General features: G+C 71.7%; 56 protein-coding genes (2 of these 56 running past the window's edge). 14 read left to right on the top strand and 42 right to left on the bottom strand.

From position 1 onward, the window contains the following. From QSK31_RS17490 to QSK31_RS17410, 17 genes are all read right to left on the bottom strand, one after another. On the bottom strand, window positions 1–1,092 hold the beginning of the coding sequence (locus QSK31_RS17490) for a tetratricopeptide repeat protein (protein WP_285685132.1). The gene continues 2,883 nt to the left of window position 1, outside the view; the window shows 1,092 of its 3,975 coding nt (coding positions 1–1,092); its start codon is at window positions 1,090–1,092; the stop codon falls past the left edge of the window. Then, window positions 1,089–1,421: a hypothetical protein gene (locus tag QSK31_RS17485; RefSeq protein WP_285685131.1), complete on the bottom strand. Its 333-nt coding sequence runs from the start codon at window positions 1,419–1,421 to the stop codon at window positions 1,089–1,091. The genes QSK31_RS17490 and QSK31_RS17485 overlap by 4 nt, the downstream gene beginning before the upstream one ends. 311 nt (window positions 1,422–1,732) lie before the next feature. Further along, window positions 1,733–1,912 carry a YegP family protein gene (locus tag QSK31_RS17480; protein ID WP_285685130.1) on the bottom strand — a complete coding sequence of 60 codons (180 nt, stop codon included), beginning with the start codon at window positions 1,910–1,912 and terminating at the stop codon, window positions 1,733–1,735. 54 nt (window positions 1,913–1,966) lie between these two features. Further along, the gene (locus tag QSK31_RS17475; protein ID WP_285685129.1) at window positions 1,967–2,581 is read right to left on the bottom strand and encodes an SRPBCC family protein; all 615 of its coding nucleotides are present in this window, start codon (window positions 2,579–2,581) and stop codon (window positions 1,967–1,969) included. A gap of 32 nt (window positions 2,582–2,613) precedes the next feature. After that, window positions 2,614–3,867, bottom strand: coding sequence for an aspartate aminotransferase family protein (locus tag QSK31_RS17470; protein ID WP_285685128.1), 1,254 nt, complete (start codon window positions 3,865–3,867; stop codon window positions 2,614–2,616). Between the two features lie 35 nt (window positions 3,868–3,902). Next, window positions 3,903–4,499: an MOSC domain-containing protein gene (locus QSK31_RS17465; protein ID WP_285685127.1), complete on the bottom strand. Its 597-nt coding sequence runs from the start codon at window positions 4,497–4,499 to the stop codon at window positions 3,903–3,905. Then, window positions 4,496–5,332, bottom strand: a complete 837-nt coding sequence (locus tag QSK31_RS17460; RefSeq protein WP_285685126.1) for a GNAT family N-acetyltransferase — start codon at window positions 5,330–5,332, stop codon at window positions 4,496–4,498. The genes QSK31_RS17465 and QSK31_RS17460 overlap by 4 nt, the downstream gene beginning before the upstream one ends. A gap of 12 nt (window positions 5,333–5,344) precedes the next feature. After that, a complete protein-coding gene (locus QSK31_RS17455; protein WP_285685125.1) occupies window positions 5,345–6,307 on the bottom strand; it encodes an LLM class flavin-dependent oxidoreductase in 963 nt (320 codons plus the stop codon). Then, window positions 6,307–6,774 carry a DUF1707 SHOCT-like domain-containing protein gene (locus QSK31_RS17450; protein ID WP_285685123.1) on the bottom strand — a complete coding sequence of 156 codons (468 nt, stop codon included), beginning with the start codon at window positions 6,772–6,774 and terminating at the stop codon, window positions 6,307–6,309. Before QSK31_RS17450 ends, QSK31_RS17455 begins: the two co-directional genes overlap by 1 nt. Before the next feature lie 383 nt (window positions 6,775–7,157). Beyond that, a complete protein-coding gene (locus QSK31_RS17445; RefSeq protein ID WP_285685121.1) occupies window positions 7,158–8,414 on the bottom strand; it encodes an MFS transporter in 1,257 nt (418 codons plus the stop codon). A 765-nt stretch (window positions 8,415–9,179) separates the two neighbouring features. Then, on the bottom strand, window positions 9,180–10,097 hold the full coding sequence (htpX, locus tag QSK31_RS17440; protein WP_285685119.1) for a zinc metalloprotease HtpX: 918 nt from the start codon (window positions 10,095–10,097) through the stop codon (window positions 9,180–9,182). A gap of 47 nt (window positions 10,098–10,144) precedes the next feature. Continuing rightward, the gene (locus QSK31_RS17435) at window positions 10,145–11,590 is read right to left on the bottom strand and encodes an NADH-quinone oxidoreductase subunit N (RefSeq protein ID WP_285685117.1); all 1,446 of its coding nucleotides are present in this window, start codon (window positions 11,588–11,590) and stop codon (window positions 10,145–10,147) included. After that, complete coding sequence (locus QSK31_RS17430; RefSeq protein ID WP_285685115.1) at window positions 11,587–13,077, bottom strand: complex I subunit 4 family protein; 1,491 nt, start codon at window positions 13,075–13,077, stop codon at window positions 11,587–11,589. Before QSK31_RS17430 ends, QSK31_RS17435 begins: the two co-directional genes overlap by 4 nt. Then, window positions 13,074–14,975: an NADH-quinone oxidoreductase subunit 5 family protein gene (locus QSK31_RS17425; RefSeq protein WP_285685113.1), complete on the bottom strand. Its 1,902-nt coding sequence runs from the start codon at window positions 14,973–14,975 to the stop codon at window positions 13,074–13,076. The genes QSK31_RS17430 and QSK31_RS17425 overlap by 4 nt, the downstream gene beginning before the upstream one ends. Next, window positions 14,972–15,286 (bottom strand): NADH-quinone oxidoreductase subunit NuoK, encoded by a 315-nt coding sequence (gene nuoK, locus QSK31_RS17420; RefSeq protein WP_285685111.1) that lies wholly within the window; start codon window positions 15,284–15,286, stop codon window positions 14,972–14,974. The genes QSK31_RS17425 and nuoK overlap by 4 nt, the downstream gene beginning before the upstream one ends. Next, the gene (locus QSK31_RS17415) at window positions 15,287–15,793 is read right to left on the bottom strand and encodes an NADH-quinone oxidoreductase subunit J family protein (RefSeq protein ID WP_285685109.1); all 507 of its coding nucleotides are present in this window, start codon (window positions 15,791–15,793) and stop codon (window positions 15,287–15,289) included. Next, entirely contained in the window at window positions 15,790–16,302 is a 513-nt protein-coding gene (locus QSK31_RS17410) for a 4Fe-4S binding protein (RefSeq protein WP_502872979.1), read from the bottom strand. Before QSK31_RS17410 ends, QSK31_RS17415 begins: the two co-directional genes overlap by 4 nt. A gap of 155 nt (window positions 16,303–16,457) precedes the next feature. Between QSK31_RS17410 and QSK31_RS17405 the strand changes: the two genes are divergently transcribed. Then, window positions 16,458–17,273, top strand: coding sequence for a transglutaminase domain-containing protein (locus tag QSK31_RS17405; protein WP_285685105.1), 816 nt, complete (start codon window positions 16,458–16,460; stop codon window positions 17,271–17,273). On the opposite strand, the gene QSK31_RS17400 is transcribed toward QSK31_RS17405, so the two are convergent. The 5 genes from QSK31_RS17400 to QSK31_RS17380 all read right to left on the bottom strand — a co-directional run bounded on the left by QSK31_RS17400 (window position 17,266) and on the right by QSK31_RS17380 (window position 22,293). After that, the gene (locus tag QSK31_RS17400; RefSeq protein WP_285685104.1) at window positions 17,266–18,225 is read right to left on the bottom strand and encodes a complex I subunit 1/NuoH family protein; all 960 of its coding nucleotides are present in this window, start codon (window positions 18,223–18,225) and stop codon (window positions 17,266–17,268) included. The two genes, QSK31_RS17405 and QSK31_RS17400, sit on opposite strands and share 8 nt — an antisense overlap. Beyond that, on the bottom strand, window positions 18,225–18,902 hold the full coding sequence (locus QSK31_RS17395) for an NADH-quinone oxidoreductase subunit C (protein WP_285685102.1): 678 nt from the start codon (window positions 18,900–18,902) through the stop codon (window positions 18,225–18,227). The genes QSK31_RS17400 and QSK31_RS17395 overlap by 1 nt, the downstream gene beginning before the upstream one ends. 79 nt (window positions 18,903–18,981) lie before the next feature. Further along, window positions 18,982–20,283, bottom strand: coding sequence for a DUF2252 domain-containing protein (locus QSK31_RS17390; protein ID WP_285685100.1), 1,302 nt, complete (start codon window positions 20,281–20,283; stop codon window positions 18,982–18,984). Between the two features lie 10 nt (window positions 20,284–20,293). After that, window positions 20,294–20,839, bottom strand: a complete 546-nt coding sequence (locus tag QSK31_RS17385; RefSeq protein WP_285685098.1) for an NADH-quinone oxidoreductase subunit B — start codon at window positions 20,837–20,839, stop codon at window positions 20,294–20,296. Window positions 20,840–20,844: 5 nt separating this feature from the next. After that, complete coding sequence (locus tag QSK31_RS17380; protein WP_285685096.1) at window positions 20,845–22,293, bottom strand: pyridoxal phosphate-dependent decarboxylase family protein; 1,449 nt, start codon at window positions 22,291–22,293, stop codon at window positions 20,845–20,847. A gap of 122 nt (window positions 22,294–22,415) precedes the next feature. Here QSK31_RS17380 and QSK31_RS17375 point away from each other — a divergent pair, with 122 nt between their 5' ends. Beyond that, window positions 22,416–23,252 (top strand): class I SAM-dependent methyltransferase, encoded by an 837-nt coding sequence (locus QSK31_RS17375; protein ID WP_285685094.1) that lies wholly within the window; start codon window positions 22,416–22,418, stop codon window positions 23,250–23,252. Window positions 23,253–23,254: 2 nt separating this feature from the next. Here QSK31_RS17375 and QSK31_RS17370 read toward each other — a convergent pair whose 3' ends face one another. After that, window positions 23,255–24,586 (bottom strand): MFS transporter, encoded by a 1,332-nt coding sequence (locus QSK31_RS17370; protein ID WP_285685091.1) that lies wholly within the window; start codon window positions 24,584–24,586, stop codon window positions 23,255–23,257. A 49-nt stretch (window positions 24,587–24,635) separates the two neighbouring features. Between QSK31_RS17370 and QSK31_RS17365 the strand changes: the two genes are divergently transcribed. Continuing rightward, entirely contained in the window at window positions 24,636–26,027 is a 1,392-nt protein-coding gene (locus tag QSK31_RS17365; protein WP_285685088.1) for a gamma-glutamyltransferase, read from the top strand. 19 nt (window positions 26,028–26,046) lie between these two features. Here the strand turns inward: QSK31_RS17365 and QSK31_RS17360 are convergent, their stop codons facing one another. Then, window positions 26,047–26,352 carry an MGMT family protein gene (locus QSK31_RS17360; RefSeq protein WP_285685087.1) on the bottom strand — a complete coding sequence of 102 codons (306 nt, stop codon included), beginning with the start codon at window positions 26,350–26,352 and terminating at the stop codon, window positions 26,047–26,049. Between the two features lie 60 nt (window positions 26,353–26,412). On the opposite strand from QSK31_RS17360, the gene proB reads away from it, so the two are divergent. Both proB and QSK31_RS17350 read left to right on the top strand, forming a co-directional pair. Next, complete coding sequence (gene proB, locus QSK31_RS17355; RefSeq protein ID WP_285685083.1) at window positions 26,413–27,525, top strand: glutamate 5-kinase; 1,113 nt, start codon at window positions 26,413–26,415, stop codon at window positions 27,523–27,525. Window positions 27,526–27,541: 16 nt separating this feature from the next. Continuing rightward, window positions 27,542–28,786, top strand: coding sequence for a glutamate-5-semialdehyde dehydrogenase (locus QSK31_RS17350; RefSeq protein WP_285685081.1), 1,245 nt, complete (start codon window positions 27,542–27,544; stop codon window positions 28,784–28,786). A gap of 242 nt (window positions 28,787–29,028) precedes the next feature. Here QSK31_RS17350 and QSK31_RS17345 read toward each other — a convergent pair whose 3' ends face one another. The 3 genes from QSK31_RS17345 to QSK31_RS17335 all read right to left on the bottom strand — a co-directional run bounded on the left by QSK31_RS17345 (window position 29,029) and on the right by QSK31_RS17335 (window position 32,331). Continuing rightward, window positions 29,029–29,835 (bottom strand): prenyltransferase/squalene oxidase repeat-containing protein, encoded by an 807-nt coding sequence (locus tag QSK31_RS17345; protein WP_285685079.1) that lies wholly within the window; start codon window positions 29,833–29,835, stop codon window positions 29,029–29,031. A gap of 56 nt (window positions 29,836–29,891) precedes the next feature. After that, window positions 29,892–31,073 (bottom strand): adenylyltransferase/sulfurtransferase MoeZ, encoded by a 1,182-nt coding sequence (gene moeZ, locus QSK31_RS17340; RefSeq protein ID WP_285685077.1) that lies wholly within the window; start codon window positions 31,071–31,073, stop codon window positions 29,892–29,894. A 109-nt stretch (window positions 31,074–31,182) separates the two neighbouring features. Then, entirely contained in the window at window positions 31,183–32,331 is a 1,149-nt protein-coding gene (locus tag QSK31_RS17335; protein WP_285685075.1) for a DUF3152 domain-containing protein, read from the bottom strand. A 10-nt stretch (window positions 32,332–32,341) separates the two neighbouring features. Here QSK31_RS17335 and QSK31_RS17330 point away from each other — a divergent pair, with 10 nt between their 5' ends. After that, window positions 32,342–32,488, top strand: coding sequence for a hypothetical protein (locus QSK31_RS17330; protein ID WP_285685073.1), 147 nt, complete (start codon window positions 32,342–32,344; stop codon window positions 32,486–32,488). Between the two features lie 57 nt (window positions 32,489–32,545). Then, complete coding sequence (locus tag QSK31_RS17325; RefSeq protein ID WP_285685071.1) at window positions 32,546–33,532, top strand: hypothetical protein; 987 nt, start codon at window positions 32,546–32,548, stop codon at window positions 33,530–33,532. Between the two features lie 555 nt (window positions 33,533–34,087). On the opposite strand, the gene QSK31_RS17320 is transcribed toward QSK31_RS17325, so the two are convergent. The 3 genes from QSK31_RS17320 to QSK31_RS17310 are packed head-to-tail and all read right to left on the bottom strand — an operon-like array spanning window position 34,088 to window position 37,851. Beyond that, window positions 34,088–34,903 (bottom strand): DUF3152 domain-containing protein, encoded by an 816-nt coding sequence (locus QSK31_RS17320; protein WP_285685069.1) that lies wholly within the window; start codon window positions 34,901–34,903, stop codon window positions 34,088–34,090. A gap of 27 nt (window positions 34,904–34,930) precedes the next feature. Continuing rightward, window positions 34,931–35,911 carry an alpha/beta fold hydrolase gene (locus tag QSK31_RS17315; protein WP_285685068.1) on the bottom strand — a complete coding sequence of 327 codons (981 nt, stop codon included), beginning with the start codon at window positions 35,909–35,911 and terminating at the stop codon, window positions 34,931–34,933. Continuing rightward, window positions 35,908–37,851, bottom strand: a complete 1,944-nt coding sequence (locus QSK31_RS17310; RefSeq protein ID WP_285685067.1) for a Daple — start codon at window positions 37,849–37,851, stop codon at window positions 35,908–35,910. Before QSK31_RS17310 ends, QSK31_RS17315 begins: the two co-directional genes overlap by 4 nt. Window positions 37,852–37,999: 148 nt before the next feature. Between QSK31_RS17310 and QSK31_RS17305 the strand changes: the two genes are divergently transcribed. From QSK31_RS17305 to QSK31_RS17295, 3 genes are all read left to right on the top strand, one after another. After that, on the top strand, window positions 38,000–38,659 hold the full coding sequence (locus QSK31_RS17305; protein WP_285685066.1) for a TetR/AcrR family transcriptional regulator: 660 nt from the start codon (window positions 38,000–38,002) through the stop codon (window positions 38,657–38,659). A gap of 37 nt (window positions 38,660–38,696) precedes the next feature. After that, on the top strand, window positions 38,697–38,921 hold the full coding sequence (locus tag QSK31_RS17300) for a DUF3107 domain-containing protein (protein WP_285685065.1): 225 nt from the start codon (window positions 38,697–38,699) through the stop codon (window positions 38,919–38,921). Window positions 38,922–39,162: 241 nt separating this feature from the next. Beyond that, window positions 39,163–41,037, top strand: coding sequence for a DEAD/DEAH box helicase (locus tag QSK31_RS17295; protein ID WP_285685063.1), 1,875 nt, complete (start codon window positions 39,163–39,165; stop codon window positions 41,035–41,037). 48 nt (window positions 41,038–41,085) lie between these two features. Here the strand turns inward: QSK31_RS17295 and QSK31_RS17290 are convergent, their stop codons facing one another. Together QSK31_RS17290 and QSK31_RS17285 are read right to left on the bottom strand one after the other, a co-directional pair. Then, window positions 41,086–41,385 carry a DUF2470 domain-containing protein gene (locus QSK31_RS17290; RefSeq protein WP_285685061.1) on the bottom strand — a complete coding sequence of 100 codons (300 nt, stop codon included), beginning with the start codon at window positions 41,383–41,385 and terminating at the stop codon, window positions 41,086–41,088. Beyond that, window positions 41,382–42,035 (bottom strand): biliverdin-producing heme oxygenase, encoded by a 654-nt coding sequence (locus tag QSK31_RS17285; RefSeq protein WP_285685059.1) that lies wholly within the window; start codon window positions 42,033–42,035, stop codon window positions 41,382–41,384. Before QSK31_RS17285 ends, QSK31_RS17290 begins: the two co-directional genes overlap by 4 nt. Window positions 42,036–42,198: 163 nt before the next feature. On the opposite strand from QSK31_RS17285, the gene QSK31_RS17280 reads away from it, so the two are divergent. Then, window positions 42,199–43,539, top strand: a complete 1,341-nt coding sequence (locus QSK31_RS17280) for a methyltransferase (RefSeq protein ID WP_285685057.1) — start codon at window positions 42,199–42,201, stop codon at window positions 43,537–43,539. A 23-nt stretch (window positions 43,540–43,562) separates the two neighbouring features. Here QSK31_RS17280 and QSK31_RS17275 read toward each other — a convergent pair whose 3' ends face one another. From QSK31_RS17275 to QSK31_RS17265, 3 genes are read right to left on the bottom strand one after another with little or no spacing between them, the layout of a single operon-like run. Then, window positions 43,563–44,606, bottom strand: a complete 1,044-nt coding sequence (locus tag QSK31_RS17275; protein ID WP_285685056.1) for a DUF8832 domain-containing protein — start codon at window positions 44,604–44,606, stop codon at window positions 43,563–43,565. Next, window positions 44,599–44,811, bottom strand: a complete 213-nt coding sequence (locus QSK31_RS17270) for a heavy-metal-associated domain-containing protein (RefSeq protein ID WP_285685054.1) — start codon at window positions 44,809–44,811, stop codon at window positions 44,599–44,601. The genes QSK31_RS17275 and QSK31_RS17270 overlap by 8 nt, the downstream gene beginning before the upstream one ends. A gap of 33 nt (window positions 44,812–44,844) precedes the next feature. Next, window positions 44,845–45,141, bottom strand: a complete 297-nt coding sequence (locus QSK31_RS17265; RefSeq protein WP_285685052.1) for a metal-sensitive transcriptional regulator — start codon at window positions 45,139–45,141, stop codon at window positions 44,845–44,847. Between the two features lie 76 nt (window positions 45,142–45,217). Between QSK31_RS17265 and QSK31_RS17260 the strand changes: the two genes are divergently transcribed. Then, a complete protein-coding gene (locus tag QSK31_RS17260) occupies window positions 45,218–46,234 on the top strand; it encodes a C40 family peptidase (RefSeq protein ID WP_285685051.1) in 1,017 nt (338 codons plus the stop codon). A gap of 12 nt (window positions 46,235–46,246) precedes the next feature. On the opposite strand, the gene QSK31_RS17255 is transcribed toward QSK31_RS17260, so the two are convergent. Continuing rightward, a complete protein-coding gene (locus QSK31_RS17255) occupies window positions 46,247–48,391 on the bottom strand; it encodes a RecQ family ATP-dependent DNA helicase (RefSeq protein WP_285685049.1) in 2,145 nt (714 codons plus the stop codon). A 124-nt stretch (window positions 48,392–48,515) separates the two neighbouring features. Between QSK31_RS17255 and QSK31_RS17250 the strand changes: the two genes are divergently transcribed. Continuing rightward, window positions 48,516–48,923: a hypothetical protein gene (locus QSK31_RS17250; protein WP_285685047.1), complete on the top strand. Its 408-nt coding sequence runs from the start codon at window positions 48,516–48,518 to the stop codon at window positions 48,921–48,923. On the opposite strand, the gene QSK31_RS17245 is transcribed toward QSK31_RS17250, so the two are convergent. Then, the gene (locus QSK31_RS17245) at window positions 48,895–49,620 is read right to left on the bottom strand and encodes an SDR family NAD(P)-dependent oxidoreductase (RefSeq protein ID WP_285685045.1); all 726 of its coding nucleotides are present in this window, start codon (window positions 49,618–49,620) and stop codon (window positions 48,895–48,897) included. The genes QSK31_RS17250 and QSK31_RS17245 overlap by 29 nt on opposite strands. Before the next feature lie 10 nt (window positions 49,621–49,630). Then, on the bottom strand, window positions 49,631–50,440 hold the full coding sequence (locus QSK31_RS17240; RefSeq protein ID WP_285685044.1) for a CE1 family esterase: 810 nt from the start codon (window positions 50,438–50,440) through the stop codon (window positions 49,631–49,633). An 88-nt stretch (window positions 50,441–50,528) separates the two neighbouring features. Between QSK31_RS17240 and QSK31_RS17235 the strand changes: the two genes are divergently transcribed. Further along, window positions 50,529–50,879, top strand: a complete 351-nt coding sequence (locus QSK31_RS17235) for a MerR family transcriptional regulator (protein WP_285685042.1) — start codon at window positions 50,529–50,531, stop codon at window positions 50,877–50,879. Between the two features lie 70 nt (window positions 50,880–50,949). On the opposite strand, the gene QSK31_RS17230 is transcribed toward QSK31_RS17235, so the two are convergent. The 4 genes from QSK31_RS17230 to QSK31_RS17215 all read right to left on the bottom strand — a co-directional run. Then, window positions 50,950–52,218: an MFS transporter gene (locus QSK31_RS17230; protein WP_285685403.1), complete on the bottom strand. Its 1,269-nt coding sequence runs from the start codon at window positions 52,216–52,218 to the stop codon at window positions 50,950–50,952. Window positions 52,219–52,359: 141 nt separating this feature from the next. After that, entirely contained in the window at window positions 52,360–53,325 is a 966-nt protein-coding gene (locus QSK31_RS17225; protein ID WP_285685041.1) for a glycerophosphodiester phosphodiesterase family protein, read from the bottom strand. 70 nt (window positions 53,326–53,395) lie between these two features. After that, complete coding sequence (locus tag QSK31_RS17220; protein WP_285685040.1) at window positions 53,396–55,096, bottom strand: serine/threonine-protein kinase; 1,701 nt, start codon at window positions 55,094–55,096, stop codon at window positions 53,396–53,398. Between the two features lie 70 nt (window positions 55,097–55,166). Further along, window positions 55,167–56,084, bottom strand: partial view of a fused MFS/spermidine synthase gene (locus QSK31_RS17215; RefSeq protein ID WP_285685039.1) — the 3' portion only. It continues 600 nt past the right edge of the window; 918 of the gene's 1,518 nt are visible here — the last part of the coding sequence; its start codon lies beyond the right edge, outside the window — the gene reads right to left on this strand; the stop codon is at window positions 55,167–55,169.

The raw sequence follows: 56,084 nt of genomic DNA, 5'->3' as shown, positions 1-56,084 counted from the left end.
CGCGCGCCGGGCCTCGAACGCCGCCCGGACCGGGTCGTCTCCGGCGGCCAGCCGCCCGTACAACACCGGCATCGCCCGCATCGCGGCGCTGACCGTCACCGAGTACGCCATCCCCACCGCGACCGGTGCCCCCGCCGCGACCAGATCATGCGCCAGGCTGGCCTCATCCCCGGTCTGCATCGCCGACTGGCAGGCGTTCAACACCGCCACCGCCACCCGATGCTCCGCCAACAACGCGGCGACCTGCGCTGACGGCACCGGCTGCGCCGTCCCCGCCTGCCCGGTCTCGAAGAACAACAACCCCTGCTTGGCATCCGGCCGCAGGGTGTGGGCGGGGTCGAACAGGTACCGCGTCGCACCACCACCCCCACCGTTGGTGTCGGTGGTCATGCTGCTCGGGGTGCCGAACCCGCCGTGCACGTCGAAGTGCACCACCTGATACCAGCCCTGACCACGCTCGCGCTCCGCCGCCCGTAACGCCTCACGTAGCGCGGCCCAGGTGCCCGGCCGGACCAGATCCACCGTCACCGGCACGTCCGTCTGCCCGATCGCGTCCAGCAACGGCTGCGAGATCGTCCGGAACCCCACATCTCGACGCCCGAACGGCCGTGCCGTCACCACCAGAATGTTCACCGTCGGCGCCGGAGCCGGCAGGTCATACCGCAACGGTGTCGCCGCGTCCTGACGCACCAGGGGCATCCGCAACGCCAGCCGCTCACCGTCCGAGTCCCGCAGCGCCTCCCAATGCAACCGCTGAAACCCCGCCGACCCCCGCACCACCAACCGATAGCCGTCGAACCCCACCCGGAGGGCATCCCGATAGCCGTACGCCGCCTCCCCGGCGAACACCTGCCCGAACAACGCCTGCCCGTACTCGCCGACCAGCTCGACGGCCTTGCGTTCCAGATCGTTGTCCAGGAACGGGTACCGCAAATGCTCCTCGAAATACCACGCCAACAATTGCTCGCCGGCCTCGTTCACCGGCGGCGACACCGTGACGTCCGCGCCGCCCTGATCCCCGAACTCCACCCGCGCCGAAAACGAACCGTCCACAGCAGCCGGCGACGTCTCCCGCACCACGATGTCGATCACGACAGATCCCGCTTCGCCCGGACGACAATCACCCGATCCCCGCCCGCGGTCGTGACCTCGGCAATCTCGATCTCCGACACCTCCCGCGGCCGGCGCGACGCGCGGGACACCACCCGCCGGACCACGTCATACACCACCGCGGCAGCAAGATTCACCGCCAACGGCACCACCACCAGCTCCGTCACGCCCGGCAGAAACGCGCCCTCCGGCAACTCCTCCGCCACCGCCGGACCAGCCTCCACCGCGTCCGGCTCCTGCACCCACCCGGCCGCGAACTCCCGCGCACTCACTCCGACCGAACCGTCGACCGCCACCACAATCCGATTCATCGCACCACTGTGGCAGCACCCATCATCAACCCCAAAGCCACCCATTCAAGATCCAAAAAGGACGCCCCATCCGACCATCCAAAACCACCCGAAAGAAGGAACTGTTCCGACGCAATTGACCTTGCGCAACCAGAATGATCTGACCAAAGACGAGGTAAAGACGCCCGCCATTGGATTTCGCATCCTTCGGGCGGTCCACCGGATAGATCGCTTTCACAACTCGCCCGCCCGGGACTGCAAGCCCAGCGGAGGCGCGACATGGCACCGCCCCCGCCGGGGGAGGTGGCGGGGGCGGGGTGCTGCGCGGGGGATCAGTTGACGGTCTCGTCCTCGACCTTGGCGTCGCCGGCGCTCTTCTGGATTGAGGCGATGGTGTTCAGCGCTGAGGCCTTCTGCTTGTAGGACTCGCTTGTCGCTACCACCTGGCCGTTGCTGGCCACCAGGTTGAAGCGGAACTCGCCGTTGCTGGTTTTCTTGACCATGAACTTCATCGACTTACCTCCATCCACGGAATTTCCCGGGACGGTGGGACTCAAACCGCAGGGTCACTCGCCGGGCAGGAACTGCGCGTTTGTTGCGGCCAGGGCGCCATCCAGCTCCTCGGGAGTGGCTCCTGCGTTGCGGACCACGTCGGTCCAGCGGGCTATCGACTCTCGGGTGAACGGCAGCAGCTCGGGGGCGTTGGCCATCTCCTGGGGGTCGCCGATGGCCTCGCCGGCCACATACAGACCCAGGCCCAGGAAGGCGCCGTCCCAGCCTGGCCCTACGAACAGGGCGCCCGCCACACTGCCGGCCATGGCCACCGGGACCACGTGGTCGAGGGTCAGCTCGGTGGAGTCGGAGCCGCTGGGTGCCAGGCGCAGCTCGATGACGCTCGCCGGGCCGCCGAAGGTGGTGCGCAGGCGGGTGGGCGGGTCGCAGGCGAGGATGTCGCCGCCGGCGTTTCCCTCCAGCTGGAAGTGGCCGCCCTCCTTCAGCTCGCCGGTGATGGGCATGAACCAGCGACGGATGCGGTCCGGCTCGGTGAGTGCGGACCAGAGGTCGTCGGGAGTCGTGGGGTAGGTCCGCTTCATGACGACGCGGACGATCTCGCCCTCGTCGGCCGGCTCGCGGCCGACGGAGCGGTGGACTTCGGCCAGCTGTGCGATGAGGTCGATCACGCCGCCACTTTACAAGTTCGGGCTAATATTCGCTACGCCTGATATTCGCTCAGGGACTGGTCGAGGATGGCCACGCCCTCGGTGAGCTCGTCGCGGGTGGCGGTCAAGGGCGGGGCTATGCGGAAGACGCCGCCCATGCCGGGCAGCTGGACGACGTTCATGTGCAACCCGAGTTCCAGGCAGCGGCGGGTCACGGCGGCTCCCACGGCGTCGGACACCAGCTCCAGGCCGACCAGCAGTCCTCTGCCGCGTACATCAGCAATGGTGTTGTGCTTGGCGGCCAAGTCACGGAGAGCCTGCTGGAGGAAGGCGCCCGACTCGGCCGCGACCTGGTCGAGTTTGTCGCGCTCCAGGATGTCCAGGACCGTGTTGCCCACGGCGGCCGGCAAGGGGTCGGAGACGTGCGTGGTGAAGAAGAGGAAGCCGCGCGCGTGGGCCTCGGCCTCGATCTCGGCCGAGGTGATCACCGCGGCCAGGGGAAGGCCGGCGCCGAGCGTCTTGGAGAGCGTGAGGATGTCGGGGACGACGCCGTCGCGTTCGAACGCGTACCACTGGCCGGTGCGGCACAGACCGGTCTGCGCCTCGTCCAGGATGAGCAGCATCTCGCGCTCGCGGCACTTGCGCTGCAGCGCGGCCAGGTAGCCGGGCGGCGGCTCGATCACGCCGCCGGAGCTGAGGATCGGCTCGACGATGCATGCGGCCAGGCTGCCCGTGGACTGGGCGTCGATCAGCTCGAAGGCGTAGTCCAGCTGGCGCTGCCAGTCGAACCCACCGGTCTCGTCGACGAAGTCGGGGCGGAACGGGTTGGGCGTGGGGATGGCGAAGTTGCCGGGCGCGGTCGGCCCGTAGCCCTTGCGGCCCGAGCTGTACGTGGCGTTGGCGGCCGCCAGGGTCATGCCGTGCCAGCTGCGCGCGAAGCTGACGATCTCGTGCTTGCCGGTGACCAGCTTGGCCATCCGGATCGCGGCCTCGTTGGACTCGGCGCCGGTGGTGAGCAGCAGCACCTTGTCCAGCGGCTCGGGCAGCGACTCGGCCAGCCGGCGCGCCAGGTCCAGCACGGGACGGCTGAGCATGCCGCTGAACAGGTGATCGAGGGTCGCCACCTGCCTCTGCACGGTCGCCACGATCTCAGGATGGCTGTGGCCGAGGATGGCGCTCATCTGGCCGGAGGTGAAGTCGAGCAGGCGGCGGCCGTCCTCGGTCCAGAGGTAGCTGCCCTCGGCCCGGGCGATGATCTCCGGCGTGAAGCTGCCCGCCCCGGAGTAACGGATGAGGTGTCTTGTCACATGACAAATCTAGGCTGTTGTCATGCGCCGCGCGATCAGCTCTTCGACCTCGATGTGGTATGCATGTAGGCGTGGAACGAGTCGGCGATGGTCACGCCGTGCGCCGGGACGTCGGTCACCACGATCGCGTCACCCGACCGCACCTCGCCGGGAGAGACCACCCTCAGGTACGCGCCGGTCCGGTTGGCCTGGGTGAACCGCTTGGTCCACTGCCGCTCGGCCATCCGCGCCTGGAACGTGGCACACGGGATGCGGGACAGGGTCGGCGACAGGACCAAGCCGGCCTCACCGACGTGCCACAGCTCGCCGACCACGGCCGTGCTGACCGCGAGCCCCTCGGTGGTCAGGTTCTCGCCGAACATGCCACCCGGAAGCGGCCGGCCGAGCTCACCCTCCCACCACGTGTAGTCCTCACGCGCGTACGCATAAACGGCTTGGTCGTCACCACCGTGGCTCTTGACGTCGAAGATCTGGTCGCCCACCAGGCCGCTGTGCAGACCGGTCCGCTTCGGTCCGGGCGCGCGCACCGCCACCGGGTGATCGACGGGGACCTTGTTGATGCCGGTGATGCCGACCTGCTTGGCCGTGCTGCGCATCGGGACGGCGACATTGACCGAGAGAACTCTGCTCATCCGAACTGGACCACCTTCCGGTCTTCCACGGGCCGATAGCCGAGCCGCTGGTAAAGGGCGTTGCTCGTGGCATTGGCCAGGTCAGTGAAGAGCACCACGTCCGTGGCGCCGGCGTCCAGAGCCGCCTGGGTGACCGTGGTCGTGACGGCGCCCCCATAGCCGTTCTTCCGGTGCTCGACCGGCGTGTAGACGGCGACCACCCGGACCATGCCGGCCTCGGGACGGGTCGCGCCGGCCAGGCCCACCGGTGTGCCGTCGACCTCCCACAGGGTGAGACCGCCGTGCGCCAGCTTGTCGTCGACCACGGTCACGCTGTCCTGGCGCGCCCCCTCGCCGATCTCCGAGTGGAACGCCTCGATCCAGTCGACCAGCAGGTCACGGTCGGCACGGCCGGCCACCCGCGCACTGCCGGGCGGCGGCGTCGCGGGCGTCAGCCGGTCGAGCCGGAAGAGCCGCGAGCGCCGGCCGGCAGCCAGGGTGGCGCCGGTGCGCTCCGACCATCGAGCCGCGAAACGGTCGGCGTCGTCGGTCAACGCGTTGACGCCCGGCAACGGCTTCTCGAGCGCGTCGACGAGGGCGGGCACAGACTCGTGAGGCGTACGCGTGAGCATCAGCGGATGCGGCGGCGTCTGCAGAAAGGCGCCCGTGACAGCGCCGCCCGGCTCGGTCCACCAGCCGAAGATCGGGTCCTCGGGGCCATAGATGTGCGGGCCGCGGCTCTTCAACGACTCGGCGAGCGTGATCGGAACCGTGTTCTCCACCGGCATGGACCGCAGGAACGGGCCGGCCTGGTCGATGAAGTCCTGCACGCTGCCCGAGATGTGCCAGCTCATCCCGTCAGCCTCTTACGCGGCCCAGGCCTTTGCCAACCGAGTTAGCGAATCCTGCCGCGTCGCCGGGTCGTACATCGTTCCCGCGATCATCAGCTCGTCGGCGCCGGTCCGCTCGACCAGCGCGTCCAGGCCGGCGACGACCTCCTCGGCGGTGCCCGCGTACTGCGTGCCCATCCCCTCCGTCACCTCGCGCGCGGCCTCCGGGGACACGATCGGCCCCAGGCGTCCGGTGCGCAGGCTCAGGAACATCACCCGGCTCGGCCCGGCCAGGAACCGCGCCTCCTCGCCGGTCTCGGCCACGATCACCGAGGCGCTGACCATCGCGTGCGGCGTGTCCCGCACACCCGGCCGGAAGCCGTCGCGGTACAGCCGCAGCGCATTGTCCACATCGGAGGTCATCGCGAAGTGGTAAGCGTAACAGAACGGCAGGCCCAGCGCCGCGGCCATCTGCGCGCCGAAGGTGCTCGACCCCAACATCCAGATCTCCGGGTACGAGACGGGCTCCGGTGTCGCCCTCAGGCCACTGATGCCTTCCGGGCCCAGCAGAGCAATCATCGTCCGCAAGTGGTCCGGGAACTGCTCGACCGTCAGATAGGGCGAAACACCACGCAGGGCGGCCGCGGTGGCCTGATCGGTGCCCGGTGCCCGCCCGATGCCCAAATCGATGCGGTCCGGGTAGAGCGCCTCCAGCAGCGCGAACTGCTCGGCCACCACGAACGGCATGTGGTTGGGCAGCATCACACCGCCGGAACCGACCCTGATGCGGGAGGTGCTCGCGGCCACCGCCCCGATCAACGTGGCCGGGCTGGTGGACGCGACCGCCGGCATGTTGTGGTGCTCGGCGACCCAGAACCGGGCGTACCCGAGATCGTCCGCGGTTTTGGCGGTGTCGACGGTGCCACGCAACGCGTCGCCGCTGGAGTGCCCGTCGCTGACGGTCGCAAGATCAAGAACGCTCAGGGGTACGCGCGGCATTACTGCAGTTTGCCTCGGCGGACGGCCTGCACGCCCAAGGTTGTGACGAGCAACGCGATGCCCGGCAGCAGCAGCCAGACCGGCCACGGGTAGAGCTCCTCGTCGACCGTCGTGGCGACCAGCACGTAGGCGACCAGGTTCATGGCCGTCAGCGAACCCCAGATGATCCACAGGACGGAGAGCGCGGTGGGCATCCGCCGCGCCTTCTTCTTCAGGTCGGCGCGGCGACGGGCCTCCAGCCCCTCCGCGCTCATCCCCGGCGCGGGCAGGTCGGCCACGAGCGGCTGCAGGTCGGCGTAGGTGGCGGCGGCGTAGGTCTGCTTGACCCGGTCGTCGTACTCGTGAAGCGACAGCCGGCCCTCGTCGAGAGCCGCCTTGAGCCGCTCCGCGACCCCCTGCCGATCGGCGTCGGCCGCACGCATCAGCGCCGGATCGTGTCCACCGGACCGGGCGACTTCCTTGGCCATCGGACACTCCTTCACACGCCCCGATTTCGAGCTTCAGGCTACCGACGCACCAATGCCACGAGCTACCCCGAAACAACCCCGACGCCTCACGCCGTGTTGCCGGGCCCTTCAGCCGGTGAACCGCTTCGCCTCCGGGCCGGTGAGAGTGTCCGGGGGCAGGCGGCGGCCGCAGATTGCCAGCAGCGGGTCCTGGGCTCGGCCCTCGACCGGGGTGCCCTCGCCGAAAGACCAGCCGATGTCGGTCGCCCGCAGCCGGATGCCGGTCAGGTCGGTGCCGACGACCGGCCTACTGGCAGTTCCGCGACGGCGAGGTCTTCCGGGCTCGTCGTCCTCGACATCCGCGATGGGCGGATCGCCGGCATCACGACGTTCCTGGACGGGTTTCAGCCGAGGGCCTCGCGGAGCCGGGCGGACGCGAGCTCGTCGGCGCGGGACATCGGGCCCGAGGGATAACCGGCGATCGCGGCGCCGGTCAGCAACGAGGCGGCGGCCATGACGAACGCCCAGGGCAGGCCGCCGGGAAGGTCGACGATCGCACCGGACAGGGCGCCGCCGGCCGCGCTGCCGGCCACCGAGACGGTCACGATCCAGGTGAAGGCCTCGTTCAGCATCGAGGCCGGAGCGATGCGGCCGACCAGGCTGTTCTCGACGGTCAGCGCGGGCGCGATGGTGGTGCCGGCGATCACCAGTCCGAAAGCCAGCGCCACCGGGTTGGGCATCAACGCCAGCGCGGCGAAGCTGACGCCGACCAGGGCGAGCAGCCCGGCGAACTGCTTGGGCAGAGCCATCGACGGGCGGCGGGTGCCGAACCAGAAACCGCCGACCGCGCTGCCCAGGCCCCAGATGCCGAGCAGGATGCCGCCGAGGCTGTCACTGCCGCCGTGCTGCTCGGCGTACGCGGGAACAACCACCCCGCCGGCGCCGAACGCGATGCCGAGCGCGAAAACGCAGGCCAGCAGTGCCGGAAAGCCGCTCGTTCGCAGCGGGCCCAGCCCTCGGGTCTGAACGCCGGCACCGAGCTCGTGGCCGCGGCGCATCACCGGCAACCGGGCGACCCACAGCGTGCCGACCAGCGTCGTCGTCCCGGCCGCGACAATGGCCGCGGCGGGACCACCGGTAATCAGGATGAACGCGGACACCAGCATCGGCCCGAGCACGAAGACCAGCTCGAACAGCGACGTCTCGGCGGCCAGCGCGGCCTGGCGCAGCTCGTGGTTGCCGGAGCCGACCTCGGTCATGTCGGTCCAGGCGCGGCGGATCGCGGCGGTCGCCGGCGGGAAGGTGGCGCCGGCGAGCCCGGCGGCGACGACGATCAGCGGGAGGGTGGTCTCGCCCCCGCGGGTGGCGATCAGCAGGAGGGCCAGGGCGAGCGGGTGCAGCACCCCGGTGACCATGAGCACCGGACGGGAGCCGGCACGGTCGGCGAGGCGGCCGGCGATCGGGCTGAGGGCGGCGCCGGCGATCGCGTAGACGCCACCCGCCAGGCCGGCCGCGGCGTAGCGGCCGGTGGCGTTCTGCACCAGCAGGAGCAGGGCCAGCGGCGTCATGCCGATGCCCAGGCGGGACAGGATGCCGACGATCCAGAGGACCCGTGCGCCGGGGAGCCGCCACACCACGAGGTATTGGCGTAGCGCGGTCACGGATCCACCCCCGGGCGTTGTTTCGAGGTAACGAGCGGACGACGCCCCGACCCTAACGGGCCGGGGCGTCGCCGCTCACCTGAAAATCTGCACGGCGTCACCCCCGAAGTTGATCTTGCTTCGCGCGCGCCGCCACCTCCCCCACCCCGGCACTGGGTGGGCGTCAACGTAGGGCCTGGGTACGACAGGTTTTCGACCTTGTCCACAGGAGCGGCGGCCGAGGCTTCGTGGTCCTTGGCAGCCCGGCCTGCGAGCGGTAGTCCAAGGCTGCGTCTCGGGGGTCGACATCCGGCCCGACCGTCGTGGTCTACCACTTCTGCGGACGGTGGTGGGACCAGACGCTGTCCGGGGACGGCAGGCCGCTCTCGGCTGTTACACGCGCGGACAGTGGTAGCCCAGCGCGGCATGTCAGGCCCGGGTACCGCGCTGGGCTACCACTTGTGCGGACAGCGGTAGCCCAGCGCGGCTTTCGAGCCCGGATACCGTCTGGACCTACCAATGACACCGCGGTCCTGCCACCCGCGCCCGGTCCTACCACTGCGCGGCCTCGGCTGGTGCCGACAGCGACGGCGAGTGGGCACCCGGCGCCTGGCAACCCGGGCCGACCCCACACTCGCCGGAAGCAGCCGCGGCGACGGCACTCGCCCGCGAAGCCCGGCCAGAGCTCCAACCCGAAGGTTGCCGAGGGCGAGCCGGGCCGCCTGCCGGTGGAGGCGGGCGATGCGCTCGCCCGTCGGCGGGTGGGTGGCGAGCCGGGCCGCCGGGTCAGCGGCGGATCAGGGCCGCCTGCTGGTGGAGGCGGGCGATGCGCTCGCTCATCGGCGGGTGGGTGGAGAAGAGGCCGGCCAGGCCGCGGGCGTTGAACGGGTTGGCGATCATCAGGTGCGCGGCGCTGGTCAGCTGACCCTGGGCGGGCAGCGGGAGACGCTGGGCGCCGTAGTGGATCTTCTCCAGGGCGCTGGCCAGGGCGAGCGGGTCGCGGGTCATGGTGGCGCCGGAGGCGTCCGCCTGGAACTCGCGGTTGCGGCTGATCGCCAGCTGGATGATGGTCGCGGCCAGCGGGCCGAGGATGAGCATCAGCAGCAGGCTGACGGGGTTGGGGCCGTCCTCGTCGTCGCCACCGCCGAGCGGCAGGAAGATCGCCAGCTGGGCCACCATGGTGACGATGCCGGCCAGGGCGGCCGCGACGCTGGAGATCAGGATGTCGCGGTTGTAGACGTGCGAGAGCTCGTGGCCGATCACCCCGCGGAGTTCGCGGCGGTCCAGGATCTGGGTGATGCCTGCCGTGACGGCAACCGCGGCGTGTTCGGGGTTGCGGCCCGTGGCGAACGCGTTGGGCTGCGGCGACGGGGAGACGTACAGCCGGGGCATGGGCTGGCCGGCGTCGGCCGACAGCTCACGGACGATCTGGTGAAGCGCGGGAAACTCGGCCTCGGTGACCGGCCGGGCGCGCATCGCCCGCAGGGCCAGCTTGTCCGAGAAGAAGTAGCTGCCGGCGTTGATGGCCAGCGAGAGCAGGACGGCGAACACGAGGCCGCCGCTGCCGCCCAGCCAGTAGCCCAGCGCCAGGATCAACGCGGTCAGCAGGCCCAGCAGCGCGGCCGTTTTGAGGCCGTTGTGATGGCGGTGCACAGACACTCCTTCGATCTGCGAGCAGGGTGGGCTCGCACCTCGATGGAACATCGGTAACCGTGGAATTCATCCTGAAGTAGCTGTGAGGTCGCTGAACGTCACAACGTGGACATGGTGACCATGCCGACCGCGTCGTAGACCAGCTGCGGGAAGAAACCCAGGACCACGGCCAGGGCCGTGGCGCCGATCAGGGTCGCGGCCACCGGCCAGCGGATCGGCAGCTTCGGCAGGCGGAGGTCGGCGACCGCGAGGCCGGGGGCGGGCGCGTACAGGATCGCCGCGGTGCGGACGTAGTAGGCCAGGGCGATCACGGCGTTGACGGCCACCACGCCGGCCAGCCAGCCCCAGCCGTGGTCGATCAGGGTGTCCACGATGGTGACCTTGGCGAACAGACCGGCGAGACCGGGCGGGAGGCCGGCCAGACCGGACAGCGCGAGGACGAAGAGGGCGGCCGGCCAGGGCGAGCGGCGGCCGGCTCCCCGGTACGACGCGATGTCGCCGCCGTGGGCGTCGGGCGGGAGCAGCGCCACGATCACCGCGAACGCGATGAACTCGAGGACCACGAAGAACGTCGCGTACGCCAGGGCGGCCTCCACCCCGTGGACGCCCGCCGACAGCGGGGCCAGGATGTAGCCCGCCTGCGCCACGGACGACCAGGCCAGCAGCCGGACCATGCGGGTCTGCCGCAGCGCGACCAGGTTGCCGACCGTCATGGTGAGCACGGCCAGGATCGGGATCAGCGGCCCGGTGTCGAGGCGGGACACGATGGCCGCCAGGGCCACGACGCCGCCGAGCTTGGACGCGGTCGAGAGGTATGCGGCCACGGGCAGCGGCGCGCCGTCGTAGGTGGCGGGCGCCCAGGCGTGCAGCGGCACCGCGGCGATCTTGAACGCGAAGCCGATCACCAGAAGGGCGGCGCCGACGGCCGCGAGCGGGAGCAGCGGTCCGGCCACCGGAGCGGAGCCGGATGTCAGGCCGGAGTGCGGGTCCAGGGCCGCCAGGTGCAGGGCGCCCGTGGCCGCGTAGATCAGGCCCGCCCCGAGCAGGGCGATCGCCGTCGAAACCACGCTGACCAGGAAGAAGGTCACGGCGGAGGCGGCTCCGGCGATCGTGCGGCGCAGGCCCGTCAGGACGTACAGGGGAAGGGTGAGGGTTTCCAGCCCGACGATCAGCGTGACCAGATCGCCCGCGTAAGCCACCACCACGCCGCCGGCCATCGAGCAGACCAGCAGGAAGCAGAACTCGCCGGGCGGCGCGGGCGTCCGGGTGGAGAGGCCGAGCACACCGAGGGTCAGCAGCGAGAACAGGATGACGATCACCGTCGAGGCCTCGCCGCCCGACCAGGAGCAGAGGGCGCCCGTGCAGAAGGTGCTCTCGCCCGAGGAGTACAGCGCGACGACCGCGGTGATCAGAGAGCCGGCTGCGGCCGTACCGAAGATCGCGGAACGCCTGCCCGCCGTGAGGTCGACGAGGAGAACGAGCACCGCCGTGCCCGCCGCCGCATAGAGCGGCAGCAGCGCGAGGTGGTTGATGGACTGGATCACCGCAGGGCCTCCGTGATCGCGCTGATCGGGTCGTGCGTGCCGACCAGCACCAGCGACGGGACCAGACCGAGGAGCAATGCCAGGAGGACGAGCGGCGCCCAGGCGAGCCACTCCCCGCGCGCGATGCCCGGCGAGAGGGGGGCGGGCGCGGCGCCGTGGGTGACCCGGCGGAGCAGCCGGAGGAAGTATGCGGCCGTGAGGGCACCGCCCACCGCCGCCACCGCGGCCAGGGTGATCCACAAGGGACCGCCACGCTGGACGGCGGCCACCACCGCGAACGCCTCGCCCCAGAAACCGGCCAGCCCGGGCAGCCCGAGCGACGCGATCGCCGCGAAGCCGAACAGCCCGGCCAGCCGCGGCGACGTCTCCCGCAGGCCGCCGAGGTCGGCCAGGTCGCCGCTGTGCGTCCGGTCCTTGATCGCCCCGGCCAGGAAGAACAGCAGGCCGGTGATCACGCCGTGCGCGACGTTGCCGATCAGCGCCGCCTGCACGCCGGTGATCGTGAGCGTCGCGATGCCCAGCAGCACGAAGCCCATGTGCCCCACGCTGGAGTAGGCGATCAGCCGTTTCAGCTCGGTCTGCCGCAGACAGACCAGCGACCCGATCACGATCGCCGCCACCGCCAGGACGGCCAGCACCGGCGCGGCCCAGGCGGCGCCGGACGGGGTCACGCCGACGCCGATCCGGATCAGGCCGTACGTGCCCATCTTCAGCAGCACGCCGGCGAGCAGGACGCTGCCGACCGTGGGCGCCTCGGTGTGCGCGTCCGGCAGCCAGGTGTGCAGCGGCCACAACGGCGCCTTCACCGCGAAGGCCAGCGCGAACAGGGTGAACGCCACGTACTGGGTGGTGCGGGACAGGCCGAGCCCGCCGAGGAGCGCGCTCAGGTCGGCGGTGCCCGCGGCGGTCACCACGGTGAACACGCCGAGCAGCAGCAGCACCGAGCCGAAGAGCGTGTACAGCACGAACTTGCGGGCCGCGCGTCGCTTGTCCGGGCCGCCCCAACCGGCGATCACGGCGTACATCGGCAGCAGCGTGACCTCGAAGAACAGGAAGAACAGGACCAGGTCGAAGGCGAGGAAGGTGCCCAGGATGCCGACCTCGAGGACCAGGAGCAGCGCGGCCAGGGTGCGTCCGGAGCCACCCTCCGGGACCTTTCCGATCGTGTACGCACAGCAGAGCAGCGTCAGCAGCCCGGTCAGCACGACCAGCGGCGCCGAGATCCCGTCCACCGCGAGATGGAAGTCGACCTCGAGCGACGGGATCCAGGAGACGTTCACCTCCCGCCACGGGACCAGCGATTCGCGGTCCGTCCCCACGTAGGCGAACCACGCGCCGGTGCGAGGCAGCGCCAGCACCACCGTGAGCATGAAGGTGATCGCCGCCGTCACGGTCGCGGCGACCCGGCCGGCCCGATCCGGCAGCAGCGCGGTGATCGCCGCGCCCAGGGCCGGCACCATCAGCACGACGATCAGCAGGGCGTTCATGCGGACGCTCCGTAGATGGCGGCGACCACGCCGAGCAGCAGGGCGCCGGTGAAGACGGCGACGGCCGCACGGGGCAGGGCCGTCCGGTGGGCGGCGCCGAGCAGCGTGCCCAGCCCGGTCGCGGCCTTGCCGGTGCCCTCGACGGCGCCGTCCACCACCCGCTCGTCGATCAGCTTCACCAGCCCCGCCAGGGCCCGGACCGGCCGGACCACGAGCCGGTGCTGCACCGCGTCCAGGTAGAAACCGTTGGCCAGCAGCGGCCGGACCCGGCCGAGCGCGAGCACCGGGTCCGCCCCGGGCACCGCGCGCCACAGCCACCAGGCCGTGCCGACGCCGGTGACCAGGAGCAGCATCGGCAGCGCGATCGCCACGTCGAGATGCGGCTGGTCGAGCTCGAGCGCGGTCCGGAAGCCCGGTGCGAACGCGGCCAGCCCGAGCAGCGCGGCCGGGACGGTCAGCACGAGCAGCGGCCAGCGCATCACCCGCGGCGGGTCGTGCGGGAGGCCCGGCCGGTCGTACCGGGCGTCGTCGAAGCCGACCTCCCAGTCCGGACCGTCCGGTCCGTACGCCCGGGACGGCCCGAAGAACGCGCGCAGCAGCAGGCGGGTCGAGTACCAGGCGGTGATCAGCACCCCGGCCAGCGCGGCGACCCAGACGACCCAGGCGGTCCAGACCGGCACCGGCTCGCCGCCCTCGGTGGCGTGCGCGGCGGCGACCAGGACGTTCTCCTTCGACCAGAAACCGGCCAGCGGCGGCAGCCCGGCCAGCGCCCCCAACCCGACCACGAACGACCAGAAGGTCACCGGCATCGCCCGGCGCAGCCCGCCCATCCGGGACAGGTAGTTGGTGCCGACCGCGTGGATGACCGCGCCCGCGGCGAGGAACAGCAGCGCCTTGAACGCGGCGTGGGTGAGCAGGTGGAACAGGGCGGCGGCGGGCGAACCGACGGCCAGTGCCCCGGTCATGTAGCCGATCTGCGAGACGGTCGACCAGGCCAGCACCCGTTTGAGGTCGTCCTGGGCGGTCGCGGAGAGCGCGCCGAGCAGCAGCGTGACCGCGGCCGTCACCCCGAGCGTGGCGAGCGCCACCGGCGACTTCGCGAAGAGCGGGTAGAGCCGGAACACCACGTACACGCCGGCCGCGACCATGGTGGCCGCGTGGATCAGCGCGGAGATCGGGGTCGGGCCGGCCATCGCGTCCGGCAGCCAGGTGTGCAGCGGGAACTGGGCGCTCTTGCCGGCCACTCCGGCCAGGATCAGCAGCAGCGCGGCCGTCAGCAGGCCCTTGTCGTGGCCGGCGGCGAGCACGTCGGCGATCGCGAACGACCTCGCCGACCAGCCGAGCAGGGCGATGCCGAGCAGGAAGCCGACGTCGCCGACCCGGGTCACCAGGAACGCCTTGACCGCGGCGGCGGGCGCCTCGGGCAGCCGCCGGTCGTGGCCGATCAGCAGGTACGAGCAGACGCCCATCACCTCCCAGCCGACCAGCAGCAGGATCAGGTCGCCGGAGGTCACCACGAGCAGCATCGCGCCGGTGAACAGGGACACCTGTGCCGCGTACGGGGCGTAGCGGGGGTCGTCGTGCAGGTAACCGATCGAGTAGAGCTGGACGGCCAGGGCCACCACGGTCACCGCGAGGCAGACGTAGAGCGCGGCGACGCCGGCCGACACGCTCAGCGTCACGTTCAGCTCGCCCAAACGGACCCAGCTCGTCGAGGCCGCGACCACGTCGTCGGCAAGGATCAGCAACGCGACGGTGCCGCCCAGGGCCAGCGCCGCGCCCGTGACACCGAGCGCCGCGGCCAGTCTCCGCCTGGGTTTGTCGCCGGGTGAGAGCAACAGACCGACAAGACCGAGGAGCAGGGGTACGGCGGGAAGCGCCGCCACCAGATAGCTCACTGGGGAACCTCGTCCAAGGCGACCTCGTCGATGGCAACGGCGCGGCGCAGCCGGTAGTACTGCAGGACGATCGCCAGCCCGACGCCCACCTCGGCGGCGGCCAGCACGATGATGAACAGCGCGAACACGGCACCGGCGTGCGGGGTTCCCGCGGGTGCGGTCACGTCGGCGGTGACGAAGACCAGGTTGACCGCGTTCAGCATCAGCTCGACCGCCATCAGCACCAGGATCGCGTTGCGCCGCCGCAGCACGCCGTAGACGCCGAGGCCGAAGAGCAGGGCCGCGATCACGTACGGAAGGACCGCGTGCATCTATTCACCCCGCCCCTTGATGTCGGGCCGGGACAGCACGATCGCCCCGACCAGCGCGGACAGCAACAGGATCGAGATCACCTCGAACGGCAGCACCCACGTGCCGAAGATCTGCTCGCCCATCCGGCCGGCGGTGCCCGCCTCGGGCAGCGGGTAGATCGCCCAGCGGAAGGCGTCGGCGAGCAGCGCGGCCAGCCCCAGGCCCACTCCCCCGCCGACCAGCAGCGCCGGCCAGGCCGGTCGGTCCAGGTCGTCGGAGGCCCCGATCGGCGCCCGGGTCAGCATCACCGCGAACAGCAGCAGCACGACCACCGCGCCGACGTAGACCAGCACCTGCACCCAGGCCACCAGCTCGGCGCCGAGCACCAGGTAGAGCCCGGCGATCGCGCCCAGGCTGATCACCAGGTAGAGGCCGGCACGGACCAGGTGTTTCGAGGTGACCACCAGCGCCCCGGAGCCGACGGCGACCACGCCGAGCGCCACGAGCAGCGCGTCGGCCACGGTCATGCGTCCGGCTCCCGCCGCACCCGGGCCGGCACGCTCTTCGCCGCCGTGGCCGCACCCGGTCCCGCCGCCTTCTTCGCGGCCGTGGCCTCCTCCTTCGACGGCTCGCCGAGCACGTCGTGGGCGGGCGGCGGCGGCACGGTCGGCATCCAGGCGCCCAGCCGCTCCTTGTCGTGCAGGAGGTTGAGCACGTCGGTCTCGGCGTACTCGAACTCGGGCGTCCAGTGCAGCGCGTCGAACGGGCACACCTCGATGCAGATGCCGCAGTACATGCACAGCGAGAAGTCGATGTCGAAGCGGTCCAGCACGTTGCGCTGCCGCGGCCGGGCGGCACCCGGGACGACGACCTCTTCCTTGTGCGAGTCGATGTAGATGCACCAGTCCGGGCACTCCCGCGCGCAGAGCATACAGACCGTGCAGTTCTCCTCGAGCAGGGCGATCGTGCCCCGCGAGCGCGGCGGCAGCTCGGGCTGCACATCCGGGTACTGCTGGGTGGTGCTGCGCTGGGTCATCGTGCGCAGGGTGACGGCAAGCCCGTTGATCAGGCCCGCACCCGGCGTGCTCTTCTCCCCGTCCTGGCTCACAAGGGACCATCCTGCCCGTTCCCTCGATCGGAGGCGAGCAGGGGGTTGACTCTGACACCGTGTCAGGGCGTTTCGTGGTCGGCATGAGCGACTACATCGAGCCCGGGATGATGACCGACCCCGGGGAGTTCAAGGGTCTGCTGGACGGGCTGCCGGGGGACGCGGGCGGGGTCGCGCGGGTGGTGCAGGGGCTGGTGATCCATGAGTTCCTGCTGGATTCCTACGGCGTGACCATGACCGACGAGCAGAAGCAGACCGTGCATCTGCGGAAGGTGTCGGATCTGCTCGGGGTGATCAACGACAAGGACCCGCGGGCGCTGGACGTGGCCCGGGAGCCCGGCGAGCGGGTCGCCACCAACTGCCGGGGCTACACCGTGCTGGCGGTCACGCTGCTGCGGCACGCGGGGGTGCCGGCCCGGGCGCGGTGCGGCTTCGGCGCCTACTTCGGGCCGATGAAGGAGGACCACTGGGTGGCCGAGTTCCACGACGGCACCCGGTGGCGGTTGCTCGACGCCCAGCTCGACGAGGTAAACCGGCGCAGCTTCCAGGTCGGCTTCGACATCACCGACGTCGGCCCGGACCGCTTCGTCGTCGCGGGAGACGCCTGGCGGCGGTGCCGGGAAGGGCGGGACGATCCGGCGACGTTCGGGCTGACCGGAACCGGCGCGGGCTACTGGTGGATCGCGGGCAACATGATCCGGGACGCGGCGGCGCTGGACGGCGCCGAGGCGCTGCCGTGGGACTGCTGGGGCACGATGCCGGAACCCGGACAGGATCCGGACCGGGAGTTCTTCGACCGGCTGGCCGCGGGCGGGATCGACACGGCGGCCGACGAGCGGATCCGCGTACCCGGCAAGGTCTTCAACGCCGTGCGGAACCGGACCGAATCGTTCAGGTGAGCACCTTGACCACCGCGGTCAGCACCAGCTGGCCGAGCGCGACCGGCACGAGGACCAGCCAGCACAGCCGTTGCAGCTGGTCCTCACGCAGGCGCGGGAAGGTCACCCGCATCCAGATGATCACGAAGGCCACGGCGAACGTCTTGGCCAGCGTCCACAGCCAGCCCAGGTGCTCGGCGAACGGGCCGTGCCAGCCGCCGAGGAACAGGATCGTGGTCAGCGCGGAGATCACCACGATGCCGACGTACTCGGCGAGCAGGAAGAACGCGAACCGCAGGCCGGTGTACTCGGTCATGTAGCCGAAGACCAGCTCGGAGTCGGCGATCGGCATGTCGAACGGGGGCCGGCGGATCTCGGCGACGCCGGCGATGAAGAAGACGATCGCCGCGGGCAGCTGCCAGAGCAGCCACCACGGCCGCCACGCCTCGACGATGCCGGGCAGGCTGAGCGTGCCGGCGGCCATCGCCACGCTGGCCGCGGCGAGCACCAGCGGCAGCTCGTACCCGAGCAGCTGAGCCGCGCCGCGCAGGCCGCCGAGCAGGCTGTACTTGTTCGCCGACGCCCAGGCGGACATCAGCACGGCCACCACGCCGACGCCGAGCACGGCCAGCACGAAGAACAGGCCGATGTCCATGGCCTGGGCGACCAGGCCGCCGGGTCCGAGCGGCAGGGCGAGAAACACCAGGAGGTACGGGAACAGCGCGACCAGCGGGGCCAGCCGGAACACCGTCCCGTCGGCCGCCCGTGGCGTGATGTCCTCCTTCTGCACGAACTTCACGCCGTCGGCGATCAGCTGCGCCCAGCCGTGGAAGGCGCCCGCGTACATCGGGCCGAGGCGGGACTGCATGTGCGCCATCACCTTGTGCTCGGTCTGGCCGACGACCAGCGGCAGCACGAGGAAACCGAGGACGACCGCGACGACCCGGACGGCGAGGTCGAGCCACAGCGGCATCAGCGCGGACCCCACTCACCGGGCGCGGGCACGCCGGGCGGCCGCATCGGCGCGCGCTTGGCCGGACCGCCGGCCTCGGACTCGCCCGGCTCCTTCGCCCCCGGCCAGGCCTTGGCCACCCGCGAGGCCAGCACGAACTCCTTGCGCAGCGGGTGCCCCTCGAAGCCCGGCGGCAGGAGCAGCGGCCGCAGGTCGGGGTGCCGGGCGAAGGCGATGCCGAACATCTCGTACGTCTCGCGTTCGTGCCAGGTCGCGCCCGGATAGAGGTCGGTGATCGTCTCCACCACCGGGTTGTCCTTGGGCACCCGGGCGCGCAGCAGCAGCCCGTGCCGGCGCTTGCTGGACCACAGGTGGGCGACCACCGCGAACTCGTCGTCCGACTCGTCCACCGCGGAGAGCCAGTCGAAGAAGTCGCAGCCCAGCGCGCCCGGATCGTGCGCGGCCCGGGCCGCCTGCCACCAGCGGGCGACCGGCACGTCGACCACCGCTCGTGCGTGGCCCTCGCCGCCACCGGACACGCTCGCGGTGACCTCGCCGGCCTCCGAAGCGGCTTCCGCGTTGGCCGCGTCGGCCGCGTCGGCAGCCGGCGCGGAGATCGCCGTGGTGACCACGGGGGCGGGCGCGGGTTCTTCCGCCAGCAGTGCGACGAGTCGCTCGCCGACCTCTTCGGGCGTCATGGACGCATCCTATGCGTCCGCTACGCTTGCAAAAGCGGCGGATTCTCCACGCCGTCCGAAGGACCAGGCGTCGGTAGCATCACAGCCCGGGGAGCCGTCCGTTGCGGAACAGGTCGACGAAGTCCTGGTGGTCCTCGCGGGCCTGGTCGCCATATTTGTGGGCGAACTCGACCAGGTGCGTGATGAAGCCCTCGGAGTCGGAGTCGACGACCGCGACGATGGCCTCCTCGGTGGAGAAGTCGACCAGGTCGTGGCTGGACTCGTCGTCGGCCACCGAGTGCATCCGGGCCACCGCGCGGCCCAGGTCGGCGACCACACCGGTCAGCTCGTCCTGCTCGTTCACGTCGGCCCAGTCCAGGTCGGCGGCGTACGGCGACACCTCGGCCACCAGCTGACCGACGCCGTACAGCTCGGTGTAGCCCACCCACGGGTCGGCGTGCGCCTGCAGAGCGAGCTGCGACTCGGCGGTCCGGTGGCCCTGGTGCTTGAAGTACGCGCGCACCCGGTCGTCGTCGATCCAGCGGGCCACGGCCGGCACCTGCGCCTGCTTCATGTAGATGACCACGTCGTTCTCGAGCGCCTCGGTGTGCCCCTCGAGCAGCATGTTGTACGACGGCAGCCCGGCCGACCCGATGCCGACGCCCTTGCGCAGTTTGATGTCCTTGATGTTGGTGGACACCGGCCGGGTCGCGGCGGGCAGCGTGGTCAGGTAGCGCTCGAACGCCTCCCGGACGGCCGCACCGGTCTCCTCGTCGACCTCGAAGACGCCGTCGCCGACCGAGAACCGCCGCTCGTAGTTGTCGATCGTGGTCTGCTGGGAGAGCAGGTCCACCCGGGTGTTCAGACGTGCCTCCTGCAGCACCTCGCGCAGCACGCCGTCCGCGGTCCTCAGCGTGATCGAGCCGATCGCGTCGTCGCCACCGGCCGCGATCGCGCGCAGCTCGGTCAGGTAGGACTCGGCGAACGTCCGGACCAGGCCGGTGATCACATCGTCGGAGAGGGCCTTGGCGTACCCGATCAGCGCGACGCTGGCGCAGAACCGCTTCAGGTCCCAGGAGAACGGCCCGACGTACGCCTCGTCGAAGTCGTTGACGTTGAAGACCAGCTGGCCGGAGGCGTTCATGTAGGTGCCGAAGTTCTCGGCGTGCAGGTCGCCGTGGATCCACACCCGGCTGGTCCGCTCGTCGAGGAAGCGGTCGTCGGCGTAGGCGCCGGTCAGGTCTGCGTAGAACAGCGAGGCGCTGCCGCGGTAGAAGGCGAACGGCGTGGCGGCCATCTTCCGGAACTTGCGCCGGAACGCGGCCGGGTCCTGTGCCATGAGCTCGCCGAACTCGCGGGACAGCACCTCGATGATGAAGTCCGCTCGGGACTGATCACTCATGAACCGGAGATTAGCCCCCGGATGCCGCCGGTGGCACGACCATCGGGGCAGACAACGAGGCCGAGTCGCGAAGTGGATCGGGGCGGTGCACGCCGCCGGGGCCGGACTGCTCGGCGGCGATCTTCTCCTGAAGGCGCAGGATGCCGTGCAGCAGCGCCTCGGGCCGCGGCGGGCAGCCCGGGACGTAGACGTCCACCGGGATCAGCTGGTCGACGCCCTTGGTCACCGAGTACGAGTCCCAGTACGGGCCACCGCAGTTGGAGCAGGAGCCGAACGAGATCACGTACTTGGGCTCGGGCATCTGGTCGTACAGGCGCTTGATCGCGGGCGCCATCTTGTCGGTGACCGTGCCCGAGACCACCATCAGGTCGGCCTGCCGGGGGCCGTGCGCGAACGGGATCACGCCGAGACGCATGAAATCGTGCCGGCCCATGCTGGACGCGATGAACTCGATCGCGCAGCACGCCAGGCCGAAGTTGAAGACCCACAGCGAGTAGCGGCGCCCCCAGTTCAGCACGAACCGGATGGGCTCTCCGAGAACTCCAGGCAAGGCCACGGCTTTTAAAGTACGCCCTGCGAAGGCGGGCGCTGAAGCAGGCTCAGGAAGCCGGTCAGCAGCGCCTCGCGCAAGGGCGGCGGAGCCACGTTCAGCAGGGTGTTGACCGTGGCCATCGGGCCGACGGCGCCGTCGGTCAGGCCCAGACCCGCGGCCAGGCCGGCCACCAGCTGCGGGGTCACCGCCGACGGGGTCAGCGCGCCGGCCGTCGCCAGCAGATCGGCGGGCAGCTCCACCGGACCGCGGGCGCGGGTCGCCGCCACCGCGTCGGCCAGGTCGGACGCGAACGCCGGGGTGGTCGGGCGGACCGCGGCCGTCACGGTCAGGTGGATGGTCGGCGGGATCTTCCCGTACGCCATCTGCGGCTGCGTGTGCCAGCCACGGGCGGCCAGCTCGTCGGCCAGCACGAACGGGTCCACGCCCTCGTCGGTCGTCAGGCAGACCACCGTGGTCTCGGTCGGCGCGTACAGGCGTACCCCATCAGTGGCCTGCACCGCGGCAGCCAGAGTGACCACCGCCTCGCGGGTCTCGCGCGCCAGGTCGAGATAGCCGGCGTCGCCCAGGTGCCGCAGCACGGCCAGCGCGGCCGCGATCGGGCCGCCGGAGCGGGTGGACGAGACGCCCGGGTTGATCATCGTGTAGCCCGGCCAGTCCGCGTACGCGAAGTACTGCGGCAGCCGCAACGCCTGGTCACGGTGCAGCAGGACGGAGACACCCTTCGGCGCGTACGCGTACTTGTGCAGGTCGACCGAGATGCTCGTGACACCCGGCACGGACAGGTCGAAGGCCGGCAGCTCGGCGCCCAGCCGGCGCAGGTAGGGCAGCACCCAGCCGCCGAAACAGGCGTCCACGTGGCAGCGCACGTCCAGGCGCGCCGCGGCCTCGGCGATCTCCGCCACCGGGTCGATCACCCCGTGCGCGTACGACGGCGCGGACGCCACCACCAGCACGGTCTCGTAGCGGATCGCCGCCGCCATCCCCGCCGGATCGGCCGTCAGGTCGGCGCGGACCGGCACCACGTCCAGCTCGACCCGCAGGTAGTGGGCGGCCTTGGCGAACGCGGCGTGCGCGGTGGACGGCACCACCAGCCGTGGCCGGTCGAGCTCCGGGCGGGCGTCCCGGGCCGCCTTCACCGCGAGCAGCAGCGACTCGGTGCCGCCGCTGGTCACCGTCCCGACCGTCTCGCTGGTGCCGCCGAGCAGCCGCGCCGCCGCGCCGACCAGCGCGTTCTCCATCGCGAGCAGCGAGGGGAAGGCGGTCGGGTCCAGACCGTTGACGTGCGCCGAGAGGGCGTACGCGGCGTGCGCGAGCTCGTCCAGCCCGGGGACGGCGGGGTCGTAGACGTACGCGAACAGCCGGCCGCCGTGCGTGGGCAGATCGGCCGCTCGCAACTCGCGCAGCTCGGCCAGCACCTGGGCGGCGGAAACACCGGTGGCCGGCAGCGCATCGATCATGTCAGGACGCTATCCCAGCTGCTTGTCCTCGCGCTGAAGGAAACGTATCGCGGCTGAGGCTCCGGCCACGACCGGGATACCGTGGTGAACGGCCCCGTTGCCACGCGCTGGAAGGTCATGGTTTGCACAGCGAAGCGACGCCGGAGAACCTCCGGACCTACTACGAGGATCCCGCTCTTCTGCGTGACCGGCAGCGGACCTACGCCGTACCGCTGAGCGGCAAGGGTTTCGTCGAGTGGGTCCTCGATCACATCGAACTCGGCGCCGTCCGGGATGTGCTCGACGCGGGCGCCGGCGTCGGGCGGTTCGCGTTGCCTGTCGCCCATCGGCTCGCGGGCACGCCGGCCCGCGTCGTCGCCACCGACCTCTTCGGCGGCATGCTCGAAACGATCGCCGAGGCCGCCGCTGAGCAGGGCCTGCCGGTCGAGACACAGGTCGCCGACATCCAGGCCCTGCCGTTCGGCGCGGACGGCTTCGATCTCGTCCTCGCCAATCACGTCCTCTATCACCTGCCCGACATCGACCGGGGCGTGCGAGAGCTCGCACGCGTCACACGCCCGTCGGGCACCCTGGTGGCCACCACGAATGCCGACGACATTCCGGTGGCGGTCATCGACCTGCACCGTGCGGCATTGGAACGGATCGGGTTCGCCGCCGAGCCGGAGGAACCGTCGACCTTCTCCCTGCGCAACGGCGAAAGGGTGCTGCGGAGGGCTTACCACGACGTCCGGCTCCACACGTTTCGCGACCATCAGGTCTTCCCGGACGCGGCGGCCCTGGTCTCCGCGTACCGCACCACAGGACGATTCCGCGCCGCCTCCCGGCGGACAGAGATCGACGAGACCGGCCTCGTCGAAGCCGCGGAGCAGGTAGCGGCCGAATCGGTCGATCGGCAGGGAGGCGGGCTGATCAGTCCGATCGTCATGGGCGCTTTTCTCTGCACCGGTCCCCGCCGGTAGTTCTACCCGGTCCCCGGCTGCCTGCTCAGGGCGTCGTCCGGGTAGCGGCGGATCAGCATCAGCCCGGCCGCCACGAGCACGGCCGGCACGATCGTGAAACCGAGCAGGACGCCGAGGCGGGCCGTCGACGACTGGGCGGCGGCCTCGCCGGTCGACGACGAGACGTAGCCGGAGATCTGCAGGACCGCGGCGTACAGGCCCGGACCCAGCGCCAGGCCGAAGGTCTCGCCCGCGGTCCAGACGCCGGTGAAGACGCCCGCCTGACGACGGCCGGTGCGTTCGGTCTCGCGGGCGATGCAGTCGGGCAACATCGCCATCGCGAAGACCTGCTGGCCCGCGTAGCCGACGCCGATCAGGGCGGTGACCAGGTAAACCATGACGGGCGGGCCGGCCGTCGCGGGGATCAGCAGCAGCGCGCCGACGGCGTAGAGGAGGCTCGCGGCGATCAGGCTGCGGCGCTTGCCCAGACGCGTGCCCGTCCGGGTCCACAGGGGCATGACCAGCAGAGCGGGGCCGACGAACGCGGCGAACAGGAACGTGGCGGCGCCGTCGCGGGCCACGATGTGGTCGGCGAAATACTGCACGCCGGCCAGCATGGTGGCGATGCCCGCGGCCTGGATCACCCAGCAGAGCAGCAGCACACGGAACGGGCCACTCGCCGCGACCAGGCGCAGCTGGGCGCGCAGGCTGGGCTCGGTCTGCTCGGGCGCGCGGGACGACGCTTTCCGCGTACCCAGGAAGACACCCAGCGTGCCCACGACGATGAGCGCGCCGACGAACGCGCCGGACCACCGGTGGCCGGTCAGGCCGCCTCCCGTCTGCTCGACGACCAGCGGGGCCAGCGCGCCCGAGATCAGGATCGCCAGCGCGAGGACCGCCACCCGCCAGGTCATCAGGCGGGTGCGCTCGGCGTAGCCGTCGGTCAGCTCGGCGGGCATCGCGACGTAGGGGACCTGGAAGAACGCGTACGCGGTCGCGGCGGCGAGGAAGGCGATCGTGACGTACGGACCGGCGGCCGCCCCCGTGCCGAACGGGCCCGCGAAGATCAGCGTGAACAGCACGGCGAGCAGCAGGCCGGCACCCAGCAGGAACGGGCGGCGATCCCCGCGACGGTCGGAGATCCGGCCGGCCACCGGGTTGAACAGCACATCCCAGGCCTTCGGCAGCAGCACCAGCAGGCCCGCGACACCGGCAGCGACGCCGAGCGTGTCGGTGAGATAGGGCAGCAGGAGCAGCCCGGGGACCGTTCCGAAAGCGCCGGTGACCAGCGAACCGAGGGCGTATCCGGCCAGCGTGCGGCGGGGTACTCCCGCAGAGGGACCGGCGACCGTCATGGACGCGGATGTTATCGATCATGCCCACATCACGCCTACAGTTCGTCCGATGAGCGAGCTGAGTCCGGCGGTGCCCGGCGTGGCCGCGGCCCATCCGGTGACCGCCGAGGTCGGGCTGCGGATCCTCCGGGAGGGCGGCACGGCGGCGGACGCGGCGGTCGCGGCGGTGCTGACCTGCTGCGTCGCCGAGACGATCTACACCGGGCTGGGCGGCGGCGGGTTCGCCACCTACTTCGACGCGGCCACCGGCGAGGTCACCTGTCTCGACTTCTTCGTGTCGGTGCCGGGCACCGACGGCGACCGGCGGGCCGGGCCGATGGTGAAGGTGGACGTCTTCTTCGGCGGGGTGCCGCAGGTGTACGAGATCGGCGGCGCCAGCGTGGCCGTGCCGGGAGTGCCCGCGGGCTGCGGCGAGGTGCATCGGCGGTGGGGGCGGCTGCCGTGGGCGTCCGTCGTGGCGCCGGCCGTCGCGCTGGCGAAGACCGGGGTGGTCCTACCGGCCGCGCAGGCGCGGACCCTGGTGTCGTGCGAGCCCGCTCTGGCGTACGGCGAAGGGGCTGCTTATTACACCCCGAACGGGAAGCTGCTCGGGGGCGGCGACCTGCTCTTCCACCCGGGGCTGGCGACGGCGCTGGAAGGGCTGGCCGACGAGGGACCGGCGGCGTTCTACACCGGCGCGTTCGCCCGGACGACGGTCGACGCGGTGCGGGCGGCGGGCGGGGCGCTCGGGCCCCGCGACCTGGCCTCCTATCAGGTGCGGGAGACCTCGGTCGACCACGCGACGCTGAACGGCTACCGGGTGCGGGCGCGGCACGACCTGAGCCGGACCGTGGACACGATCGCGGCGTTGCCCGAACGGGTGACCCCGGTGGCGCTGGCGTCCGCGTTGCGCGACCAGGGGCGGCAGAAGATCGGCGACACCACGAACGTGTCCGTGGTGGACGCCGAGGGCAACTCCTGCGTGATCACCACGACGCTCGGGCTGGGCTCCGCCGTCTGGCTGCCCGGGCTGGGCGTCAACCTCAACTCGATGCTCGGCGAGGGCGAACTCATCACCGCTGACCTGGCGCCCGGCCGGCGGATGTCGTCGAACATGTGCCCGCTCGTGGTCATCGACGACCAGGACCGGCTGATCGTGGCGGCCGGGTCGGCGGGCGCGTCCCGGATCCGCACGGCGCTGATCGACACGCTGCTCGGGGTGCTGGTGGACGGGCTGGACCTGGCGTCGGCGATCGCCCGGCCCCGCTTCCACGTCGTCGACGACACGGTGCACGCCGAGCCGGGCGTGGAAGACGCCGACCTGTCGGCTTTGGCGGACGCGGGATGGACGATCAATCGCTGGTCCGAAATGAACCACTATTTCGGCGGTGTGACAGCAGTCGGCGCCGGTGGCGCGGCCGGCGACCCACGCCGCGGCGGGGTCGGGCTGCTGCTCTCCTAGTCCGGAAGCCAGGCCTCTCCTAGTCCGGAAGCCAGGCCGCGCGCTTCATGTCGACGTGCTCCTTCGCGAACGGCACACCCTCGGAGAGCAACCGCTGGCGGGCCTCCTGCTCGTGGCCAGGGACCAGGCGGCCCGAACTCGCCACCACGCGGTGCCACGGGACCGAACCGCCGTGCCGGGCCATGATCGTGCCGACCTGGCGGGCGGAGTTGCGGCCCGAGCGGTCCGCCAGCACGTCGGCGATCGCCCCGTAGGACATCACCCGGCCCTCCGGGATGCTCTCCACCAGCGTGAGGACCTCTTCGACGTACTCCTGCGGTGTCACCTGGGCCACCATATGGGATCTCGGCGCAGGTGGCGGCCGCCGGGCGAGCAGAATGAGCGGGTGCGCGAAGCGGTGACCGAGGCGCGCCGGATCGTGGTCAAGGTGGGGTCGTCCTCGCTGACCACGGCGTCCGGCGGGATCGACGACCAGCGCGTCGACGCCCTCGTCGACGTGCTGGGCAGGCTGGCCACCGGCGGGCGCGAGGTGGTGCTGGTCTCCAGCGGCGCGATCGCCGCGGGACTGAGCCCGCTCAACCTCCCCCGGCGTCCGCGCGACCTGGCCACGCAGCAGGCCGCGGCCTCGGTGGGGCAAGGGCTCCTGATCGGGCGGTACGCGGCCGGCTTCGCCCGCCACGGGCTGACGGTGGGGCAGGTCCTGCTCACCGTGGACGACGTGACGCGGCGGGCGCACTACCGGAACGCGTACCGGACGCTGCGCAAACTGCTCGACCTCGGCGCCCTGCCGATCGTCAACGAGAACGACACGGTCGCCACCGAGGAGATCCGGTTCGGCGACAACGACCGGCTGGCGGCGCTGGTGGCCGCCCTCGTCCAGGCCGACCTCCTGGTTCTGCTGTCCGACGTGGACGCGCTGTACACGGCTTCTCCGTCGTCGCCGCATGCGCGGCGGATCGCTGTCGTCCGCGATGAATCCGACTTGTCCGAAATATCAGTTGGTGGCACGGGGAAGGCCGGCGTGGGCACCGGGGGCATGGTCACCAAGGTGGAGGCGGCGCGGATCGCCACCGGCTTCGGGATCCCCGTCGTGCTGACGTCCGCCCCACTGGCGGCTGAGGCCGTCGGCGGGGAAGAGATCGGGACCTTCTTCTCTGCTGCCGCGAAACGCCCGACCGCCAGGCTGTTCTGGCTCGCGCACGCCACCAGCCCCCGCGGCCGCCTGCACCTCGACCCCGGCGCGGTCGCCGCCGTCGTCGCACGGCGCAAGTCGCTGCTGCCCGCCGGGATCACCGCCGTCGACGGCTCCTTCGCCGCCGGCGACCCCGTAGATTTGGTGGACGCCGGATCCGGCGCGCCGGTCGCCCGGGGACTGGTCAACTACGACGCGGTCGAACTGCCCGCGCTGCTCGGCCGGTCCACGCCCGAACTGGCCGCGGCGCTCGGCCCCGGATACGAACGTGAGGTCGTGCACCGCGACGACCTCGTACTCCTGTAGAAGGGTTTTGACACTCATGAGCACCGTGACGCAGCAGGCAACGGACGCCCGGATCGCCGCCATCGACCTGGCGGCCGCGACCCGCGCGGAGAAGGACGCGGCGCTGCTGCTCATGGCCGACCGGCTCGTGGAACGCGCCGACGACATCGTCGCCGCCAACGAGGTGGACGTGCGCAACGCCCGCGAGGGCGGCCAGTCCGAGGCGATGATCGACCGGCTGACCCTGACCGTCGAACGGGTCGGTGCGATGGCCGCCCAGCTGCGCGACCTGGCCGGTCTGCCCGACCCGGTCGGCGACGTGGTGCGCGGCTCGACCCTGGCCAACGGGCTGGAACTGCGGCAGGTGCGGGTGCCGTTCGGGGTCGTCGGCATCATCTACGAGGGCCGGCCCAACGTGACAGCGGACGCGGCGGGCATCTGCCTCAAGTCCGGCAACGCGGCGCTGCTGCGCGGCTCCGGCTCGGCGTTCAGCTCCAACGCGGCGATCGTCTCGGTGCTGCGCAAGGCAGTCGCCGACGCCGGGCTGCCGGCCGACTCCCTGCAACTGCTCGACGCCACCACGCGCGACTCGGTGAAGGAGCTGATGCGGGCGCGCGGGCTGGTCGACGTGCTGATCCCGCGAGGCGGGGCCTCGCTGATCAAGACCGTGGTGGAGGAGAGCACGGTCCCGGTGATCGAGACCGGGGTCGGCAACTGCCATGTGTACGTCGACGAGCACGCCGACCTGGAGAAGGCGCTCGCCGTCACGGTCAACTCGAAGACCCAGCGCCTCTCCACCTGCAACACGGCCGAGTCGCTGCTGGTGCACGCGGCGATCGCCGACGCGTTCCTGCCGCTGGTGCTCCCCGAGCTGATCAACCGGGGCGTCACGGTCCACGGCGACGCGCGGGTGCAGGAGGCCTCCGCCGAGGTGCTCCCGGCAACCGATGAAGACTGGGGCAAGGAATACCTGTCGGCGGACCTCGCGGTGGCCGTGGTCGACTCGATCGACGACGCGCTCGACCACATCCGGCACTACGGCACCGGGCACACCGAGGCCATCGTCAGCGAGTCCCTCGTCGCGACCCGCCGCTTCGCCGCCCGCGTCGACGCCGCCGCGGTCATGATCAACGCCTCGACGCGCTTCACGGACGGCGGGGAGTTCGGTTTCGGCGCCGAGATCGGCATCAGCACGCAGAAACTGCACGCCCGCGGTCCGATGGGACTCCCGGAGCTGACCTCGACGAAGTACATCGTCACGGGGAACGGTCACACTCGCTGACGTAGCAAAGAGAACGAACGTTCTTTCCCTTGAGGAAAGAACGTTCGTTCTGCTTATTACGGCCCGGTCCGGCCCACGGGTGGGGCGCGGGCTGGGCTGGGCGCGGGCAGGGCTGGGCGCGGGCCGAGGCGGGGCGCTGGCCGGGCAGGGCGCGGGCCGGGGCGCTGGCCGGGGCGCTGGCCGGGCTGGGCGCGGGCCGGGCAGGGCGCGGGCCGGGCAGGGCAGGGCGCGGGCCGGGCAGGTCAGCGGCAGGCGCGGATGGCGATCAGCGTTGTGTGGACGTCGAAGATCGGGCCCTCGTCGCTGTCCCAGCCGCCGTCCGTGCGCTGCGTCTCGGCCAGCCGTTTGCGGGCGCTCTGCAACAGCCAGTCGTCGCCCAGGTTGAGCCGGCGCAGGGCGGCGGCCATCGCGGCCACGTCGGCCGGCGACATGTCGCCCAAGCGGTCGCCCAGGACCAGCTGGACGCGGGCCGACTCGTAGAAGAACTGCTCGCCGTGCAGCAGGCCGGCCAGGTGCCAGCCGGCCGCCAGGAACGACGGCCAGGTGCCGTCGGGGCGCAGCTGCGACACCGTCCACCGGGCCGCCGCGTTGAGCACCGACGCGTGCCGGGCCGGGGCCTCGTAGTGCGGGTGCGTCTCCACCTCGGCCACGGTCAGCCAGAAACCGGCCATCGCCGTCAGGTAGAGCGTCGCCTCCGGGTCGCCCGGGCGGGCCCACTCGGGGGCCTCCCCGGCGAGCGACTCGTCCTCCTGCCAGGTGCCGTCCGCACGCTGGGCCGTCGCCAGCCAAGCCAGCGCCCGCTCCACCTCGGGGCCGTGCAGGCCACCCAGGTCGTCCAGCTCACCGAGCCGGAAGCAGGTCGCGTCCACCGACGGGACCGTTCCGTCGCCCGAGGCCGGCCAGCCGCCGCTCGCGGTCTGGCCGGCGCCGATGCGCTCGATGATGTGCGGCGGGGGCGGCGCGCCTGTCCGGAGGAACGACAGCCGCGCTCGCTCGACCGGATCACCCTGCGCGATCACGTACCGGATCGCACCATCGATGTCCACCACGGGCCTGACGGTACCGCCGCTTCAGCGGTTCCGCTTCCCCCGTCCTACCGGCAAGATCAGTACGAAGGCAGGCTCGGGTCGACCGTGTTGACCCAGGACACCACGCCGCCCTGGACGTGGACCGCGTCCTTGAAGCCCGCGGCCTTCAGGGCGGCGAGCGCCTCCGCGCTTCGTACGCCCGACTTGCAGTGCAGCACGATCTGGCGGTCCTGCGGGAAACGGGACAGCGCCTCGCCGGACAGGATCTCGCCCTTGGGGATCAGCGTGGAGCCCGGGATGCGGACGATCTCGAACTCGGCGGGCTCGCGGACGTCGACCAGGAACACGTCCTTGCCGGAGTCCTGCCAGTCCTTCAGCTCGCGCGCCGTGATGGTCGCGTTGAGCGTGGCCTCCTGCGCCTCGTCGGAGACGGCGCCGCAGAAGTCCTCGTAGTCCTCCAGCAGCTCGGTCTGTGTGGCGTTCGGGCCGCAGAGCACGCAATCGGGGTCCTTCCGGACCTTGATCTTGCGGTACTCCATCTCCAGGGCGTCGTACACCATCAGCTTGCCGACCAGCGGCTCGCCGATGCCGGTGAGCAGCTTGATCGCCTCGTTGACCTGGATTGACCCGATCGACGCGCAGAGCACGCCCAGCACGCCGCCCTCGGCGCAGCTGGGAACCATGCCGGGCGGCGGGGGCTCCGGGTAGAGGCAGCGGTAGCAGGGGCCGTGCTCGGCCCAGAAGACCGACGCCTGACCGTCGAAGCGGTAGATCGACCCCCAGACGTACGGCTTGCCGAGCAGCACCGCCGCGTCGTTGACCATGTAGCGCGTGGCGAAGTTGTCGGTGCCGTCGACGATCAGGTCGTACTGGCTGAAGATCTCCATCACGTTGTCGTTGTCCAACGTCGTGTTGTGGATGATCACGTTCACCAGCGGGTTGACCTCGCGAATGCTGTCGGCCGCCGACTCCGCCTTGGGCCGGCCCACATCCGAGACGCCGTGGATGATCTGGCGCTGGAGGTTGGACTCGTCGACCGTGTCGAAGTCGATGATGCCGAGCGTGCCGACACCGGCCGCGGCCAGATAGAGCAGCGCGGGTGACCCGAGGCCACCGGCGCCGACGGCGAGCACCTTGGCGTTCTTCAAACGCTTCTGCCCGTCCATCCCGACGTCCGGGATGATCAGGTGGCGCGAGTAACGGCGGATCTCATCGACGGAGAGATCGGCGGCGGGCTCGACGAGCGGGGGCAAGGACACGGTTCACTCCCCGGGTGGGCGGTCAGATGCTCACCCATTGTTGCTCGTTCCGCGCGGGAAGGGGCATGACGTGGGCCACCGGCCCGACATGCGGGATGGGGAATAAAGCTCAGGCGGTCGGTGGACCGGCGTAACGCCGCCCGTCGATGAACGGCCAGGCGTTCGCGACACAGCCCCTCAAACCGTACGTCTGCTGCATCATCACCGGCGCCGGCTTGCCCCGGCCCGGGCAGCTCTCGTGGCCGTAGCCCAGCTGATGTCCGACCTCGTGGTTGAGCGCGTACGCCCGGTACGTCTCGAGCGGGGCGTCGTAGTCCGGGACCGCGTCCTGCCAGCGGGCATCGTTGATGATCACCTGGCCGGGCAGCCGGCAGGAGGTGAAACCGTCGGTACGCAGGCCGGCCGCGTTGCACATCCGCTGGGTGGTCTTCGGCGCGGCCAGATAGATGGTGAACTCGCTGGCCGTCCCCGCGGGCACCCGCTGGAGGCGGAACTGCCGACCGGCCAGCCAGCCACGCTCGTCGCCGAGCGTCCGGTCGATCTCGTCGGCGAACTCACCGCCGTTGCCCTGGCCGAGCGTCTTCTCCACGCTCACCTTGAACCGGCGCAGGGTGCCGGACGCGCCCAGGACCGGGCCGTATCCGGCGACGAACGTGAAGGCGCTCGCGCTCCCCTGCACCGCCCTGGTCGGGGCGGTGTTGGCAGTGTCGGCGGGCGCCTGGTCCGCCGCGGTCGGGGCACCCGCGGCGGACGGCTTCGTGGTGGCGGCGCCCGGGGTGGTGACGGTCGGACCGACGTTCGGCGCGGTGGCCGCCTCGCCGATCCCGACGGCGGGGCCGGCAGTGGCGGCCGGGCGCCCCGCCACCTTCCGGCCGTCGTCGCCGCGAACGAACTGACCGATCAGCAACACGATCACCGCGAGCAGCACGAAGGCGATCAGAGCCACCAGGCGGCGGCGCTGCAGGGCCTTGCGCGCGGCCGGGGTGAGCGGTTCCCGGCCGTAGCGGGTTCCGGCCGGCGCCGGTCCGGGATCGGCGGGCGGCAGGATCACCGGGGCGCCGGGCGGGGCGTACCCGAATCCCGGCACCGGGTCGGGCTCCGGATCCGGCGGCTCCTCGACCGGCGGCCGCAGCGTCGGCATCACGATCCCGCTGCGGCGGTCGTCGGGCTGCTCGACGCGAGGGATCTCGGCGGTGTCGGCCCGCAGGTCGGGCATGGCGGCGGCCACCTCGGCGACCGGGCCGGTCGGCTCGGCCACAGCGTGCGCCGTGGTGGTCGCCGCGGGCGCGGACTGGCTCGTCGCCGCAGGCGCTGACGGGCTCGTCGCCGCAGGCGCTGACGGGCTCGTCGCCGCAGGCGCTGACGGGCTCGTCGCCGCAGGCGCTGACGGGCTCGTCGCCGCAGGTGCGGCCTGACTCGTCGCCGCAGGCGCGGACTGACTCGTCGCCGCAGGCGCGGACGGGCTCGTCACGGTGGGCTCGGCCGAGGTGAGCGGTGCGGCGGCGGCCGCCCAGGCGGCGGGCGGCGGCGGTGCGGCCGGAGCCATGGGCGCGGTGGGTGGGATCGTCGCGGATTTCTCGGGCACGGGCTTCGCCGGCGCCGCCGCTTTCGACGGTGTCGCCTTCGCCTGTGCCGACTTGGGCGTCGGGGTGGCCTTGGCGGTCCTCGTCGGTGTGCTCTTGGTCGGCGCCCTCGTGCTCTTGCTGGGCGCCGCCTTGGTGGCCGTCGTCTTGGTAGCCGTCGTCTTAGTAGCCGTCGTCTTGGTAGCCGTCGCCTTCGAGGCCGTCCTCTTGGTCGGCGTTGCCTTCGTCGGCGCGGCCTTGCTCGGGGCCGCCTTGCTCGGCGTGGCCTTTGTCGCTGCCGTCCTGGCCCGTGCGGCCTTGCTGGCCGTGGCCTTGGTCGGCGTGGCCTTGGTCGGCGTGGCCTTGGTCGGCGTGGCCTTGGTCGGCGTGGCCTTGGTCGGCGTGGCCTTGGCGGTCTTGCTCGGTGCCGCCTTAGGCGCCGCCGTCTTGACCGCTGCCGCCTTGACAGGTGTCGCCTTGGCAGGTGTCGCCTTGGCAGGTGCTGTCTTGCCAGGTGCTGTCTTGCCAGGTGCCGCCTTGGCCGCTGCCGTCCTCGCCGCTGCCGGCTTGAGCTGCCTCGATGGCGCCGGGCGCGCCGGGGCGGCCGCCGTCTTCCCGGTGGAGCGGGTCGCGGCGCGGCCGGCGGTGGTCTTGTTGGCCGCCGCCCGTGAGGTGCCCGAACCGGACCGCGTACTGGTCGATCCGGCCGACTTGGCCCGCGCCGTGGTCCGCCGCTGGCTGCTGCCCGACTCGGTCGAACTCCGCGCCGGGATGCTCGCCGTCGTCGACCGCCGCTTGTCGGAGGCGGCCGCGGCGACCTTCATCGGTCCCTCGACGCGCGGCTCATCGGGCTTGTCGACCCGGGCCGTAACACCCTCGGGTGCGCTCAGGACCTGAAGGGGCTCGCTCCCGACAGCCTGTGGAGCGGCCTTCCCGGGCACGACCTTCGGCGCCGCCTTGGGTGCGACCTTGGGCGTGACCTTCCCGCTGGTGATCTTTCCGCCGGTGATGGCGACGAATCGCCCGCCCTTGCCCCGCGGCGTGCTCGGGCGGCGGCCCTCCGAGCCCCGCGCGGACTGGTCGGCCGGGGCGGGGGCGGCGGGCTGATCTCGTACCGGAGAAGGGGTTGTGGCAGCGCCCACCTGGGGCGCGGCAGGTGCGAAGCGACCACCTGGGCCGCGGACCGGCCGCGGGCCGGACGACGTGGCGGGAGGGCGGATGGGGGAGGCACCCGGGGCCGGGCGAGCGGCCGACCGGGTGGTGCGCCGGGAGGTCATCTGGTCCCCCATTGGCAGATCCTCAGCGGCGGCCCGAGGATCTGCGGAACCTTTTGTCGCCTTTGCCATAACATAAGCCAGAGTGCCACGACCTGGGGCTCGTGACAGGCGTTTCCCGACTCCCCGTCCGAACCGCCCTACCCGGCGCGCGCACCGGCCGAACGGCCGACGCGGGTCAGAGCGAAGGACCCGCGTACGGCCGGTTGCCCTTGCGCGGCCACGCATAGGGCGCACAACCCCGCAGCGACAGCGTCTGCTGAACCATCACGGGAGCCGCCGCGCCCTTCCGCGGGCAGCCCTGATGACCCCGGCCCAGCTCATGACCCACCTCGTGGTTGATCACGTACTGCCGGTAGGTCGTCAACGGCACCTTGGCGAACACGTACGGCGCGGCCGACAGGCGCCAGCGGTCCAGGTTGATGATCACCCGGCCGGTCGTGCGGCAGGACGTGTACGGCTTGGCGCCGGCCCGGATGTCCACGCCACCGTCGGCGCACATCAGACCGGCCGTCTCCCGGGTCGCCAGGAAGATCGTGAAGTCCGCCCGCTCGGCCCCGCCGACACGCTGGAAGCGCTGCTCACGGTCGCCGATCCAGCTGCGCGCGTCGCCCAGCGTCTCCTCCACGGCGGCGGCGAACGCCTGAACGTCCTCACCGCTGCCCCGCTCGGCGGCCACCGAGAAACGGCGAACCGGTCCGGCGTACCCGAGAACCTTGCCGCGCCCCACCGCATAGCCGAACCTGCCCGCGCCGCGCGTCGGCACTGGACCGACCAGCCGGACCGGGTCGGTCCTCACCTGGGCGACCGGTGGCTCGGCGGCCGGAGCGGCCGGATGCTCGACCGGCGCCGACGCGGTCACGGCGGGCGCCGCGGAGGGGTCCGCGTAGCGCTGCCTCACCAGGCCCGCGACCGCCACCACGATCAGAACCAGCAAGGGAATGACGAGCACCCACCGGCGGTCCGGTGACGTGGATCTGCGAACGATGGTCATCGCCCACAAGCCTCGCACAGAAGCGGATCAAGCCGCCCGGGAAGCCTCCCCCAGCGGCAGCGCGAGCTCGTCGAGCATCCCGGCGACGGCACGGGCGACCAGCCGCGGCACCTCCATCTGGGCGACGTGCCCGACCCGCGGCAGGATCAGCAGCCGGCTGTCCGGGATCACCCTCGCCACCTGGGCCGGCACCCGCGGATCGATCAGGGTGTCGGTGAGACCGCCGACGACCAGGGTGGGTGCGGCGATCCGGGCGGCCAGCCGCCACTGCGAGCCCGGGCCGGGGAGGTACGCCCGGACGAAACTCGAGACGAGGCCACGCAGCGTACCCAGGTACGCCTTCGAGTAGTGCTCGACCGTGTGCCGCAGCCGGATCTCCTCCATCGCCTCGGCGCGCCGCTGGGTGTGCACGCGGCTGACGTCACCGAAGCATGCGGCGAGCACGTCGTCGGTCATCTTCTCGACGGTCATCCGGGCCATGCCGCGGGCGAAGAGCAGGTCGGCGCGAGGCAGAGCGAGCAGCGGCAGCAGCGGGCCGTGCGCGGTGCGACGCGGGTCGAGGAACGGCATGGCGGGCGAGATCAGGGTCAGGGTGCGGACGAGATCGGGGCGCAGCGCCGCGACCCGCACCGAAATGGACCCGCCCAGCGAGTTGCCCATCAGGTGGACCGGACCGCGGTCCTCGTTCTCCAGGAACGCGATCAGCAGGTCGGCGAAGGACCGGATCGAGTACCGCCGGCTCGGGTCGCTGTAGCCGAAGCCGGGCAGGTCCACCGCCTGGCCGGCGAACCTGTCGGCGAGCAGCGCGGCGACGTCGGTGAAGTTCTGTGACGAGCCACCCAGCCCGTGCACGTAGACGGCGGGCTCGGCGGCCGGCGTGGTCGCGGCGGTGTCCCGGACGTGCATCATCGCGCCGTCGATGATCACCTTGCGCGGCGGCCACGGCGGTGGCGGGACCGCGCCGTCCGGCAGCAGCGCGCTGTCGGCGGCCAGCTGAGCACCCTTCATCGGGACAGAAGTGCCTCCAGCCGCCTGTTCGTGGCAGCCAGGGTGGCACGCACCATGGCGTGCCGGCCGTCGTTGCCGACCATCGCCGAGCCGGCCAGCTGCTCCACCCAGCCGCCGCAGGACATCAGCAGGACGACCACGGCGACCTGGCTGGAGCCGAACGGCACCGCGCCGGCGTGCTCGACGAAGCACCGGGCCGGGCCCTCGGGGCGGCGGTCGGCGGCGACGAGCAGGTCGTTGATCGCCTCGGTGGTGGCGGTGGCGCAGAGCCGCAGCAGGTAGCCGTCGACGGCCGGCCCGGTGGCCACGCCCTTGGCCGAGCGGCCGCCCATGACCAGCCGCACCTCGACGGTGGCCTCGGTACCGAACGTGGTCACCTGAACGTTGTCGATCATCACCCGCGGCACCGGCTCGTGCCCGATGTCCAGCGGACCGGGCGCGCCCGGCTCGGCCGTCTCCGGCACCGGATCCGCGTACGCCGGGCTCTGCGGCATCGTCGGCATCCGCCGCAGGTCAGCGGCCGCGGGGGCGCTCCCGGCGATCGGCTCGGACGGGCCGGGCTGGCTGGGCACGAACGCGGCCGGGATGGGCGTCACCGGCACCGAGGCGGAAGCGATCGGCGGGGCCTGCGGCGGAGGCGGAGGCGGCCGGAGCGGCGTCTGCGTCTGCTCGCCCTGCATGGCGGCGTCCAGGCCCATCCGGTCCTGGAGCAGGCGGGCGACCTGGCGGCTCACCTCGGCCGGGTCGGCGCCCTCGGCCAGGTCCAGACGGAGGCTGTTGGCGCCGGCCGGAGTGGTCCGCACCATCGCGCCACGCACGCCCTCGACCTCGCGGACGGCGGCGAGGATGTCCTGGACGTCGAAGCCCTCCTCCCGCTCCTCCGGGTCGAGCAGGTCGTCGCGGCGCAGGTGGGTGGCGATCCGCGCGAGCTCGGGCGTCTCCGCCGGCTCGACCGGGGCGGGCTCGGGCACGACGGCGGGCACGTCCGGCTTCGCCGGAACCCGCTGCGGGAGACCCTGGATGGTCTGTTCCGCGATCGGGGTCTGACTCGGGTACGCCGAGGACGACGCGTAACCGGTGCCGGCCTCGGGCAGCGCCGACGACGGGGCCACGGCAGGTCCCGGTGGCGCCTCGTACGGCAGGCGACGCGGGAACGTCACCGGGTCGTAGGGCGCGCGCACCCTCGGAGCCTCGCCGTAGGGGCCGGGATCGGACGACTGCTGCACGATGGGCAGCCCCTCGATCGGGGTCGGCGGGTCGAGCGCGTGCCGGGCCGGCTCGTTGCGGCGGCCGGGCGGGGGCGCCGGGCGTACGGCGGGAAAGGTGGTCTGCTGGTTGGGCACCGGCGGGCGGTACACGGCGTCGTCCAGGTCACCCTCATAGGGATAGGGCGGAGCGCTGCTCGGCGTGGGCTGTTCGAGCCGGGCGCCCGGCTGCGGTTGCTGCTCGTCGTCACGCGGACGACCGGGCGTCGGCCGGCGGTCCTCGTCGTCCTGAAGGGTGTCCGGCCGGACCACGTTGTTGAACCTGGTCGGCGTGAACGGCTCGTTGCCGCGGCCGCCGGAGAAGTGCTTGAGCAGGTCGTCGTAGCGACGGTTGCTGTCCGACCAGCGCGGGGCCTGCTCCGGCTCCGGCTGCTGCTGCGGCGGCTGTTGGGGCGGCTGTTGCTGCGGCGGCGGGCTCACCGGGCCGTCGACCCTCGCACCCGGAAAGGGAAGCACGTCACCCGTCGGGGTCTCGCCGGGAGGCTGCCGGGTGAACGGCCGGATCTCCTGGGCAGGGCGGCGCCAGCTGGGGACGTCCTCGTCGGAGGAGTCCTCGTCCCGGCCCGCCCACGGGCTGCGGGAACTCGTCCAGCCGTTCAGCAGGGTGCGGTCGCGCGCTTCAGCGCCGCCGCTCCCCGCTGCCCCGGTGTCACCGGAATGCCCTGTTTCGTCCACCGCGTGCTCCTTGCTCGCCCCCGCTGAGGCTACCGTGTGGGGGCAGTGGCGATAAGTTGCAGCGTCGCGACAATCGCCCGCACGGGGTTCGGACCCGGCCGTGCGGGCGACTTGCGGAGGACACTGGCTCGAAGAGGTTGGAGAGATCATGACCACTGCGTCCGGCGGCGCGCAGACCGCGCGACCTACGCGTCTGCCCCGCTCAGCCCGGCGCAAGCAACTCCTCGCCGCCGCTCAGCAGATCTTCGTGGCCCACGGCTACCACGCTGCCGCGATGGACGACATCGCCGAGCGGGCCGGCGTCTCCAAACCGGTGCTCTACCAGCACTTCCCCGGCAAGCTCGAGCTCTATCTGGCCCTGCTGGACACACACTGCGACGCGATAATCGCCAAGGTGCGCGACGCGATGATGGCCACACCGGACAACAAGGAACGGGTCCGTGGAGCGGTCCGTGCCTACTTCGACTTCGTCGACCACGAAAGTGAGGCGTTCCGGCTCGTCTTCGAGTCCGACCTGCGCAACGACCCGCAGGTGCGGGAGCGGGTGGAACGCGTCGAGCAGGGCTGCATCGCCGCGGTGACCGAGACGATCATCTCGGACACCGGCGTCAGCACGGCGCACGCCGCACTGCTCGCGTCCGGCCTGGTCGGCGCCTCCGGGCAGAGCGCGCAGTGGTGGTTGGCGAACGGCCGGGTCACCCCCAAGGCAGACGCCGAGACCCTGGTCACGTCGCTGATCTGGCGGGGCATCGCGAGCTTCCCCCTGCAGGACGGGTCATCGCCGGGTGCGGCTGAGGAAATCGGCTAGCCTTCATGCGGAAGACCACTTCGTCAAGGAGGACCCCGTGGAGGTCAAGATCGGCGTGCAGCACGCGCCGCGTGAGCTGACGCTCGAGAGCGCTCAGACCCCGGCGGAGGTCGAGCAGGCGGTGACCGACGCACTGGCGAAGGACACCGTGCTCACGCTCACCGATGAGAAGGGCCGCCGGGTCATCGTGCCGGTCGCCAAGATCGCCTACATCGAGATCGCCGAGAGCAGCAACCGGCCGTTCGGCTTCACCACCCGCTGAACCGTCTCGTCACGGCCGGGCGCCCCCTCAGCGAGGGCGCCCGGCCGCTATATCACGCTCCCGAGCAGCGATATCTCATGGTCGGGTAGACTTCAGCTGTTGCCGCCGGCGTCGATCTCTCTGACGTCCCGCCGCGACAGCGCGTGCGGCCCGCGACTTCGGTTCGCGTGTGGCCCGCGCCCTACCCATATCGCGCCCAGGACTTCGACGGGCGCACCACGAGAGGCACCCGTAGAACTTCATGAGTGAGATCGAGAACATCGAGACAGAGCCCGCTCTGGTCCCCGTACTGACACGCGCCCCCGTCCGGCCCGACAGCCCCACGTTCGCCGAGCTCGGCGTCCGGGCCGAGACCGTCGAGGCGCTGGCCACGGCCGGGATCACCCGGGCTTTCGCCATCCAGGAGTACGCCCTGCCGATCGCGCTGCGGGGCACCGACCTGATCGGGCAGGCGCCGACCGGCACCGGCAAGACGCTGGGCTTCGGCCTGCCGTTGCTGGAGCGGGTCCTCGCCCCCAGCGAGGGCGCCGACGGCCAGCCGCAGGCCCTCGTCGTCGTGCCGACCCGTGAGCTGGGCCTCCAGGTGGCCCGCGACATCGCCGCCGCCGGCGCCACCCGCGGCGTGCGGGTGCTGCCGATCTACGGCGGCGTGGCGTACGAGCCGCAGGTGGACGCCCTGAAGAAGGGCATCGAGATCCTGGTCGGCACCCCCGGCCGGCTGCTCGACCTGGCCAAGCAGAAAGCACTGAAGCTGAGCTCGATCAAGGCGCTGGTGCTGGACGAGGCCGACCGGATGCTCGACCTGGGCTTCCTGGAGGACGTCGAGAAGATCCTGGCGATGCTCCCCGAGCAGCGCCAGACGATGCTCTTCTCGGCGACCATGCCGGACCCGATCGTGGCGTTGTCCCGCCGGTTCCTGCACCACCCGGTGACCATCCACGCCGGGCACACCTCGGAGAGCGGCCCGAGCCCGCTGACCAAGCAGGTGGTCTACCGGACCCACCCGCTGAACAAGCTGGAGATGGTCGCCCGCATCCTGCAGGCCAAGGACCGCGGCCTGACCATGATCTTCACCCGCACCAAGCGGGCCGCCGACCGCGTCGCGGAAGACCTCGACTTCCGGGGCTTCGCCGTCGCCGCCGTCCACGGCGACCTGGGCCAGGGCGCACGCGAGCGGGCCCTGCGCGCCTTCCGCACCGGCAAGATCGACGTCCTGGTCGCCACCGATGTCGCCGCCCGCGGCCTCGACGTCTCGGGCGTGACGCACGTCGTCAACTACGACTGCCCCGAGGACCCCGACACGTACACGCACCGCATCGGCCGCACCGGCCGGGCCGGCGCCACCGGCGTCGCGGTGACCTTCGTGGACTGGGAAGACATGCCGCGGTGGGTGCTCATCGACAAGTCGATGGGCCTGAACATGCCGCAGCCGCCGGAGACCTACCACACGTCGGCCGCGCTCTACGCCGACCTGGACATCCCGGCCGACATCTCCGGCACGCTGCCGACCGCCGTACGCACCCGGGCCGGCCTGTCCGCCGAGATCGAGGAGGACCTGGGCGGTGGCCGTCGCCGCCGGGAGACCGGTGGCAGCGGCGGTGGTGGGCGCGGCAGCCGTCGCGGGCGGGTCGGCGGCGAACGGGTCAGCGGCGAACGTCGTGGCCCGTCCGACGCTCCGTCCGATTCGGGGACTCCGGTCGCTGACAGCACGGACACCGACCGGCCGAAGCGTCAGCGCCGCCGTCGCCGCCTCGCCGGCGAGGACGACGCGACCACGCCCGAGGTCACCTCGGACGACTCGTCTTCGTCGGCCGCTTCTCCTTCTTCGGAAGAGTCTGAGGCTCCGGCTCGTCCGAGCCGTCGGCGGCGTGCGCCGGCGACCGAGGTCAGCTTCTCGAGCGGCGCGGAAACCTCCGCTGTGGACTCCCCGCTCGAGATCGACGGCGACGATGCGGCCGGCGATGACGACGGGGACGGCGAGGACCGCCCGCGTCGCCGCCGTCGCCGCGGTGGCCGGGGCAACCGTGGTTCCGGCGCCGGCAGTGCTGCCACCGATGACGCGAGTGAGATGACCGGCGGCTCCGAGGCCGGGGTCGGCACCACCGCCGACGCCTAGATCAATCCTCGAAGTGGCGGTCGGCAATTGCCGGCCGCCACTTTTCGCTTAGTGGCGCGGGGTGACACCCAGCGCGGCGCACGCCTCGCGGTACATCCGGACCGCCTCGGCGCGGACCTGGCGGCGTTCGGTGAGGCGCTCGGCGAACGGGATCCGGATCGGGACCTCGACGCCGTTGATGGCGGCCGAGAAGTCCATCCCGTCGGCGTCCATCCCGGACATCCGGGCGGACGTCGCGGCGGCGGCACCGCCCAGACCGCGGACGATCAGAACGTTGTCGTCGGCGTGGTCGCCGTTCATGTGGTGGGCGATCTGCGCCACCACGTCCGGCGGGAACGGATCGGTCACGTCCAGCGCTCCTTGAGGTCGGCCAGGACGGCGATGTTGTGCCGGTACGCCTCGGACACCTCGGTCAGGAACTCCTGCTCGTCACCGGGCGTCCAGACGATCGCGTCGAGCCGGTCGCGGTAGCCGCTGCGGAAGGCGGCCGGCCGGATCCCGTCGAACACGAAGAACCGGTGGCCGTCGCCGTTCAGCCCGAAGGACTTGGCGATCGCCGGGCCGAGGAACTGCCCGCCGGAGAGGTCGCCGAGGTAACGCGTGTAGTGGTGCGCGACGAACGCCGGCGCCCGGTCGAACGCCACCTCGCGCAGCCGGGCGGTGTAGGCACGGGTGGCCGGGAGGGCGACGACCCGCGACTGCCAGTCCTGGCCGACGAGAAACGCCAGGTCCGCGGCGAGCGCGGGCTCCCGGTGCAGCTCGGGCCGCACGAAGTCGCCGGCGACCGGGTCGGTGCGCTGGGCGAGAGCGGCCTGCTCCAGGTCGCGGTAGATGAACCAGTGCTGCGCGGCGAGATCCGCATACGCCTCGCGGGGCAACCGACCGGCGGCCAGCGCGTCGAGGAACCCGCTCCCCTGGGCCGCGTCGTGCTCGGCCCTGGTGCCGGAGCGCAGCCGTGCGGACAGGCGCTCCACCTCGGGCGGATCGGCGACTGACATCCGGCAACCCCTCGCTCGCGGTCGGTAGTTAGGCCCGCGGTCGGTAAGTTAGGCTCGCGGTCGGTAAGTTAGGAGAGCCTAACCCACAAAGTAGGTCCGCCGACCCCGCCCACCGCCCCAAACCGCCTGAGGGCCATCTTTGAGTACGGGGCAGAATGGTGAGATGCCCCAGCCCCTTGAGACCGTCTTGGCCGAAGTCCGCGACCTGCTGCTCGACCCCGCTCTGACGCGTGCGGTCGCGGCGGGCAGGCGGCGCGGTCAGGAGCCTTCGGTACGCCGTGCCGAACTGCGCCCGGTGTCACTCAAGGACGGGACGAAGCTCCAGATCGTGACCGACGACGGCGCACGCCCATTCACCCGGAATGTCTCACCCGGCGAGGAGGCGGCCGCCGCGGTCGACGAGTTGCTGGCCGAGCCGTTCGGTAACTGGCATGTGGAGACGGCGGCGGCGACCGTCCAGGTGCGCATCACCAAGAAGGGCGACGCCCAGGTGCATCGCGCCGCGGCCAACCGTGCCGAGGCCGCGCCCCGCGAGCACGACCGGTCCAAGCAGTGGCTGCTCGATCCCGGCGACCCGCTGTTCCAGGTGCTGGGCGCGAACGCCGCGAAGCGCCGTCAGGTGGACGCCTTCCTGCGCGCGCTGGCCGCGACGCTGCCGGCCGAGTTGCCGTCGCCGCTGCGCGTCGTCGACCTGGGCTGCGGAAACGCTTACCTGACGTTCGCGGCCTACCGCTATCTGGCCGACCGAGGCGGTCAGGTCCAGGTCGTGGGGGTCGATGTCCGCGAGGATCAGCGGGTACGCAACACCGCTCTCGCCGCCTCCCTGGGATGCGCCGACGATGTGACCTTCGTCGCAGGCACGATCGAGGACGCCACCATCGACGCCGCCGCATTCAAGGCCAGCGCGCTCGACGCCAGCGCGATCAAGGCCAGCGCGCCCGACGCCAGTGGGCTCGACGCCAGCGGGCTCGACGCCAGCGCGCCCGACGCCAGCGCGCCCGACGCCAGCGCGCCCGACGCCAGCGCGCCCGACGCCAGCGGGCTCGAGGACGCCGCAATCGAGGTCGGCGCGAGCGAGGACGCCTCGGTGGGTGTCCGGCCCGATCTTGTACTCGCCCTGCACGCCTGCGACACGGCAACCGACCAGGCCCTGGCCCGCGCGGTCCGCTGGGACGCGAAGTGGGTTCTCGCCGCGCCGTGCTGCCACCACGACATCGCCGCCCAGCTCAAGTCGAACCCGGCCCCCGACCCGTACGCCGAGCTGACCCGCCACCCGATCCTCCGCGAGCGCTTCGCCGACGTGCTGACCGACACGCTCCGAGCGGCCCTGCTGCGCACCGAGGGCTACAAGGTGGACGTCGTCGAGTTCGTCGACTCCGCGCACACCCCGCGCAACCTCCTGCTCCGCGCCCGCCACACCGGAGTCCCCGCCCCCCGCACCGAGTACGAAGCCCTGACCGCGCAATGGGGCGTAACACCAGCACTCGAGAAGCTGCTCGCGTAGGTCGGTCGTGTTTCAAACCCGACCTAGCTCACGACAGCGGTCCAGCTTGCGGTGTGCACCTTGCCGGCGACCTGGAAGTCGAAGAACATCCGGTAGCGACCCGGCCCCGGCGCCGCCAGCCAGAACTTGACCTTGCCGTCGACCAGCGTGGCCTCCGGGTGGACGTGCACGTAACCCAGGTCGCCCTCGCGCATGACGACCAGGTGGCCGAAGGCGCCGAGGTACGGCTCCAAGGTGGCCGGTCGCCCCGCCGACGTCACAGCCATGAAGAGCGGCTGGGTCACCCCGATCTGCGGCCGTCCCTCGTACGCGACCTGGAACTCCCCGGTCGTCGCCTGCTGCACCGGCGCGGGCAGCGGGACCGGCCGGTAGTCCCCGGGCACCGTCAGGTCGGCGCCCAGCGTGACCGGCACCTGCTGCCCGCCGACGATCGCGGTGAAATCGGCCACCGCCCGGTAGCTGCCCGGCTGCGCCAGCGTGAGCGGGATGCTCCACGTGCCGTCAGCCGCCATCGTCGGGTGCACGTGCTGGAACCCGGACAGGTCGCGCCGGATCACGATCAGGTGCAGCGGCTTGTCGTGCACGACCGCGAATGTGGTGACCGGCGCGTTCCCGGCGCCACGAACCACGAACGAGAACGTCTGCTGCCGCCCGGCCGTGAACGTGGCCGCCGTCGGCGCCAGCGTCAGCCCGGCGCTGGTCAGGCTGAGCCCGCCGACCTCGGCGCCGCCACCGCCGGTCGCCCCGCCCGGGGTCACCGAGCCGTCGGCGTTGTGCACATGCGGCGCCTGGCCGGCGTCGTCGTGCGACGGGGCGGGCGCGGGTGCACCGTGGCCGTGCCCGTCACCGGCCGGCTGGGCGACGGGTCCACCGGAGGCGGTCGGTGTCGACTCGTTGAGCCGGCCGATGCCGTACCCGGCGAACAGCACCACGATCAGCACGGCGCCGAACACCGCCAGCTTGAACGCGGCGCTCTGCTCCCGCGCGGGCGGCCGGTTCAGAACACTGATGTCGCCCGCGGCCGGGGCGTTTACTTCTTCGACGGCGTCGTCCGCGACGTCAGGCATCGGCGAGCTCGTAGCCGGCCTCGTCCACCGCGGCCCGTACGGCGGCGTCGTCGAGCGGCGCCTCGCTGGTCACGGTGACCGCACCGGCGCCCAGGTCGACCTGCACGTCGTCCACGCCGTCCAGGGAGCCGAGTTCGCTGCTCACGGCACTGACGCAGTGCGAGCAGGTCATTCCGGTGACGGTGTAGGTCCTGGTGACAGACATGACTATCAATGCCTCCGGCTCGTGTCGGGTGATTCAGCTCTTGACCAGGCGGGCGATGGCGTCGGACGCCTCTTTGACCTTGGCGGTCGGGTCGCCGGCCCGGGCGGCGTCGACCACGCAGTGTGCGAGGTGGTCCTCGAGGAGCCCCACCGCCACCGCCTGCAACGCGCTCTTGGCGGCGGAGATCTGCGTCAGCACATCGATGCAGTAGGTGTCCTCGTCGACCATCCGCTGCAGTCCGCGGATCTGGCCCTCGATGCGGCGCAGCCGCCCGAGCAGCGCCTGCTTGTCACCGGAGTAGCCATGCGGCCCCACGTGGTCGTCGCTCATGCGGTCAGCATACCCCCCACCCGTATCCACCTCCACGCGGCGTCCCTTTTGGGCGTTTTGCCTCGTTGAAGCCGTCGTGCCGTCTCCCCGTCGCATCATTGTCGCGCTGCTGCTCACCCTGCCCGCAGCGCCTGCCATGGCAGCGCCCGCAGTGGCCACGCCCGCGGTAGCCACGCCCGCGGTAGCCACGCCGAGAGCGGATCGGCCGACGATCGCCGAGATCGACAAGCGGATCACCGCCGCCGCGCGCCGCCTCGAGGTGATCGTGGAGCAGTACAACGACTCGCGCGAGGACCTGCGCGCCAACCTGACCCGGCAGCGCACGCTCGGCGCTCGGATCGGGCCGATGACCCGGGACCTGCGACAGCGGCAGGCGCTGATGGGCGGACTGGCCGCGCGAACCTACCAGCGCACCGTTCGCGGACCGACCGCCGCACTCCTCAGCGCCGACGACCCGCACGAGTTCGTCTCGAAGATCATCGGCCTGCACGAGCTCGCGGCCCAGCAGCAACAGGCCGTCCGCGACCTCGACCTGGCCCGCGAACGCGTCGCACACACCCGCACCACCCTGCGGCAACTGGCCGGCCAGCAGCGGCGCACCCAGACCCAGCTGTCCGCACGCAAGGCCATGGTCGAGGGCGAGATCGCCGCGCTCAAGCAGATGCGCGAGGTCGCCTACGGCGCCGGCTCCCGATACGCCCAGGTCTTCGACTTCCCCGCCCCGCCCTCCGTCCCCGGCCCCGCCGGGAAGGTCGTCGCCTTCGCCTTCGCCCAGCTGGGCAAGCCCTACAGCTGGGGCGCCGCCGGACCCCGCTCCTACGACTGCTCGGGGCTGACCCTCGCGGCCTGGGACCGGGCCGGGGTGTCGCTGCCGCACAACGCCGCCCGGCAGTACACCGTGACGGCGCACCTGGACCGCTCCGACATCAAGCCCGGCGACCTGGTCTTCTTCCACGGCCGGATCAGTCACGTCGGCATCTACATCGGACGCGGCATGATGATCCACGCCCCGGAGTACGGCGAGGACGTCCGCATCGCGCCCGTCGACCTCCTGCCGATCCACGGTTTCGGCCGACCCGCCCCATCCGACTGAGCCCAACGATCGTCACCCCGCCACGGCGAGGGCGAGCGGGAGGACGGCCGGGGCGCCCGCCCGGCGCAGCGCGCGACCGGCCAGCACCATCGTCCAGCCGGAGTCGACCAGGTCGTCGACCAGCAGCACCGGGCCGCCCAAACCGGACACCGCGGCCGCCAGCTCCGGCGGGACCGTGAAGGCGTCGTGCAGCTCGCGGACGCGTTGAGCGCTGTTGCCCCGGGGCTCATCGTTCCCCTGGTGGGACGACGACAGCTCACCCAGGAACGGCAGCCGGCCCACCGACGCGATGTGCTCGGCGACGCCGCGCACCAGGGCCGGTCGCCGGCTGGAGCCCACGGCCACGACCGCGACCGGGCGCTCCTCCCAGCGGTCCTCGCCCTGCGCCCAGGACTTGAGCGTCTGAACCACGGCACCGGCGACGTCCTCCGGCAACGCGGCATCGGCGCCCTCGACCAATTGGCGCAGCCGGGCACCCCAGCCCAGGTCGGAGAGCCGGCCCACGGCACGGCCCGCCCGGATCTGGTCGGCCGGCGGGATCTTGCCCTTCACCGGGACGCCGACCGCGTCCATGCCGGTGGGCCACATCTTCTTCGGCGCGATCGGCACGCCCGGCTTGCCCAGGAAGGCATGCGCGGCGGCCAGCGCGTCGGGTGACACGTCGGTGTCGAAGAGCGGCTCGGCACAGGTGTCGCACCGGCCGCACGGCTGCGCCTCGGGGTCGTCCAGGCAGCGGCGGAGGAACTCCATGCGGCACGTGCTCGTGCGTGCGTACTCCAGCATGGTCTCCTGCTCTGCCGTGCGTGTCTCGGCAACGCGGCGCAGGCGGGGGGCGTCGTAGGTCCACGGCTCACCGGTCGCGGTCCAGCCGCCGCGGGTCCGGCGGACCGCGCCGTCCACGTCGAGCACCTTGAGCATCATCTCGAGCCGGGCCCGTCGCAGGTCGACCAGCGGTTCCAGCGCGGGCGTCGACATCGGACGGTCCGCCGACAGGTTGGCCAGCACGAGCCGCACCTGGTCCTCCGGCGGGAACGCCAGCGATGCGAAGTAGCGCCAGATCGCCCTGTCCTCCGGGCCGGGCAGCAGCACCACCTCGGCGTGCTCCACCGCGCGCCCGGCCCGGCCGACCTGCTGGTAGTAGGCGATCGGCGACGGCGGCGCGCCCAGGTGCACGACGAAACCGAGATCGGGCTTGTCGAAGCCCATGCCCAGCGCCGACGTGGCCACCAGCGCCTTGATCTTGTTGTCCAGCAGGTCCTGTTCGGCCGCGCGCCGGTCGGCATCCTCGGACTGGCCGGTGTAGGACGCCACCGGGAACCCCCGCGACCGCAGGAAGTCGGCCGTCTCGGTCGCCGCGGCCACGGTCAGGGTGTAGACGATGCCTGACCCGGGCAGCTCCTCCAGATGGTCGGCCAGCCAGGCCAGCCGGTGCGCCGGGTCGGGCAGCGGCAGCACGGCCAGCCGCAGCGAGTCGCGGTCGAGCGTGCCGCGCAGCACCAGCGCGTCGCCCAGCTGATCGGCCACGTCGGCGGTCACCCGCTCATTCGCCGTCGCCGTGGTCGCGAGCACCGGGGTCCGCTCGGGCAGCCCGGCCAGGAACGTGCGCAACCGCCGGTAGTCCGGCCGGAAGTCGTGGCCCCAGTCGGAGACGCAGTGCGCCTCGTCCACCACGAGCAGGCCGGTGGTCGACGCCAGGCCGGGCAGCACGTTGTCGCGGAAGTCCGGATTGTTCAGCCGCTCGGGACTGATCAGCAGCACATCGACCTCGCCGGCCCGGATCTCAGCGGTGATCTCGCCCCACTCGTCCAGGTTGGCCGAGTTGATCGTGCGCGCCCGGATGCCGGCCCGCGCGGCCGCCTCCACCTGGTTGCGCATCAGCGCGAGCAGCGGCGACACGATCACCGTGGGCCCGGCCGGCGGCTCGCCCGCCTCGGCCGCGACGCCGTCGCGCAGCAGGGCGGTGGCCACGAAGTAGACCGCCGACTTGCCCCACCCGGTGCGCTGCACGCAGAGCACCCGCCGGCGGTCGATCACCAGCGCCTCGATGGCTCGCCACTGGTCGGCACGCAGGACCGCGTGCTCACCGGCGAGCTTGCGCAGCACCTCCTCGGCGCACTCGCGCACCACTGCCCGCTCCGCGTCGCTGACTGTCGTCATTTCTGCCACGCCGCATGTCTACCAGCCGCCTCCGACAGAACTGCCGTTATCCACAGGGCCGACGTCATCCACAGGACCACCCGAATCGGCGCCGTCCGGCTTCTCGCGGTGCAAGGGTGGTGCCATGTCCAAGACGCTCGCCGAGAAGCTTCAGATCAAACCGCACACGACCGTCTGGTTGTCCGACCCGGGCCACGTCACCCTTCTCACACCCATGCCCGAGGGGGTACGCGAGAGCGACCAGCTGGCCACCGCCAGCACGGCGATCATGTTCGCCGATGACGCCGCGACGGCCCACCGGCTGATGGAGACGCATCAGGCCGACCTGACCAAGCCGGCCGTGCTCTGGGTCGCCTACCCCAAGGGCGGCAGGGCGGACATCAACCGCGACACCCTGTGGCCGATCATCGCCGAGTTCGGCCTGCGGCCCAACTCACAGGTGGCGATCGACGACCACTGGTCGGCGCTGCGGTTCCGGGCGGACGAGCCGGGCGAGGCCCCGTTCACCGCCCCAGGACCGAGCCCCCGTTGACGTTGATGACCTGCCCGGTGACGAAGCCACCACCCGGACCGACCAGCCAGCGGACGGACTCGGCGATGTCGGCCGGGATGCCGGGCCGGCCGACCAGCGTGGCGTCGACCCGCTTGCGGTGGCCCTCCTCGGTCATCCGGCCCAGGAAGAACTCGCTGTCGGTGATGTACCCCGGCGAGATCACGTTCGCGGTGATGCCTTCCGGGCCGAGCTGCACGGCCAGATCGAGCATGTAACCGTGCAGGGCAGCCTTGGCCGCGGAGTACGGCCCGCCGCCACCGCGCTGGGCCGCGATCGAGCTGGTCAGGATCACCGTGCCGCCCGGCCGGCGCAGCAGCGGGCGCAGCGACTCGGTGAGCAGCACCGCGGTGGTGACGTTGGAGTCGAGGGTGGCTCGCCAGTGCTCGACCAGGCCGGTCGGCGTCGAGTCGTCCCCGCTGATGAAGGCGCCGGCGTTGTTGACCAGCACGTCCAGTGGACGCCCGGCGACCGCCTCGACCACAGCGCCGACCTGCTCCGGGTCGACGAGGTCGGCGGTCACCGACGAGGCCTGCGGCCCGATCCACTTCACGGCGTCGGCGAGCACCTCGGGCCGACGGCCGACGATGATCACGTCGTAGCCCTCACCGGCCAGCATCCCGCCGATCGCCCGCCCGATCCCGGTCCCACCGCCACTGACAACTGCGAGTCTGGACATGCCCCGAACCCTAGCGGAGCAGGTCAGCGATCAGATCGGCCGCCGAGATGTCCTGGTTGGTGCGCCCGAGCATTGCCGGGTTCCGCCGCGGGCCGGGGATGGTGTGGCCGCCGCCGTGGACCGTGTAGAGGACCACCGGCGGCCGCCCGTCCTGGTCATGGGCGGTACGTTCCACCGCCGGGGCCACCGTCGTCGTGACCGGATCGGTCGTGATCCCGTTGCGCCTCGCGAAGTATGCGGCGGTCGCCGGCGCGGACAGGGACTCGCCGCCGACCTTGAACAGGGTCCGGACCCACCACCGCATGGGGCCGCCCCGGTACGGGATGAGCGGGTCCTTCGTGCCGTGGATCAGCAGCACCGGCATCGGCTTCGGGGCGGGCGCGGGATGCGGCATCAGGAAGTCGTCCGGGGCGGGCATCGTCGATCCGATGATCGCCGCGCCGGCGAGCAGCTCTGGCGCCTCGTGCATCAGCCGCATCACCATCTGGCCGCCGTTGGAGTAACCGGCCGCGAAGACCCGGCCCGGATCGACGCCGTGACTGGCGGTCAGCCTGTCGATCACGGCGCGGGCGAATCCGACGTCGTCGACGTTCTCGGTGCGGGCGGCGAACGAGCTCTGCCGGCGGGCGTCGTTCCACTGCTTGCGGTAGCCGTCCAGGTACGCGACCACCCCCAGGTTGTCGAAGGCGCGGCCGGTGAAGTCGCGGTGCTTGTCCCCGGTCTGCTTGGAGCCGTGGAAGACCAGGACGAGATCCTTGCTGGGCGTTCCGGCCACGGTGAAAGTCCTGGTACGGCCGGAAACCTCGATGCTTTCGCGCATGTCTCGACGCTAAACTTTGACATCGTGTCAAGGTCAAGTCCGCGAGAGGCGGCGCCGGTGCGGATCAGTGAGCCCCGAGGAGGCGCCGGTGCGGATCAGTGAGCTCAGCGCGAGGACCGGGGTGAGTGCCCGGTCCTTGCGCTACTACGAGCAGCAGGGGCTCATCGCGGCCGAGCGGCGGCCCAACGGCTACCGCGACTACGGCGACGACGCGGTGGTGACGGTGCTGACGATCCGCTCGCTGTACGGCCTGGGCTTCCCGAGCGAGCTCGTCCGCACGGTGCTGCCGTGCACCACCGGCGAGGGCGTCGACCAGGCCGTCTGTCAGAACGTCGTCGAGCGGGTGACCGCCATCCGCGACGACATCGCCGCGCGAGTGACCCACCTGACCGAGACCCGCGACACCCTGACCCGCTTCCTCGCCGACCAGACCGGCTGAGCCGCCGCCGGCGGGGAGCACGAGGAAGGCCGCGGCCGGCGCCGGCGGAAGGCCAGCGCCGGCAAGAAGATCATCCGCCGGCAGAAGGCCCGGCAGAAGGCCCAGCGGACGGCACGGCGGACGGTTTGAGCGCGGCCGTCGCGATGCCCAGCGGGCGCCACGCTGCCACGGTGACGAGGACCATCGCGGCGGCGGCCGTCCAGAATGTCGCCACCAGGCCAAATGACTGTGCGACCAGGCCACCGCTGAGGGACCCGATTGCGGCGCCGCCCAGGTCGAGCAGGGCGTAGACGCTGGTGGCCCGGCCGTACATGGCGGGTGGGACGGTGCGCTGCCGGATGGTCACGACGATCGTGCCCCAGACCGCGGCGTGGATGCTGAAGACGACGATCGAGGCCGCCGCCGGCCACGGGTCGGAGGTCGCGGCGAGTGTGGCGTGCAGCCCTACCTCGATGAGCAGGCCGATCCGCAGCAGCGCGGTCGCTCCGACCGACCGCATCAGCCACGGCGCCAGGAATGTGCCGAGGAGGCCGCCGACGGCGAAGGCGGTGAGGAGTACCCCGTACCCGAAGGAGGAGAGACCCAGCACGGAGCGGGCGTAGAGGACGAAGATCGCGAACGCCGCGCAGAAGACCAGGTTGCCGAAGGCCATGGTGACCGCCAGGCTGCGCAGCAGCCGGTGCCCCCAGAGAAACCGCAGCCCGGCACCGATGTCCACGGCCAGGGACCGACGCGCCGAGGCAGGTGGAGCGGGCGGCGGAACCGTCCGCAGCACCGCGATGAGCAGGGCCGACGCCAGGAACGACGCGGCGTTGAGGCCGAAGGGCAACGCCGCGGCCACCGCGAACAGCCAGGCGCCGAAGGGCTTCGCCGCGAACTGGTTGATCACGGTGAAGGTGCCGCCGAGCAGGGAGTTCGCCAGCGGCAGGTTCCGCTCGGCCACGATCGACGGCACGAAGGCGGAGGCCGCCGTGTCGGCCAGGGTCTCGCCGGTGCCCAGGACGAAGAAGACCGCGTAGATCAGAGGCACCGAGACGAACCCGGCGGCGATCGACGCGGCCAGGAAGGCGATCGCCAGGGCTCGGACGACGTTCACGGCGACGACCAGCCGGCGGCGGTCGAGCCGGTCCGCCCAGGCGCCGCTGATCAGCGCGAACAGCAGCCACGGCAGTTGCTGGGCGAAGACCGCGCCGGCCACGGCGGCGGGGTCGGTGGTCAGGGTGGAGACGAGCAGGGGCCCGGCGACCATGGTGACGCCGTCGCCCAGGTTGGAGACCGCGGACGCGGTCCAGAGTTTTCCGAAGTCCGCGCCGAGACGCGCGGGAACCAGGGCACGCAGAAGATGCTCCTCAGACAGGCGGGATGAAGGTCGGAGACCGCCTGGGAGCGAGGGAAAGGCGACGTCCTCGCTACGCGGCGGGGACCTTGGCCATGGTGAGAAGCATCATCAGATCCCTTCGAGGCGAGACTGAGGAAACGATCAGCCCACGCTAACCGGCACCCGGTGCCGAAGCGCGGCATTTACCGCCGCCACCGCGGTGTCGGGGTGGTCGGTGAAGAAGCCGTCGACGCCCATGTCGAGGAAGTGCTCGTACTCGGCGATGACGTCGCCGCGGGCGGTCGGGTCGGTGCCGATGCGGAGTTCGGCGGGCAGGAACTGGTTCTCGGCGCGGATCGTGTACGCGTGCACGACCAGCCCGGCGTCGTGCGCGCGCCGCACCATCCGCGGGTCGGCGGCCAGCAGGTCCTTGTCGGGGCCGATGCCGTACGCGTACCGGGCGATCGCCTCGAGGTCGGCGGCCGGTTCCTCCAGCAGGTGGATCAGCCGGATGTCGGTCATCGTGCTGATCCTGGTCAGCGACGACGCCTCGAACGACTGGATCAGGATGTGGTCGGTCCGGTCCGCGAAGCCGTTGCGGTACAGCGTCCGGACCAGCGGCTCCTCGAGGGCCAGCCCGATCGACGCGAAGTGCGACGGGTGCTTGGTCTCCGGGTACACCCCGATCGGCCGGCCGCGGCGGCGTTCCTCCTCGGAGGCCAGGTCGAGGATCTCCTGGAAGGTCGGCACGGTGAAGCGGCCGTTGAAGACCGTGTTCTGCGGGCGTACGCCGGGAAGCCTCTCGATCGCGCGGAGCGCGCGCAGCTCGGCGAACGTGAAGTCCTCGGTGAACCACCCGGTGACCTCGAAGCCGTCGATGATCTTGGTGGTACGGCGGCTCGCGAACTCGGGGTGGGCGGCGACGTCGGTGGTGTGCGAGATGTCGCTCTCGTGCCGCGCGACCAGGACGCCGTCGCGGGTGGAGACGAGGTCGGGCTCGATGTAGTCGGCGCCGAGCCGGATGGCGAGGCGGTACGACTCGAGGGTGTGTTCCGGGCGGTATCCGCAGGCGCCGCGGTGACCGATCACCAATGGCCTGGTCGGCTGGTAGTCCACGATCAAATTCAACGGTCGGCACGCTACGGGCGGGTGGGCTCCAGACAACGAAAAGGTAAACGTCACGCCCAGGGTGGTGTTTCTAGATGGCGACCGAGAAGCCACCGACGCGGACCGGCGGAGGCGCGGGGCGCACCGGTTCGTCGGCCTTTTCGACCTTGGGTTCGGCGGCGGGTTTCGGTGCCGGCTTCTTGCGCGGTTTCTTGGGCCTGCGCTCGGCGGGGGGCGCCGAGGAGGAAGAACGCCGAGGCGGCGAAACAACGGCCTCGATGGTGCGAGCGCCGACCACCTCGGCCTCACAGGTACGCCCGTCGAGCGTGAACGCGAGCGGCAGCGGGTTGCTGCCCTTGTAGGCCCCGCGCAGCAGAACACTCACCGACCGCCCCGGACCCAGATCCTTGCGGCCGCGCAGCACCACCCGCCGGCCGTCCTGGGCGACGGCCTGCGCCGGGTCCTTGAGGCGCTGGGTTCCCGGGTACGTGAAGGCCATACGCCAGTCCCCGACGGCGTTGCCGCCGGTGTTGACCACGGTGAGCCGCGCCTCGAAGTCGGCGCCGGTGTCCTTCTCGACCCGGTAGCGCACCGCGCACTCGGCGGCGTGCACGACCCCGGCCGGGGTGCCCGCCCCTGCCGCCGACGCTTGCGCCGGTCCTGCTTCGGCCGGCTCCCGGGCCGCCGTCCAGCTCAGCCCGACCACCGCCAGCAGCGCGACCGTGGCCGCGCCCGCCTGCAGCCGGAGCTTGCCGGTGACCAGGTCGTGGAAGACCTGGCCGCCGCGGAACAGTCCGCCGCCGAGCGGCTTGGCCACGCCGACGTGCAGGGCGGTGAGCAGCCGCAGCCCGGCCCGCAGCCGCAGCGACTTGGTCGGGCGTACGGAAACCTTGACCGGCGCCGGGGAGGAGGCAGCCGCGGGAACGGGCAACATCGGGACGTTCGGCTGCAGGCCGACGGCCGCGCCCAGCCGGATCGCCAGCTCGGCGGCCTGCGGGCGGTCCTCGGGCGCCTTCTCGAGGCAGCGCAGGTAGAGGTCGGACACGACAGGTGGCAGGCCGGGCAGGGAGGGCATCGGTTCAGGTTCGGCGTAGAGATGCGCGCGCAGGGCCTCGGTGGTGTTCTCGGCCGGCCAGGGCAGCCGACCGGTCAGGATGCGGTAGAGCAGTACGCCGAGCGCGTAGACGTCGGTGGCCGGGGAGACGTCGACGCCGCCGAGGCGTTCCGGGGCCAGGTAGGCGGGAGTGCCGAGCAGGCTGCCGTCGGGGGCGGCGTCGCGCTGGCCGACCAGCGCGGAGATGCCGAAGTCGACGACCTTGGCGCCGGCCCGGGTGACCATCACGTTGGCGGGCGTGATGTCCCGGTGCACGACGCCGCTGGCGTGCGCGGTGGCCAGTGCGGAGGCGACCTCGGCGGCCAGGGTGACGGCCTCGCGCCAGGCCATCGGGCCGTTCCGGCGGACCCGGGCGGACACCGGCTCGCCGTCGTTGAGCTCCATGACGACGAACGGAACGGCGAGATCACCGCCGGCCCGCGAGAAGCCGACCGGGGACTCGCCGAAGTCGAAGATGCTGGTGATGTGCGGGTGGCAGAGGCTCGCGGCGGCGAGGGCCTCCTGGCGCATCCGGCCGCGGAAGGCGTCGTCGCCGGCCAGCCGCGGGGCGAGCACCTTGATGGCGACGTCGCGCCCGAGGATCTCGTCGTAGCCGCGCCAGACCTCGGACATCCCGCCGGTGCCGAGCTTCTCGACAAGACGGTACCGGTCCGCGATGCGCCGTCCGATCCGCCCCATATGCCGATTGTGATGCTAACCATGCACGGCTGGATGCCGCATGGAGAAACCGCCCTCTATGTCCGAGGCGTCACCCTTGGAGCAATTGGTCCACGGGGGCGTAATCGTCGGTGAGCACGCGGCTGTCGCCGATGTACGAACTCAGCTCCGCGCCGTCCAGCAGGGTCACCGGCTCGTCGGCCAGATCGAGGGCCTCCCGCAGGAAGGTCATCGGCAACGGCGACCGCGAGGCGACGATCACGAAGTTGGAGCCCGTCTCACCGGCCAGAGCGGCCGGCGGGGCGATCAGCGCGACGTGCGGGAAGACCGCGGCGACCGTCTTGAGCTCGGCGCGGATGAAGCGGCCCGGCGGGTAGTCGATGACGTTCTGGGCGTAGACCCCGTCCGGCTTCAGGACCCGGGAGATGTCGGCGGCCATCTCCTTGGTGGCAAGGTGCCACGGGACGACTAGGTGCCCGAAGGCGTCGCCGATCACCAGGTCGTACGCGCCGGTGCGCTGCTCGGCCAGGCCCACCCGGGCGTCGCCGACCCGGGTGCGCAACTGGGGGCCGGTGCGCAGGCCCAGCTCACGCTCGTCCAGGTCGACCAGGCCGCCGTCGAGTTCCAGGACGAGCTGGTCGCTGCCCGGCCGGGTGGCCGCCACGTACGCCGGCATGGTGAACCCGCCGCCGCCCAGGTGCAGCGCCGACAGTGGGGCCGCCGGCAGCCGGATCGTGTCGGTGACGGCGCCGAGCCACTGCACGTACGCGAAGTCGAGGTGCTCGGGGTCGTTCAGGTCGACGTACGAGTGCCGGGCGCTGTTGAGAATGAGGGTCCGTCCACCGGCGACGGCCGGATCGGAGTCGACGCGGGCGCAGTGGTAGGCGGTCTCCACGTCACACGGCGTCGGCGCGAGCCCGCCCAACCCCGCACCGGCCAGCCCGATCGCGGCCAGGGCTGCGCGCGTGCGCGGCTTGCCCGGCGTGACCACCGCCGGATCGCGGCGGCG

It is taken from the genome of Actinoplanes sp. NBRC 103695, from assembly GCF_030269485.1.
GTDB lineage: Bacteria > Actinomycetota > Actinomycetes > Mycobacteriales > Micromonosporaceae > Actinoplanes.
The sequence above is the reverse complement of the archived record's forward strand: the minus strand, read 5'-3'. Positions and strand labels throughout refer to the sequence as shown.

Bases quoted from the DNA above. Each gene is read 5' to 3' on its own strand.
- QSK31_RS17285 (WP_285685059.1), bottom strand. From the start codon at position 42,035: ATGTCAGTCGCCGATCCGCCCGAGGTGGAGCGCCTGTCCGCACGGCTG.
- nuoK (WP_285685111.1), bottom strand. From the start codon at position 15,286: ATGCACGCGGTCCTTCCGTACGTGATCGCGGCCCTGCTCTTCGGCCTC.
- QSK31_RS17365 (WP_285685088.1), top strand. From the start codon at position 24,636: ATGAGCGAGCTGAGTCCGGCGGTGCCCGGCGTGGCCGCGGCCCATCCG.
- QSK31_RS17240 (WP_285685044.1), bottom strand. From the start codon at position 50,440: ATGCGCGAAAGCATCGAGGTTTCCGGCCGTACCAGGACTTTCACCGTG.
- QSK31_RS17410 (WP_502872979.1), bottom strand. From the start codon at position 16,302: ATGACCCAGCGCAGCACCACCCAGCAGTACCCGGATGTGCAGCCCGAG.
- QSK31_RS17295 (WP_285685063.1), top strand. From the start codon at position 39,163: ATGAGTGAGATCGAGAACATCGAGACAGAGCCCGCTCTGGTCCCCGTA.
- QSK31_RS17245 (WP_285685045.1), bottom strand. From the start codon at position 49,620: ATGTCCAGACTCGCAGTTGTCAGTGGCGGTGGGACCGGGATCGGGCGG.
- QSK31_RS17270 (WP_285685054.1), bottom strand. From the start codon at position 44,811: ATGTCTGTCACCAGGACCTACACCGTCACCGGAATGACCTGCTCGCAC.
- QSK31_RS17455 (WP_285685125.1), bottom strand. From the start codon at position 6,307: ATGCCGCGCGTACCCCTGAGCGTTCTTGATCTTGCGACCGTCAGCGAC.
- QSK31_RS17275 (WP_285685056.1), bottom strand. From the start codon at position 44,606: ATGCCTGACGTCGCGGACGACGCCGTCGAAGAAGTAAACGCCCCGGCC.
- QSK31_RS17400 (WP_285685104.1), bottom strand. From the start codon at position 18,225: ATGCCGCTGTGGCTCGACCTCGCCGTCCGGGTCGTCGCGGTCGTCCTC.
- QSK31_RS17415 (WP_285685109.1), bottom strand. From the start codon at position 15,793: ATGACCGTGGCCGACGCGCTGCTCGTGGCGCTCGGCGTGGTCGCCGTC.
- QSK31_RS17255 (WP_285685049.1), bottom strand. From the start codon at position 48,391: ATGACGACAGTCAGCGACGCGGAGCGGGCAGTGGTGCGCGAGTGCGCC.
- QSK31_RS17460 (WP_285685126.1), bottom strand. From the start codon at position 5,332: ATGAGCTGGCACATCTCGGGCAGCGTGCAGGACTTCATCGACCAGGCC.
- QSK31_RS17380 (WP_285685096.1), bottom strand. From the start codon at position 22,293: ATGATCGATGCGCTGCCGGCCACCGGTGTTTCCGCCGCCCAGGTGCTG.
- QSK31_RS17450 (WP_285685123.1), bottom strand. From the start codon at position 6,774: ATGGCCAAGGAAGTCGCCCGGTCCGGTGGACACGATCCGGCGCTGATG.
- QSK31_RS17250 (WP_285685047.1), top strand. From the start codon at position 48,516: ATGTCCAAGACGCTCGCCGAGAAGCTTCAGATCAAACCGCACACGACC.
- QSK31_RS17315 (WP_285685068.1), bottom strand. From the start codon at position 35,911: ATGAAGGGTGCTCAGCTGGCCGCCGACAGCGCGCTGCTGCCGGACGGC.
- QSK31_RS17390 (WP_285685100.1), bottom strand. From the start codon at position 20,283: ATGAGTGATCAGTCCCGAGCGGACTTCATCATCGAGGTGCTGTCCCGC.
- QSK31_RS17370 (WP_285685091.1), bottom strand. From the start codon at position 24,586: ATGACGGTCGCCGGTCCCTCTGCGGGAGTACCCCGCCGCACGCTGGCC.
- QSK31_RS17220 (WP_285685040.1), bottom strand. From the start codon at position 55,096: ATGGGGCGGATCGGACGGCGCATCGCGGACCGGTACCGTCTTGTCGAG.
- QSK31_RS17405 (WP_285685105.1), top strand. From the start codon at position 16,458: ATGAGCGACTACATCGAGCCCGGGATGATGACCGACCCCGGGGAGTTC.
- QSK31_RS17305 (WP_285685066.1), top strand. From the start codon at position 38,000: ATGACCACTGCGTCCGGCGGCGCGCAGACCGCGCGACCTACGCGTCTG.
- QSK31_RS17480 (WP_285685130.1), bottom strand. From the start codon at position 1,912: ATGAAGTTCATGGTCAAGAAAACCAGCAACGGCGAGTTCCGCTTCAAC.
- QSK31_RS17280 (WP_285685057.1), top strand. From the start codon at position 42,199: ATGCCCCAGCCCCTTGAGACCGTCTTGGCCGAAGTCCGCGACCTGCTG.
- QSK31_RS17465 (WP_285685127.1), bottom strand. From the start codon at position 4,499: ATGAGCAGAGTTCTCTCGGTCAATGTCGCCGTCCCGATGCGCAGCACG.
- QSK31_RS17485 (WP_285685131.1), bottom strand. From the start codon at position 1,421: ATGAATCGGATTGTGGTGGCGGTCGACGGTTCGGTCGGAGTGAGTGCG.
- QSK31_RS17320 (WP_285685069.1), bottom strand. From the start codon at position 34,903: ATGACCATCGTTCGCAGATCCACGTCACCGGACCGCCGGTGGGTGCTC.
- QSK31_RS17265 (WP_285685052.1), bottom strand. From the start codon at position 45,141: ATGAGCGACGACCACGTGGGGCCGCATGGCTACTCCGGTGACAAGCAG.
- QSK31_RS17395 (WP_285685102.1), bottom strand. From the start codon at position 18,902: ATGACGCCCGAAGAGGTCGGCGAGCGACTCGTCGCACTGCTGGCGGAA.
- QSK31_RS17350 (WP_285685081.1), top strand. From the start codon at position 27,542: ATGAGCACCGTGACGCAGCAGGCAACGGACGCCCGGATCGCCGCCATC.
- QSK31_RS17430 (WP_285685115.1), bottom strand. From the start codon at position 13,077: ATGAACGCCCTGCTGATCGTCGTGCTGATGGTGCCGGCCCTGGGCGCG.
- htpX (WP_285685119.1), bottom strand. From the start codon at position 10,097: ATGTTCCATCGAGGTGCGAGCCCACCCTGCTCGCAGATCGAAGGAGTG.